This is a genomic window from Streptomyces sp. CB01249 (assembly GCF_001905735.1).
Taxonomy (GTDB): Bacteria; Actinomycetota; Actinomycetes; order Streptomycetales; family Streptomycetaceae; genus Streptomyces.
This window is the reverse complement of record NZ_LISW01000002.1, coordinates 1,399,856-1,456,462: the sequence shown is the minus strand read 5'-3', so window position 1 is coordinate 1,456,462 and position 56,607 is coordinate 1,399,856. Positions and strand designations below refer to the sequence as shown.

Below are 56,607 nucleotides of genomic sequence, written 5' to 3'. Positions count from 1 at the left end.
ACGGGGTGTGGCAGGCGGCCTGGAGGCGCTGGGCGACGGACTCGTCCCGGCAGGCGACGACGGCCGCGGCGGGGCGGCGTTCGGCGATCTCCTTGGCGAGGTTGGGCCCGGTGACGACGGCGATGCGGTCCGGGGAGACGCCCGTGACGTCCTCGATGACCTCGCTCATCCGCTTGGCGGTGCCGAGTTCGACGCCCTTCATGAGGGAGACGAGCACCGTCTGCGGTTCCAGGTGCGGGGCCCAGTCGGCGAGGTTGGCGCGCAGCGTCTGGGAGGGCACGACGAGCACCGCGTAGTCGGCGCCGCGCAGCGCCTCGGCCGCGTCCGTGGTGGCCCGGACCGAGGCGGGCAGCTCGATGCCCGGCAGGTACTCGGGGTTGGTACGGGTGGTGTTGACGGCCTCCGCGACCTCGGCCCGGCGGCCCCAGAGCGTCACTTCGCAGCCCGCGTCCGCGAGGACGACGGCGAAGGCGGTACCCCAGGAGCCGGTTCCGAAGACGGCGGCCTTCGGGCGGTGCGTCACGTGAGTCCCTCTCCTTGGGCCTTGCGCCGCTGTTCGGCGCGGGCCTTGCGGTGGTCGTAGGGCTCGGCGGGCGCCTGCTGCCCGCGGATCTCCTCCAGCTGCGCGGTGACCGCGCGCATGATCACCTCGGTGGCCTCGCGCAGCACCTCGGGCGTCGGCTCCTGGTCGTAGAACCGGGAGAGGTCGACGGGCGGCCCGGCCTTGACCCGGAGGGTCTTGCGGGGCAGGAGGCGGATCTTCTTCTCGGTGGCGTACGGCGGCATCGCCTCGTTGGCGCCCCACTGCGCGACCGGGATGACGGGGGCCCGGGTCATCAACGCGACGCGGGCGGCGCCGGTCTTGCCGGCCATCGGCCACATGTCGGGGTCGCGGGTGAGGGTGCCCTCGGGGTAGAAGCAGACGCACTCGCCGCGCTCGATGGCGCCGACGGCGGCCCGGAAGGCGTCCATCGCGTTGGTGGTCTCGCGGTAGACGGGGATCTGGCCGGTGCCGCGCAGCATCGTGCCGATGAAGGCACCCTTGAAGAGCCCCGCCTTGGCCAGAAAGCGCGGCACGCGGCCGGTGTTGTACTGGAAGTGCCCGTACGAGAGCGGGTCCAGGTACGAGTTGTGGTTGACCGCTGTGATGAATCCGCCGTCGGCCGGAATGTGTTCCGTTCCCCGCCAGTCGCGCTTGAACAGAACCACCAGCGGCGGTTTCGCGATGACCGCCGCCAGGCGGTACCAGAAGCCGATTCTGCGGCGGGACACTCGGACACCTTTCCTCTGTGAACAAGACCGTGGAGCTGTCTGCTGTCTGACTACCGAGGGTCAAGTCTCGCCCCAGGCCCCTGCTCTGTCGAGAACACCGTACGCCTCGCCCCGGGGAGCGACCCTCCGGGTCGGCGCACCGGCAGGCGAGAATAGGCGGCGATGCGTATCGAGGGAGGGACCGCCACGAACACCGACCCGGCCGGGCGCTGGTCCCTGGTCGTCCCGTTGAAGCCCCTGGCGCGGGCCAAGAGCAGGCTGGCGCCCGCCTCCGGCGCGCTGTTGCGGCCCCGGCTGGCCCTCGCCTTCGCCCGGGACACGGTGGCCGCCGCGCTGTCCTGCCCGGACGTGGCGGATGTGGTGGTCGTCACGGACGACACGGCGGCGGGGGCGGCGCTGGCCGCGCTCGGCGCCCTGGTCGTGCCCGACGCGCCGGGGGCCGGGCTCAACGCGGCCCTCGCGCACGGTGAGCGGGCGGCCAGGTCGGGCAGGCCGGGGCGGCCGGTGGCCGCGCTCAACGCGGATCTGCCCGCGCTGCGGCCGGCGGAATTGTCCCGGGTCCTCGAATTCTCTGCCGCTTTTCCCCGCGCATTTGTTCCCGATGCGGCGGGAATCGGGACCACATTTCTGTCGGCTGCTCCGGGCGTGGAATTGCGGCCCGCATTCGGCGGCCCGTCCCGGGTGCGCCATCTGGCGTCGGGCGCGGTGGAAATCACGCTGCCGGGGATCGATTCGGTGCGCCGGGACGTGGACACCGGCGAGGACCTGCGGGTGGCGCTGGAGCTGGGCGTCGGCCCGTTCACGGCGGGCCGCTGGGCCGCCGGGGCGGTCGCGCGGGACCGATAGTCTGCACCCATGCAGGCGACCTCGTACACGTACGACCCCGAGACGCGGAGCGGCAGTGTGCTGCTCGACGACGGCACCCCGGTGGACTTCGACGCGGCGGCCTTCGACGCGGGCGGCCTGCGGCTGCTGCGGCCGGGGCAGCGGGTGCGGATCGAGGGCGAGGGCGAGGGGGCCGGGCTGCGGATCAGCCTGGTGACGCTGCAGACGTTCTGAGCCGTTCCGGGGCGCGTTCCCCGGACAGCCCGCGGGCCGGGCTCCCCGAGGGGAGCCCGGCCCGGCGCGTGTGGGGGCCTGTGCGGCCCGGTCTCACTTCTTGCGCGCGGTGGCCTTCTTGGCCGTGGTCTTGCGCGCGGTGGTCTTCTTCGCGGGCGCCTTCTTCGCCGTGGTCTTCTTGGCGGGCGCGGTCTTGGCGGCGGTGGTCTTCTTGGCCGCCGTCGACTTCGCCGCCGGGGTGGCCTTCTTCGCGGCCGCCGTCGTCTTCTTCGCCGGCGAGGTCTTCTTCGCGGTCGCGGTGGTCTTCTTGGCCGCGGCGGTGGTCTTCTTCGCCGGGGTGGCCTTCTTGGCGGTGGCCTTCTTCGCCACGGCCTTCTTCGCGGTGGCCTTCTTGGCGGCGGCCTTGGCCGTCGTACGGGTGGAAGAACCGCCCGAGAGGCTGCCCTTGGGGGCCTTCTTCACAGCCACGTCGTTCTTGGGGAGCTTCTTGGAGCCGCTGACCAGGTCCTTGAAGCCCTGGCCCGCGCGGAAGCGGGGCACCGAGGTCTTCTTGACCCGCACGCGCTCACCCGTCTGGGGGTTGCGGGCGTAGCGGGCGGGGCGGTCGACCTTCTCGAACGAGCCGAAGCCGGTGACCGAGACCCGGTCCCCCGCGACAACCGCACGGACGATCGCGTCGAGCACCGCGTCGACGGCGTCCGCGGCCTGCTGCCGGCCGCCGACCTTGTCGGCAATCGCTTCTACGAGCTGCGCCTTGTTCACGTCTTCCCCTTCGGAGACATTGCCGGAACGAATCTGTCCGGCTTTTTCGCACGTTAGGCAGATATATACCGCAAATCAAACACGAAACGGGCTAATCACCCTAGTGCCGCAACGAAGTCGACCGCTGCGCAGTTCTGCGGAGTCAGTCACCTTCGGGGAATCGGCCCTCGTCGAGGTCCTTCATCAACCGGTCCAGACGCCTTGCCGCGCCCGGGAGATCGTGCTTCGCCGTGGCCGTGACGACCAACAGCTTCCGGTTCAACGCCATCCTTACGCCGTCCGGGACTTGCAGTGCGCGCACCCGGGAGTGCGCTTCCTTCAATTGGTCGGCGACTTGGCCGTAAATCTTGAGTTGGCTGTCGCGTTCCATGCACCGATTGTGCCATCTGGGGCGAGTTGTCGCCCGGCGGGGTCCCAACAAACGACTGCGCCCCCTACCAGAAGGCAGGGGGCGCAGTCCTGAAAACGCGCTGATCAGGCCGGAATTGTGCGGGGCTTGTAGGCCGGGCGAGCCGCCTCGTAAGCCGCGATGTCGGCTTCGTTCTGAAGGGTGAGGCTGATGTCGTCCAGGCCGTTCAGCAGCCGCCAGCGGGCGTTCTCGTCCAGCTCGAAGTCGGCGGTGATGCCCTCGGCGCGGACCTGCCGGGCCTCCAGGTCGACCGTCACCTCGGCCGTCGGGTCCGCCTCCGTCAGCTCCCAGAGGGCGTCGACGGTCTGCTGGTCCAGGACCACGGTCAGCAGACCGTTCTTCAGCGAGTTGCCGCGGAAGATGTCGGCGAACCGGGAGGAGATGACGGCCTTGAAGCCGAAGTTCTGCAGGGCCCAGACGGCGTGCTCACGGGAGGAGCCGGTGCCGAAGTCGGGGCCGGCCACCAGGACCGACGCGCCCTGGCGCTCGGGGCGGTTGAGGACGAAGGTCTCGTCCTTGCGCCACGCCTCGAAGAGGCCGTCCTCGAAGCCGTCCCGGGTGACCTTCTTGAGCCAGTGGGCGGGGATGATCTGGTCGGTGTCGACGTTGCTGCGGCGCAGCGGAACGGCCCGGCCGGTGTGCGTGGTGAAAGCTTCCATGATTCTCAGACTCCGGCGGGCGTGCGGTCGTCGGACAGGTCGGCGGGCGAGGCCAGATGGCCCAGCACCGCGGTGGCGGCGGCGACCTGCGGGGAGACCAGGTGCGTACGGCCGCCCTTGCCCTGCCGCCCCTCGAAGTTGCGGTTCGAGGTGGAGGCGGAGCGCTCGCCGGGGGCCAGCTGGTCGGGGTTCATGCCGAGGCACATCGAGCAGCCCGCGTGCCGCCATTCGGCGCCGGCGGCGGTGAAGACCTTGTCCAGGCCCTCGTCGACCGCCTGGAGGGCGACCCGGACGGAGCCCGGGACGACCAGCATCCGTACGCCGTCGGCGACTTTGCGGCCGTCCAGGATCGCGGCGGCGTTGCGCAGGTCCTCGATGCGGCCGTTGGTGCAGGAGCCTACGAAGACGGTGTCGACGCTGATCTCGCGCAGCGGCTGGCCCGCGGTCAACCCCATGTACTCCAGGGCCTTTTCGGCGGCGTTGCGCTCCGAGGCGTCCTCGTACGAAGCCGGGTCGGGGACGCTGGCCGACAGGGGCGCGCCCTGGCCCGGGTTGGTGCCCCAGGTGACGAACGGCGCCAGCTCGGCGGCCTCGATGACCACCTCGGCGTCGAAGACCGCGTCGTCGTCGGTGCGCAGCGTCTTCCAGTACGCGACGGCGGCGTCCCAGTCCTCGCCCTGCGGGGCGTGGTCGCGGCCCCGCAGGTAGTCGAAGGTGGTCTGGTCGGGGGCGATCATGCCCGCCCGCGCGCCGGCCTCGATCGACATGTTGCAGATGGTCATCCGGGCCTCCATCGAGAGCTTCTCGATGGCGGAGCCGCGGTATTCGAGGATGTAGCCCTGGCCGCCGCCGGTACCGATCCGGGCGATGATCGCCAGGATCAGGTCCTTGGCGGTGACGCCGTCGGGCAGTTCGCCGTCGACGGTGATCGCCATGGTCTTCGGACGGGCCATGGGCAGCGTCTGGGTGGCCAGCACGTGCTCGACCTGGCTGGTGCCGATGCCGAACGCGAGGGCGCCGAACGCGCCGTGCGTGGACGTGTGGGAGTCGCCGCAGACGACGGTGGTGCCGGGCTGGGTCAGGCCCAGCTGCGGGCCGACCACGTGCACGACGCCCTGCTCGACGTCGCCCAGCGGGTGCAGCCGGACGCCGAACTCCGCGCAGTTCTTCCGCAGCGTCTCCAGCTGGGCGCGGGAGACCGGGTCGGCGATCGGCTTGTCGATGTCGAGGGTCGGGGTGTTGTGGTCCTCGGTGGCGATGGTGAGGTCGAGGCGCCGCACCGGGCGTCCGGCCTGCCGCAGGCCGTCGAACGCCTGGGGACTGGTCACCTCGTGCAGCAGGTGCAGATCGATGAAGAGGAGGTCGGGCTCGCCCTCGGCGCGCCGGACGACATGGTCGTCCCAAACCTTCTCCGCGAGTGTCCTACCCATCGCTTTCCCTCCGGCCGGCGTCATCGCCGGCCCAACTAGAGATTCGGTGCGCCCCCGTCCGGACCCCCGTACGGGGCGGTGGCTACGGGCCGTTGTGGGGCCGCTGGTACAGGTTCGCAACTTCCCGGGAAAATTGAACTTGCGTTTCACAGAGTGAGACGCGAGTATCGTCGTATGGACAACTCTAGCGGCGTCGGCGTTCTCGACAAGGCGGCTCTGGTATTGAGCGCCCTGGAGTCCGGGCCGGCCACCCTCGCCGGGCTGGTCGCGGCGACCGGGCTCGCACGACCCACGGCTCACCGGCTGGCCGTGGCACTGGAACACCACCGGATGGTGGCGAGGGACATGCAGGGCCGGTTCATTCTCGGCCCCCGGCTCTCCGAGCTGGCGGCGGCGGCCGGTGAGGACCGCCTGCTGGCCACGGCCGGGCCGGTACTCACGCATCTGCGCGACATCACCGGCGAGAGCGCCCAGCTCTACCGGCGCCAGGGCGACATGCGCATCTGCGTGGCGGCGGCGGAGCGGCTGTCCGGACTGCGGGACACCGTGCCGGTCGGCTCCACGCTGACCATGAAGGCGGGCTCCTCCGCGCAGATCCTGATGGCCTGGGAGGAGCCGGAGCGACTGCACCGCGGCCTCCAGGGCGCCCGCTTCACGGCGACGGCGCTCTCCGGCGTACGGCGGCGCGGCTGGGCCCAGTCGATCGGTGAGCGCGAGCCGGGCGTGGCCTCGGTCTCCGCCCCGGTGCGCGGCCCGTCGAACCGCGTGGTCGCCGCCGTCTCGGTCTCCGGACCGATCGAGCGGCTGACCCGCCACCCGGGCCGGATGCACGCCCAGGCGGTCATCGACTCGGCCGCCCGGCTGAGCGAGGCGCTGCGCCGCACCGGCTGAGCCCCGGCCGCGCCCCTCCCTCTCCCCCGAGGCCGCCCCAGTGTCGTGGCGGCCCCCTTCTCAGCCCCTCATCGCTTCACTCGGCGCCGGAAGCGCCCGACCGGTGCGCGAGCCGGTCCGCCGCCCGGCGGCCCCGCCCCTCGATCGGCAGCGACCCGGTCGCCGCGGCCAGTCCGTACGCCGGCATGTCGGCGTAGATGGACTCGTAGCCCCCCTCGGGCACGATGTAGGTCTCGTGCCACAGCCCCACGTGCTGCCGGGACTTCTTCTCCTTGCGGTTGAGCAGCGCCCACGCCCGCCGGTGGAACATGTCGGGCGCCGAGGCGTACGCGTACAGCTTCTCCTTCGACTGCCAGTACTGGACGACGTAGTACGTCCTCGGTGAGCCGGACAGCAGGACGTGGCCGAGCAGCCCCCTGGACCGGTCCGCCTTGAGCTCCCGCAGCATGCGCAGCATCGCCAGCATGACCGGCAGCCAGTGGTGCACGCCCCTGAAGTGGTTGATCCGCATGCCGATCAGCAGGACGACGACATCGCCCTCGGCTGCGGCGGTCGTCCGTCCCGGCATGATGTTCGCGAACACTGGGCCCCCTGACAGGCGTTGGATAGCGGCACTGTCCAATGGTTGGATAGTGGCACTGCCCAAGGGTGGACGCAAGGGAAGGACGGCATGCGTCTCTCGGAGTTGAGCGAGCAGAGCGGCATCGCGACCGCGACGATCAAGTACTACCTGCGCGAAGGCCTGTTGCCGCCGGGAGAGCGGGTGAGCGCGACGCAGGCCGAGTACGACGAGAGCCATCTGCGCCGACTGCGTCTGATCCGGGCGCTGATCCAGGTGGGCCGACTGCCCGTGGCCACGGCCCGTGAGGTGCTGTCTCACGTGGACGACGAGTCGCTGGGCCGTACGATCCGGCTCGGCGCGGCCCTCTGGGCGCTGCCGCACGGGCCCGAGCCGGACGAGGAGGCCCCGGAGACGGCGGCGGCGCGGGCGGAAGTCGACGCGCTGCTCGACCGGTTGGGCTGGGCCGGTGCCCGGGAGATCGGCGAGCTGTCCCCCGTCTACCGCTCGCTCGTCGCGGGCCTGGCCACACTCGCCCGCCTCGGCTATCCGTACGAGAGCGCGCATCTGGAGGAGCACGCGCGGCTGATGCACGAGGTGGCCGTGCGGGATCTGGACCTGATGGAGAGCTACCCGACGCGTGCGCAGCAGGTGGAGATGGCGGTGGCCTCGGCGGTGCTGTACGAGCCGTTGCTGACGTCGCTGCGCAGGCTGGCCCAGGAGGAGGAGTCGGCCCGGCGGTACGGGTATTGAGCGGGGGCGGCCCCGTGCCGCGTACAAGCGAAAGGCCCCTCACCGGAGTGAAGGGCCTTCGCCTGTTGCCTGTTGTACCCCCGACCGGATTCGAACCGGCGCTACTGCCGTGAGAGGGCAGCGTGCTAGGCCGCTACACAACGGGGGCTTGTCCTGCGACTTGCTCTGTACTGCGCTGGGCTACCAGGACTCGAACCTAGAATGACGGTACCAGAAACCGTAGTGTTGCCAATTACACCATAGCCCATGGTGTTGCAAGTACCCCCGACCGGATTCGAACCGGCGCTACTGCCGTGAGAGGGCAGCGTGCTAGGCCGCTACACAACGGGGGCCCTAGCGATCCTGCATCGAGACCGTGGGTGCGACCCAGGTGATCTCGCGGGAAGGATCTGTACCCCCGACCGGATTCGAACCGGCGCTACTGCCGTGAGAGGGCAGCGTGCTAGGCCGCTACACAACGGGGGCTTGTCCTGCAACTTGCTCTGTACTGCGCTGGGCTACCAGGACTCGAACCTAGAATGACGGTACCAGAAACCGTAGTGTTGCCAATTACACCATAGCCCACTGAAACGCAACCCCTGGGGGCTTTGTTTCTGTCTGCGCTTCCCGGCCGGATCTTTCGGCCCGCTCGGGCGGCGCAGGAAGAACATTACCCGAAGGTGTCCGGCGCTCCAAAACGGGTATCGCCCGCCAGCAGCCCGGGCAACTGGTCCAGCCCCGTGATCCGGGCGAGCTCGGGCCGCCCTCCCCGGCCGCGCCGGTCCAGCCAGACGCCGGTGAGGCCGGCGGCGGTGGCCCCGGCGGCGTCGATGTCGGGTTCGTCCCCGACGTACAGCACCTCGTGCGCATCGAGCCCCAGCGCCTCGCAGGAGGCGCGGAAGGCCCCGGGGTCCGGCTTGGAGACGCCCAGCTCCGCGGCGCACAGCAGGGACTCGAACCGGTCGCGCACCCCGAGCACCGTCAGCTTCTGGTGCTGCGGCTCCTGGGCCGAGTTGGACAGCACGGCGTGCCGGTACGTCCCCGCCAGGGCGTCGAGCGCCGGGACGGTGTCCGGGAAGAGCGCCCAGGCGGATTCGTAGTGCGCGATGTGGCGGGCGAACCAGGCATCGGCCTCGCCGTCGTCCAGCGCCCGCCCCAGGAACTCCCTGGCCCGGTCCCGCCGCTGACCCTGCCAGTCGGTCTCCCCGGCGGAGAACCGCGCCCAGTGCCGCCGCGTGAGCCGCTGCCACGCCTCGACGGCCTCCTCGGGCGAGGCATGCCCCGGAGGCAGCCCCTCCGCCGCGATGTGCCGGGCCATCCCGGTGGCGGAGGCCGTCGTGTGGTCGAACAACGTGTCGTCGATGTCCCAGAGGACGGCTCTGATGGGCATGCCCCGACTCTACGCGCGGCCCCGCACAGCGGGACGGGCCCGGCGGCCGCGGTGTGCGGCTGCCGGGCCCGTCCCGTGCGTCGACGCGGTGTTACGCGGTCAGCTTGGCCAGGGCCGCGTCGATGCGGGCGATCGTCTTCTCGCGGCCCAGGATCTCCAGGGACTCGAAGAGCGGGAGGCCGATCGTGCGGCCGGTGACGGCCACCCGGACCGGGGCCTGGGCCTTGCCGAGCTTGAGGCCGTGCTGCTCGCCGGCGGCGAGGACGGCGGCCTTCAGGGCCTCCGCGTTCCAGTCGGCGGCGATGAGCTCGGCGCGGGCGGTGACGAGGAGGGCGTCGGACCCCTCCTTCATCGCCTTGGTCCAGGACGCCTCGTCGTGCACCGGCTCGTCCAGGAACAGGAAGTCCACGTTGGCGGTGATCTCGGAGAGCACCGTGACCCGGGTCTGGGCGTGCGGGGCGATCTCGGCGAAGACCGCCGCGTCGAAGGACTCCGGGGCCCAGGGGGCGAACGGCGCCTGGAGCCACGGGCCGCACGCCTCGGTGAAGGTCTTCACGTCGAGGCGGCGGATGTGCTCCGCGTTGACGTGCTCGCACTTCTTGAGGTCGAAGCGGGCCGGGTTGGCGTTGACGTCCTTGATGTCGAAGGCGGCGACCATCTCGTCGATGTCGAAGATGTCGCGGTCCTCGGCGATCGACCAGCCCAGCAGCGAGAGGTAGTTGAGCAGCCCCTCGCGGACGAAGCCGCGCTCGCGGTACAGGTTGAGCGAAGACTGCGGGTCGCGCTTGGAGAGCTTCTTGTTGCCCTCGCCCATCACGTACGGCAGGTGCCCGAAGGCGGGGGTGTCCTTGGCGATGCCCAGCTCGATGAGCGCCCGGTACAGGGCGATCTGGCGCGGGGTGGAGGAGAGCAGGTCCTCGCCGCGCAGGACGTGGGTGATCTCCATCAGGGCGTCGTCCACCGGGTTGACCAGCGTGTAGAGCGGGGCCCCGTTGGCGCGGACGATGCCGTAGTCCGGGACGTTCTCCGGCTGGACGGTGATGTCGCCGCGGACCAGGTCCGTGAAGGTGATCCCCTCGTCGGGCATCCGGAAGCGGACGATCGACGCGCGCCCCTCGGCCTCGTACGCGGCCTTCTGCTCGTCGGTCAGCTCGCGGCAGTGGCCGTCGTAGCCGGACGGGCGGCCGGCGGCGCGTGCGGCGTCGCGGCGGGTGTCCAGCTCCTCCGTGGTGCAGTAGCAGGGGTACGCGTAGCCGCCGGCGAGGAGCTTCTCGGCGACGTCCTTGTAGAGGTCCATCCGCTGCGACTGGCGGTACGGGGCGTGCGGGCCGCCCACCTCGGGGCCCTCGTCCCAGTCCAGGCCGAGCCAGCGCATCGCTTCGAGGAGCTGCTCGTACGACTCCTCGGAGTCGCGCGCCGCGTCGGTGTCCTCGATGCGGAAGACCAGGGTGCCCTGGTGGTGCCGGGCGAACGCCCAGTTGAAGAGGGCCGTCCGGACCAGGCCGACGTGCGGGTTGCCGGTCGGGGAGGGACAGAAACGTACACGTACAGGTGCGTTAGCCACGCTTGATCACCTTGTTGGTGAGAGTGCCGATGCCTTCGATGGTGACGGCGACCTCGTCGCCGACATGGAGGGGTCCGACCCCCGCGGGGGTGCCGGTGAGGATCACATCGCCCGGAAGCAGCGTCATGGCTTCGGTGATGTGGACGACCAGGTCCTCGATGGACCGGATCATGTCGCTCGTCCGGCCGAGCTGGCGTTGCTCGCCGTTGACCGTGGCCTGGATGGCGAGGTCGCGGGGGTCGAGGTCGGTCTCCACCCAGGGGCCGAGCGGGCAGGAGGTGTCGAAGCCCTTGGCCCGGGCCCACTGCTTCTCCCGCTTCTGGGCGTCGCGGGCGGTGACGTCGTTGGCGCAGGTGTAGCCGAAGATGACGTCCTTGACCCGCTCGCGCGGCACTTCGCGGCACATCCGGCCGATGACCACGGCCAGCTCGGCCTCGTGGTGGACCTCGTCGGAGAAGGAGGGGTACTCGATGGCGTCGCCGGAGCCGATCACCGAGGTGGTGGGCTTGAAGAAGGCGACGGGGACGTCGGGGACCTCGTTGCCGAGTTCGGCGGCGTGCTCCGCGTAGTTGCGGCCGATGGCCACGACCTTGTTGGGGAGCACGGGCGGCAGCAGCCGCACCTTGTTCAACGGGACCTTGGTCCCGGAGAGCTCGAACTCGGAGTACGGGATGCCCTTGATGATGTCGAGGACGAGACCGTCGGGCCCGTCGCCCTCGACCGCGCCGAAGGCGACATTGCCGTCGATGGAGAACCTGGCGATGCGCACGGGTTGCTGTCGCCCCTCACTGCTTGCTGGGTGCCTGAAAAAGACTGACGCTTCAGGCTAGCGCTTCGCCCGGCAGGGATCGCCCCGTCGCACCGCCCGGCACGCGCGCTCGCCGCGTTGGCCAAAAGCCCTGGTAGCTCCGCTACAAGGGCTTCCGGCCGCCTTGCGATCGCACGCACCGGACGGCGCTCCTTCTCGGGCGATCCCTGCCGGGCGAAGCGCTGACGCGCATGAGGGGCGCACCCGCGCGGGATTACTCCGCGGCGGCGGTGACGGCGGCGGGGGCCGTCATCAGGATCGTGCGGCGGGGGTTGGCGGTCTGCGTCGGCAGCTGGACCGCGTGCTCCGGGAGTTCCGCCGTCTGCAGCGCCTCGGCGTCCTTGAGGTGCGCCAGCGTGGTGCGGCGGGGGTTGGCGAGGTTGCGGAGCGGAGTCGTGTTCATCTGCCGTACGGCCCTGTCGTCGGGGCGCCGCCCGTACGAGAGGGGGCGCCGGTTGTCGGTTCTGCCATCCCAGTAAAGCGTCAGGCTAAACATTCAATTCCCCCCGATGGCCCGGAAAAGACGGCGATCTTCGTGTGAGTTTGCTCACGAGCACCGCGACAATCACGTCAATACGGACACGCGATCCGGGCCCTGGAAACGGACATGTCACCCCTGAACCAACCATTCCGCTCCTGATCATGGCGACTGGGACACCCCTCGGCCCGTTCGGACTCACCCCCAATGGTCCGGATTGTCCGCGAACCGCCTCCACCGCTTGTTACACACCCATCACACGGTGTCACGCAGGTCACAGCCCGGTACCTGGCCCTTGTTGGAGATCCAGCACTGTGCTGAAATTCCACGCACCGCCGCGGGTTTCAAGCCGGCGCGCAGGGGCGCAACGCAGCGCCGAGTGGCGGCGGGAAGGGGAAGAGCGCCGGTCACTCACGACCACCAAATGGGGCGGGACAACGCCCCACCACGCCGACACCGTTTTCTCCGTTCACGACGGAGGAACGCCTGGTCCAGAGGTTGCGACGCTAGTGCAGGGACGTTTCAAGAGGGATGGCAGCGCTGCGGCGGAACAGGAGCCGCGCGGCGGGACCGACCGCGGTTCCTCGCCCCAGCACGCCCAGAACCCCGGATCGGCCGCGGCCGGTGACCAAGGTGACCGCGACCGCCGCCCCGGCGCCGCTCCGGCCGGAGGCGAGCCCGAACAGGCCGCCGCGCCCAAGCCCCGGGGCCCTGTCAACACGGGCTCGCGGGTAGCTCTCCGCAACTGGCGCATCAGCACGCGCCTGGTGTCCCTGCTCGCCCTCCCCGTGGTCGCCGCGACCACGCTGGGTGGTCTGCGCATCAACGACTCCCTGAACGACATCCAGCAGCTGGAGCACATGCAGCTGCTGACCGAGATGACGAAGCAGGCGACCTCGCTGGCGCAGGCGCTCCAGGAGGAGCGCGACCAGACGGCCGGCCCGCTGTCGAACGACGTGCCGGAAACCGACTTCAAGATCACCACGCCCCGGCAGAAGACCGACAAGGCGCAGCTGGCGTTCCTCGCGAGCACCAGCGAGATCGGCGACACCACCGGTGACGACACGCTGGAGAGCATCCACACCAGCATCCAGCAGATCGCCACGCGGCTCAGCTCCATCCGCGACACCCGCAAGCACGCGTACGAGAAGGGCAGTCCGGCCCTCCAGACGGTCGACGCCTACAGCCAGCTGATCACCTCGCTGCTGAGCCTGTCCCAGGACATGGCCCAGGCGACCAGCAGCCCCGAGATGATCAAGCGGACCCGTGCGCTGGCGGCGTTCTCCTCCGCCAAGGAGTACGCCTCGATCCAGCGCGCGATCATCGCCGCCGCGCTGCCCACCAGCGACGACAAGAGGCCCTCCCTCGACCGCAACGACCAGCAGTTCGGTCTGGCCGCCCGGAGCAAGGAGCAGGCGGCCCGCACGTCGTTCGAGGCGATCTACACCTCCACCGGCAACAACGCCTCCGAGCTGACCGCGTCGCTGGACGAGGGCAACCCGGACATCAAGGCCGCGGACACGTACGCGCAGAAGATGCTGGAGAACCCGCTCGCCATGGGCGGCTCCAAGGCCCGCCGCTCGTACATGAACTGGTACGACCAGGACACCATCAAGATCAACGCCATGAAGCGCATCGAGGAGACCCTCCTCAGCGACATGGAGGGCAAGGCGCGCGAGCTGCGCGAGGAGTCCCAGCGCGAGGCGATCATCTCCGGTGCGCTGATCCTGCTCGTCCTCGGCGTCTCGCTGGTCGGCGCCTTCGTCGTGGCCCGGTCCATGATCCGCTCGCTGCGCCGGCTCCAGGACACCGCGACCCGCGTCGCCCAGGACCGTCTGCCCGAGCTCGTCAAGCAGCTCTCCGAGTCCGACCCGCAGGACGTCGACACCTCGGTCGAGTCCGTCGGTGTGCACTCCCGTGACGAGATCGGCAAGGTGGCCGCGGCCTTCGACGACGTGCACCGCGAGGCGGTCCGTCTCGCCGCCGAGCAGGCCCTTCTCCGGGGCAACGTCAACGCGATGTTCACCAACCTCTCGCGCCGTTCGCAGGGCCTCATCCAGCGCCAGCTCTCGCTCATCTCCGAGCTGGAGTCGCGCGAGGCCGACCCGGACCAGCTGTCCTCGCTCTTCAAGCTCGACCACCTCGCGACCCGTATGCGCCGGAACGGCGAGAACCTTCTCGTCCTCGCCGGTGAGGAGCCGGGCCGCCGGTGGACCCGCCCCGTGCCGCTGGTCGACGTGCTCCGCGCCGCCGCGTCCGAGGTGGAGCAGTACGAGCGCATCGAACTGGCCGCGGTGCCCGCCACCGAGGTCGCGGGCCGGGTCGTCAACGACCTCGTGCACCTGCTCGCCGAGCTGCTGGAGAACGCCACGTCGTTCTCCTCGCCGCAGACGAAGGTCCGGGTCACCGGTCACGCCCTGCCCGACGGCCGGGTGCTGGTCGAGATCCACGACACCGGCATCGGGCTCTCCCCGGAGGACCTGGCCGCGATCAACGAGCGGCTCGCCTCGCCGCCCACCGTGGACGTCTCGGTCTCCCGCCGCATGGGCCTGTTCGTGGTCGGCCGGCTCTCCCTGCGTCACGGCATCCGCATCCAGCTGCGCCCCTCGGACTCCGGCGGCACCACCGCCCTGGTCATGCTCCCGGTGGACGTCGCGCACGGCGGACGGCAGCCCGCCCCGAAGCAGGGGCCCGGTCAGCAGTCCCCCGGCGGCCTGCTCTCCGGCGGCAACGACGCCCAGGCGGGACGCCCCGCCGCGGGCCCCGCTCCCCAGCGCGGCCAGGTCGGCGCCGGCGCCGGTCCCCGGGCCGCGCTGCCCGCCCGCGACGGCAACCGCCCGCAGAACCCGCAGGGCGGACCCGGCGCGCAGGACTCGGCGTTCCAGAACCCGCAGGGCCGCCCGGCCCAGGACGGCCCCCGTCAGGGCGGCGGCCTGTCCGGTGCGTTCGGCGGTGCCCGGCTCGGCGCCCGCGGTCAGGGCGACGGCGGTGCGGACACGAACCGGCCCAGCCTCTTCGACCAGCGGCGCCCCGAGCAGAACGGCCCCGGTGCCCCGCAGGCCCCGCAGCCGCAGCAGGCCCGGTTCGACCAGCCCGGCCAGGGCGGTCAGGACGGGCAGGGCGCCTTCGAGCCGCCGCGCGGTCCGGGGCGGGGCGAGCGCCAGCTGCCGCCGGTCGGCGGTCCGCGCGCCGAGCTGCCCGGTGGCTCCCCGGCCCCGAACGCGGGCCCGAACACCGGCCAGGGCATGCCCGGTGGCGGCTACCCCGGCCCGCAGCGCCCGCAGACGACGAGCTGGGGCACCGACGAGCCGGCCGCGCCCCGGCGCTCCCCGCTCGACTCGCCCCGCGGTCACGAGGACCCGGAGACCACGGGCCGCTTCCCGCAGGCGCCGCGCCTCCCGGCCGACGACCGTCAGGGGCCCGGCTCCACGGCGGAGTTCGCCCGGCCCGACTTCTCGGCGCCCGCGCCGAACGGCCGGCAGCCCGGTCTGCCGCAGCACAACCTGCCGCAGGGCAACGGCCCCCAGGCGCCGCAGCACAACATGCCGCAGCACAACGGACCGCTGCCCGGTCTGCCGCAGCGCGGCGTACCGCAGCCGAACGGCCCCCAGCACAACGGCGCGTACGGCAACGGCCCGCAGAACCCGGACGTGACGAGCACCTCGCAGTTCGCCCGCCCGGACTTCGGCGGACCGCAGCAGCCGGCCCCCCGGCAGCGCGACAACAGCCAGGACTTCGGCGCGCCGCGTCCGCCCATGGGCGGCCAGGCACCCGAGGCCCCCTACCGCCCGGTCCTGCCCCAGCAGCCGCAGCAGCCCGAGGCGCTGCCGCCGGCCGGGCCCGGCGACGGCCGCACCCCGCTGTACGACACGCTGGAGACCAACTGGTTCCGCGGTCCGCAGCCGGGTGCCCCGCAGCAGCCTCCGGCCGCACCGGCGCAGGACTTCCCGCAGCAGCCGGCCCAGGAGCCCGTGGCTCCCGCGCCGCAGCGGACCCTCGGCGACAGCGGTGCGCAGAGCGCCTGGCGGGCGTCGCCGAACGATGAGATCGTCCGGCAGGCCGAGCGGGTCAAGAAGCCCGCGGCGGGTGGGATCACCACCTCCGGTCTGCCGCGCCGGGTCCCGCGCGCCAACCTGGTGCCCGGTACCGCCCAGCAGCAGAACAACCAGTCCGGTCCGCAGGTCTCGCGAGCGCCCGATGACGTGCGCGGGCGTCTGACCAACCTCCGCCGCGGCATCCAGCAGGGACGCCAGGCGGGCACCGGTCAGACGGGCAGTTTCCCCCTCGGCCCCACTCACCAGCAGGAGCGTTAGTTGAGCCCGATGAGTCAGGCCGCACAGAATCTGAACTGGCTGATCACCAACTTCGTGGACAACACCCCAGGGGTGTCGCACACGGTGGTGGTTTCGGCGGACGGGCTGCTGCTGGCGATGTCCGAAGGTTTCCCGCGCGACCGCGCCGACCAGCTGGCGGCCGTCGCGTCCGGGCTGACCTCCCTGACGGCCGGCGCCTCCCGGATCTTCGAGGGCGGCGCCGTCAGCCAGACCGTGGTGGAGATGGAGCGGGGTTTCCTGTTCCTCATGTCCATCTCGGACGGCTCCTCGCTGGCCGTGCTGGCCCACCCGGACGCCGACATCGGTCTGGTCGGCTACGAGATGGCTCTGCTGGTGGACCGGGCAGGCACCGTCCTGACCCCGGACCTCCGCGCGGAGCTGCAGGGCAGCCTGCTCCACTAGGCGGCCGTGAACCAGTGACACAGACGATCAACCAGAAAACCAACCCTCGACCGTCCGGCCGCTTACAGCCCCCCACCGGCCCCTTCAGACGGCAAGCCGACACCCTGCTGTCACGCCCGGAGGATTCATGACCCCGCCACCCGCCTCACCCGATCCGTACGGCGCGTCCAGTCACGCGTCGTACGAAGGTGAGGGCGACCAGCCCCTGGTCCGTCCGTACGCCATGACCGGTGGACGCACCCGGCCGCGCTATCAGCTAGCGATAGAAGCACTGGTCAGCACCACGGCCGATCCCGCGCATCTGGGGACCCTGCTTCCCGAGCATCAGCGGATCTGCCATCTGTGCCGCGAGGTCAAGTCGGTGGCCGAGGTCTCGGCCCTGCTGTCGATGCCCCTCGGCGTGGCGCGGATTCTCGTCGCGGACCTGGCGGAAGCCGGCATGGTGGCCATCCACCAGCCGGGCAATGGAGAGGCCGGCGGCGCGCCGGATGTGACACTGCTCGAAAGGGTGCTCAGTGGACTTCGCAAGCTCTAACGGCGGTGCGGCGACCCGGGCCACCACCTCGGCGAAGATCGTCGTGGCCGGTGGGTTCGGCGTGGGCAAGACCACGTTCGTCGGTGCTGTCTCGGAGATCAATCCGCTGCGCACCGAAGCCGTGATGACGTCCGCCTCGGCGGGCATCGACGACCTCACGCACACCGGCGGGAAGACCACCACCACGGTGGCGATGGACTTCGGCCGCATCACCCTGGACCAGGACCTGATCCTGTACCTCTTCGGTACGCCGGGCCAGGACCGCTTCTGGTTCATGTGGGACGACCTGGTACGCGGCGCGATCGGCGCCGTCGTCCTGGTCGACACCCGCCGTCTCGCCGACTGCTTCCCGGCCGTCGACTACTTCGAGAACAGCGGGCTGCCGTTCGTCATCGCCCTCAACGGCTTCGACGGCCACCAGCCGTACACGCCGGACGAGGTGCGCGAGGCGCTTCAGATCGGGCCCGACACGCCGATCATCACCACGGACGCGCGGCACCGCGCGGACGCGAAGAGCGGCCTGATCACGCTGGTCGAGCACGCTCTGATGGCCAGGCTGAAGTAGCCACAAGTAGGAAGTGGCATACGGCAGTTACCGTAGTCACACGGGGGCGGGCTGTGTCCTTTGACACGATCCGCCCCCGTATTCATAACGTTTCGAAAGAGAATTACCCCGCGTCCGACACCGGATGCGCACGAGCGGTGTCGCTGCGCTCACATGAGCCTCGCCTTTTGGCGGGGCTCGCTCTTTATGCCCGATTTATCTGAGGCGTGAGCCACTCGGAATCGCCCATTCCGACTGTTTGGAACGCGACCGTCAGCCGTGCTGCAATTCGACCAACTCCCGAGTAGGACCGTCCGGCAGATGGTGGGCGGATGAAGGAGCGGGGCTGGGTGCGTGCAGCTGCAAGGCGGAGGATTGAGCCAACGCGGAGCGTTGGTGATTGACGACAACGCCGCAGATGCGCGTGCCCAGCCCCGCGACGCCGCCCACCATCTGCCGGACGGTCCGAGTACGGCCCTGAACTAAACCCGGCACAGCGTAGGTGCCGACGCCGAGAGGTTGTTGGTCGAGTGAGGCGTAACAACGAGGGCTCCACGGCGCAGGCGGAGCGGGGCAACTTCACCCCGCCGTCGCGTGCCGCGGCGCCGTCCGCCGACGTGTCCGAAGGGGCACCGGCCGGTGGCAGCACCAGCCGGCTGTCGCCGCGCAACTGGCGGGTGCCCACCCGACTGAACGCGATCCTCCTGATCCCGGTGCTGGTCGGCCTGGTCATGGGCGGCTTCCAGGTGAAGGGCTCGGTCAACACCTGGCAGGAGGCCCAGGACGCGGAGAAGACCGCGCTGATCGTGCGGGCCGCCGCCGAGTACGGGCAGGCGCTGCTCAACGAGCGCGACCTCACCGCCCAGCCCCTCCTGTCGAACAAGCGCGACGACGAGATCGTCTCGCAGAGCCGGGCCACCACCGACGCGGCCGCCGCCAAGTTCGCCGAAGCCGTCAAGGACATGCCGGCCAAGGAGGGCCTCCAGCGCCGCCTCAAGCTGTTCAAGCTGGAGGAGCCGAAGCTCCCGCAGCTGCGCAAGGCGGCCTACACCGCGGCCATGGACCCGGTGAAGACCGAGGAGGGCTACGTCCAGGTCCAGCACTCCCTGATGGAGTTCTGCAACGAACTGGGCCTCGGCACCGGCAACATCACCAGCTACGGCCGGACCGTCTACGCGATCGAGCTGGCCAAGGCTGCAGAATCGCTTCAGCGCTCCATCGGCATGCACCTCCTGGTCCGCCCCAGCAAGGAGGGCGGCAAGTTCAACGACCAGGTCAAGGCGTTCGGCTCGTACAACTACCTGGAGCAGATCGCCCTCGGCGAGTTCACCTCCGGTGGTACGGAGGCCGACGCGACCCGGCTGCGCAAGGTCATGGAGGCCAAGGCGGCCGCCGGCGCCGCCGAGCTCAAGGAGGCCAAGGAGAAGGCCGCCGCGGCCGGTGTGCCGTTCGTGGCGCCGCCCTCCATCGACGGCTCGGTCTACGACGGCATGGCCAAGGAGATCGGCCTCGGCAAGGACCAGGACGAGCTGAAGGCCAAGGGGATCACCCCCGAGACCTGGATGGCCGCCGCCACCGCCAAGTTCGACGGCTACACCACGGTCGAGAACGAGCTGGTCGAGAAGGCCGTGACCGAGGCCGCGGAGATCTCCTCCGACGCCCGGACCGACGCCATCGTCAACGCCTCGATCGTCGTCGTCGCCCTGCTGGCCGCGTTCATCCTGGCCGGTCTCATGGCCCGCCAGATGAGCCGCTCGATGCGCCGGCTGCGCACCGCCGCCTTCGGGATCGCCGAGCAGCGGCTGCCCTCGCTGGTCGACCAGCTCTCGCGCACCGACCCGGGCCGCGTCGACACCCGCGTCCAGCCCATCCCGATCAACTCGCAGGACGAGATCGGCGAGGTCGCCCGCGCCTTCGACCAGGTCCACCAGGAGGCGGTCCGGCTCGCGGCCGAGCAGGCCATGCTCCGGGGCAACGTCAACGCGATCTTCACCAACCTGTCGCGCCGCAACCAGTCGCTCATCGAGGGCCAGCTGACCCTGATCACCGACCTGGAGAACAACGAGGCCGACCCGGACCAGCTGGAGAGCCTGTTCCGGCTCGACCACCTGGCGACCCGTATGCGCCGGAACGGCGAGAACCTCCTCGTCCTCGCCGGCGAGGAGCCGGGCCGCCGCTGGAACCAGCCGGTGCCGCTGGTGGACGTGTTGCGCGCCGCCTCCTCCGAGGTGGAGTCGTACGAGCGCATCGAGCTCTCCGGCGTCCCGGAGACCGAGATCCACGGCCAGTCCGTCACCGACCTCGTGCACCTGCTCGCCGAGCTGCTGGAGAACGCCACGACGTTCTCCTCGCCGCAGACCAAGGTCCGCGTCACCGCGACCCGGCTGCCCGACGGCCGCGTGATGATCGAGATCCACGACAAGGGCATCGGCCTCACCGCCGAGGACTTCGCCGACATCAACCACAAGCTGGCCAACCCGCCGACGGTGGACGCCGCGGTCTCGCAGCGCATGGGCCTCTTCGTGGTCGGCCGGCTCGCGGACCGGCACGGCATCCGCGTCCAGCTGCGCCCCTCGGGCGAGCAGGCCGGCACGACCTCGCTGGTCATGCTGCCGGACGCGATCACCCACGGTGGCGGCGGCGACGCGCCGGAGCAGGACGACTTCACCGTCTCCTCGATCATCCCGCAGCAGCAGGCGTTCGACGCGCTGCCGCAGCAGCCGCAGCTGCGTACGGCCGCCGAACTCGGCTTCGACGACTCGCGGTACGACGAGGGCTCCGCGGACTCCGCCCAGCTCGACCCGGTGGGCCGCTCGCTGATGCGCGAGGAGCGCCGCGCGGCGCTGGAGGCCCAGGCCGCCGGCGGCGAGCGCCAGGCGTTCCCGGACCAGCCGGAGCAGGCGCAGCCCGGGCAGGCGTACGCCGAGGGCGCGTACGGCCAGGACGCCTATGCCGGAAACGGTGAGGCGGCCTACGCCGGGAACGGTCAGGACGCCTACGCCGCGCAGCAGTACGAGGGCGGCTACGACCCGTACGCCGGTGCCAACGGCTACGACGCCCAGCCCGCCTACGACGGCGCCCAGGGCGGCTATCCGGAGGCGGCATACGCGGCCCCCGAGGCACCCGTGCAGGGCTACGACGAGCAGTACGCCGCCCAGCCCCAGCAGGAAGAGTGGGCAGATCAGGGCACGTACCAGGGCGGCTACGAGCCGGTTGCCCAGGCGGAACCGGAATCTGCGGTGAGCGCTCCCGCCGAGCCGCAGGAGCGCGTAGGCTTCGAGCGTTCGGGCCCCGTCCCGAACACCGGCCACGAGCTGACCGACGCCGGTCTGCCGCGCCGGGGCGGCCAGCAGCACTGGCAGCCCACCGGCCGCGGGAACGACCGGCCCGGTGGAGCGCAGGAGCGTCCGCAGCAGCACGAACTGCCGCAGCGGCCGGCCCCGGCGCAGCAGGCCACCGACGGGAACGCCGGAAACGACGGCTCCGACGACTGGCGTTCGGCCAACGACGAGCGCTGGGAGCGGGCCGAGAAGCTCCGGGAGCCGAAGGCGGGCGGGATAACCCCGTCCGGTCTTCCCCGGCGCGTGCCCAAGGCCAACCTGGTCGAGGGCACCGCCGAACAGACCCAGCAGGGCGGCCCCCAGGTCTCCCGCGCTCCGGAAGACGTGCGCGGCAGGCTGAGCAACCTGCGGCGCGGTGTCCTCCGGGGACGCAACGCGGGTACGGACACAAGTACTACCTACAACCAGGAGCGTTAGTGTGAGCCCGATGAGCCAGGCGGCGCAGAATCTGAACTGGTTGATCACCAACTTCGTGGACAACACCCCCGGGGTGTCGCACACGGTGGTGGTCTCCGCCGACGGACTCCTGCTGGCGATGTCCGAGGGATTCCCCCGCGACCGCGCGGACCAGCTGGCGGCGGTCGCCTCCGGTCTGACCTCGCTGACCGCCGGTGCCTCGCGGATCTTCGAGGGCGGCGCGGTGAATCAGACGGTTGTGGAGATGGAGCGAGGATTCCTCTTCATCATGTCCGTTTCCGACGGGTCCTCCTTGGCCGTTCTCGCACACCCGGATGCCGACATCGGCCTCATCGGGTACGAAATGGCCCTTCTGGTCGACCGCGCGGGCAGCGTTCTGACTCCGGACCTCCGTGCCGAACTCCAGGGAAGTCTTCTTAACTAGTCTTATCCAGTAACCAGACAGTGCGTTTCGCGTCACCGCGCCATAGGGTGCGGTGGCGCGGTCCACTGGTATCGGGACCGGCAGGCGGAGGAGGAATCGTGGGTACACCCCCAGGCGGGCACCAGTACGACGGTGACCGGCACGTGCCGGGTGAGCACGGGGACGATCGTTTCAACTTCCCCTCCGCACCCGGCAGACAGGGCGCTCAGCAGCCTCAGCAGCCCTACCAGCCGTACGGGCAGGGCCAGTACGGCCAGTCGGGGCCCGGCTGGCCGCAGCAGGAGCCCCAGCAGCCCGCTCAGCAGCCGCACCACCCCCGGCGTCCCCACCGCCTCGACGGGCCGCAACAGCCCCGGATCCAGCCGGTGCAGCCGCGGCGGGCTCCCGAACCGGCGGCTCCGGCCGCGCACAATCCTCTGGTCCGTCCGTACGCCATGACAGGTGGACGGACCCGACCGCGCTACCAACTCGCCATTGAGGCGTTGGTCAGTACCACGGCTGATCCGTCCCGGCTGCAAGGGCAGTTGCCCGAGCACCAGCGGATCTGCCGGCTGTGCTTCGAGATCAAGTCGGTGGCCGAGATCTCGGCCCTCCTCTCGATCCCCCTCGGCGTGGCCCGGATCCTCGTAGCCGACCTGGCCGAGGCGGGACTCGTCGCTATCCACCAGCCCGGCGGCGACGAGTCCGCCGGCGGCCAGCCAGATGTGACACTGCTCGAAAGGGTGCTCAGTGGACTTCGCAAGCTCTAGCGGCGGAGCGGCCCGCTCCACTACCTCGGCGAAGATCGTGGTGGCAGGGGGCTTCGGCGTGGGTAAGACCACGTTTGTCGGTGCCGTGTCGGAGATCAATCCGCTGCGCACCGAAGCCGTGATGACGTCCGCCTCGGCGGGCATCGACGACCTGACGCACACGGGGGACAAGACCACCACCACGGTGGCGATGGACTTCGGCCGCATCACGCTCGACCAGGACCTGATCCTGTACCTCTTCGGTACGCCGGGCCAGGACCGCTTCTGGTTCATGTGGGACGACCTGGTGCGGGGTGCGATCGGTGCCGTCGTGCTGGTCGACACCCGCCGTCTCGCGGACTGCTTCCCGGCGGTCGACTACTTCGAGAACAGCGGGCTGCCGTTCGTCATCGCCCTGAACGGCTTCGACGGCCACCAGCCGTACACGCCGGACGAGGTGCGCGAGGCGCTTCAGATCGGGCCGGACACGCCGATTCTGACGACGGACGCGCGGCATCGGGCGGATGCGAAGAGTGCGCTCATCACGCTCGTGGAGCACGCGCTGATGGCCCGCCTGCGGTAGGTGCTTCCGGGTACGCACGAGGGCCCCGCACTCCTGGGAGTGCGGGGCCCTCGTGCGTGTGCCGCTCGGCCTGGCGGCCTTGCTTGTCCTCAATCGCCGGACGGGCTTGATTTGGCCCGCCCGGCCTCGGACTGCGCCTGTGGGCTGACTCAGCCCTGCCAGCTGTGCGGGGCTCGGAAGCCCGGGGTGCGTTCCAGCCGGCGCCAGCCGGCCGTGTCGCGGACGCGGGTGGGGGCGGTGGCGGGCTGGGCGGCGGCGCGGGCGAGGAGGACCGCGGTGATCGCGGCCAGTTCCTCGGGGTCCGCGAGGCCCTTCTCGACGCGCAGCACGGATTCGGCGGTGGCAGTGGTCATGAGTAGTGTCTCCGTCTTCTACTGCGGGGGGTTGCCGTGCTTGCGGGACGGCAGGTCGGCGTGCTTGGTGCGGAGCATCGCGAGCGAGGCGATCAGGACCTCGCGCGTCTCGGCCGGGTCGATGACGTCGTCGACCAGGCCGCGCTCGGCGGCGTAGTAGGGGTGCATCAGCTCGGTCTTGTACTCCTTGACCATGCGGGTCCGCATGGCCTCGGAGTCCTCGGCCTCCGCGATCTGCCGCCGGAAGATGACGTTGGCGGCGCCCTCCGCGCCCATCACGGCGATCTCGTTGGTGGGCCAGGCGTAGGTGAGGTCCGCACCGATGGACTGGCTGTCCATGACGATGTAGGCGCCGCCGTACGCCTTGCGCAGGATCAGGGAGATCCGCGGCACCGTCGCGTTGCAGTACGCGTAGAGCAGCTTCGCGCCGTGCCGGATGATCCCACCGTGCTCCTGATCGACGCCGGGCAGGAAGCCGGGTACGTCCAGAAGAGTGATGATCGGGATGTTGAAGGCGTCACACATCTGGACGAATCGCGCGGCCTTCTCGGACGCCTCGATGTCCAGCACGCCGGCCAGGGCCTGGGGCTGGTTGGCGACGATGCCGACGACCTGGCCGTCCATCCGGGCCAGGGCGCAGATGATGTTGCGGGCCCAGCGCTCGTGGATCTCCAGGTAGTCGCCGTCGTCGACGAGCTCCTCGATGACCTTGTGCATGTCGTACGGGCGGTTGCCGTCGGCCGGGACCAGGTCCAGGAGGGCGTCGCCGCGCCGGTCCGCCGGGTCGTCGCTCGCCGCGGTGGGCGGGTTCTCCCGGTTGTTGGAGGGCAGCATCCCGATGAGGTACCGGACCTCGGCGATGCAGGTCTCCTCGTCGTCGTACGCGAAGTGCGCGACGCCCGAGGTCTCGGCGTGGACGTCCGCGCCGCCCAGGCCGTTCTGGGTGATCTCCTCGCCGGTGACCGCCTTCACGACGTCCGGACCGGTGATGAACATCTGCGAGGTCTCGCGGACCATGAACACGAAGTCGGTGAGCGCCGGGCTGTAGGCCGCACCGCCCGCGCACGGGCCGAGCATCACGCTGATCTGCGGGATGACACCGGAGGCACGCGTGTTGCGCTGGAAGATCCCGCCGTACCCGGCGAGCGCGGAGACGCCCTCCTGGATACGGGCGCCGGCGCCGTCGTTCAGGGAGACGAGCGGCGCACCGGCCGAGATGGCCATGTCCATGATCTTGTGGATCTTCGTCGCGTGGGCCTCGCCCAGCGCCCCGCCGAAGATCCGGAAGTCGTGCGCGTACACGAAGACCGTCCGGCCCTCCACCGTGCCCCAGCCGGTGACCACACCGTCGGTGTACGGCTTCTTCGCCTCCAGGCCGAAACCCGTCGCCCGGTGGCGGCGCAGCTGCTCGACCTCGTGGAAGGAACCCGGGTCGAGAAGCAGCTCGATGCGCTCGTGGGCGGTCAGCTTGCCCTTGGCGTGCTGCGCCTCGGTCGCGCGGTCACTGGGTCCGCGGCGGGCCTGCTCGCGCAGCGCCAGCAGTTCGGCCACACGGCCGCGGGTGTCGCTCGGCTCGCCCTGGGTTTCGTCCACAACGGTCATGTAACGACCCTACGAACCCCGCCAAGAAAATCGTGCCGTCGACTCCGTACAGTCTCCTGCCCGGTTTACTGGTGGAGCCTGACAGAAGCCCGGTCCCATGCAGGCGAAGTACCAGCCGGTACCGGGTTCCCCTTGTGGAGGTCCCACAAAGGGTTCACTGTGGCCTGCCGCACACGCCCGTGAGCCGGGGGACCCGGTCGAGCTGGGCGTCCTGGACCTTCTGAATGTCCTCCAGGCGCGGGAGCACCGGCTCGTCCGGGTGCGCCACGGTCAGCAGCACCGCCTCGTAGAAGGCGTCCCGCACCGCCGCCGGCATGACGTCCGAGGCGTCCAGGCACAACGGCACCCGCTGCTCCGTGAGCCGGTGCCCGACCTCCCGCTCGACCGCGCCCGTGCGGGCCGGGACCGCGGAATTGGCCGAAAAGACCCCGCCCTCGCGGCCCCACTCCTCCTGGGCCTTCTCGGACGTGAGGCGCCGGATCATCGTACGGGCCTGCTCACCGTCCCCGAACAGCGCGGCGAAGTCCGCCGACACCTCGTGGGCCTTCACGGTGTACGGGCCCCCGGGCAGCAGCGGTGCCGAGTCCGTGAAGGCGGCCCCGGCCCTGCGGTCCCCGTAGAACGAGCGGGCGAAGGAGCCCTGGTGTTCCAGGGAGCAGCCGCCGCCGAAGAGCAGCCCGTGCCCTCCGGCCGGGCCGCGGTGGTCCTTCGTCAGGATCGCCTGGCGCTCCTCGCGCGAGCCCTGGGCGAGCAGGTGCGCCCAGGTGGTCCAGGCGGTGACGACGTGCGGGGCGGTCCAGGGCAGCTCGCCGGTGGCCCAGCGCCCGTACAGCACCTGGCCCGCCTGCTGGAGGAGCAGGTCCTCGATCCAGTCGCTGCCGGGCCAGCCGGAGGAGCCGTCGTCGCCCATGGCGGCGCACCAGGCGTCCAGCGGGGCCGGGGCGGGCCGCGGGGTCTCGCCCTCGCGGTACCAGACGATGGACTTGAGGTCGACCTTGAGCGGCACCCACAGGTCCTTCTTTATGCCCTCCGCCTCCGGCAGCCACGGGTTGCCGTACTCCCCCGGGTCGTAGAGGCCCGTGAGCGGCTTGAGCCGGTTGTCGGCGGCGTACTCGACCAGTTCGCCGACGCCGGGCAGGATCGCGATGTCGGGCGGGTTCCCGGCCTGGACCTCGGCGAGCAGCACCTCGCGGGTGGCCGCGGTGCCCTGGTAGGTGTACGGGATGCCGAAGCCGTCCAGGACGTCCTTGAACTGCCGTTCCTGCTCGTCGGTCCAGGGGCCGAGGATCGTCACCCTCGGTTCGGCGTCGCTGCCGCCGGGGGCCGCGAGGCCGCAGCCCGCGGCGGTCAGGAGCAGGGCGAGGACGAGGGCGAGTGCCCGCGGCAGCCGTCTCATCCGGCCCTCCAGTAGTAGTCGGCGTTGAGTCTGCGGGTGAGGCCTGCGGCCGGGAGCAGCAGGACCAGCGCGCCCGCGCCGAGCGCCCCGTAGTAGGTCCAGCTCTGCCAGCTCCGGGCGGCCAGCCCGCCGCGCAGCTCGGTGGAGGCGCGGGTGACGTACTGCTGGGCGTCGGCGAGCCGGTCGGGGTCGCGGGCGGTGTCCCCTGACCGGACGAGCGGGTCGCTCGCGGTGTCCTCGATCCGGACCAGCTGGTGGCGTGCCGCGTCCAGCCGTTCCTGCGTCGCGGCGGTCGCCCACAGCGGTACGACGGCGAGGGCGACGGCCACCAGGAGCGTCGGCAGCAGCCACGGGTCCAGGCTGCGCCCGCAGCGGCGGCGCAGCAGCCACAGCGCGCTGAGGGTGGTCAGGGTGAGGACGAGCAGGCCCAGTTCGGCGACGGCCCAGCCGGTGACCTGGAGGGGGCCGAGGGTGCTGATCCGGCCCATCCGGCGCATCTGGTGGTCCTGGAGGACGTCGAGGCGGGGCACGACGCCGGTGCCCGGGCGGTTCAGCTGGCGCTCGGCCTCGCTCATCTTCTGCCGCTGCATCAGCTCGTCGTCCACGTACTTCACGGTCCCGGGGGTGATGGAGCCGCTGTACGAGGTGAGCACCCCGGTGACGGTCGCCAGGACGCCCCGGCCGCGCTCGCCGTCGATCTGGACGTCGGAGAGCCGGGAGAGGCCCTGGCCCGCGGCGGAGAGCTGGGCCTCGTAGCGGGCCCCGGCCCCGACGACCTCGTCGATCCCGAAGCGCACGGAGACCTCGGCCTCCTGGTGGGCGCGGAGCAGGGCGAGCTGGGTCGCGGAGACGCCCTGGACGGCGGGGGCGGCGTGGGTGCGCATCTCCCCGGCCGCGTTCTGGACCTCGCGGTACGAGACGAGGAGCGCGGTCATCGAGACGAGGGCGGCCAGCACGATGACGGCCAGGTGGAGTTCGAGCAGCCGTCTGGTGCGGGAGCCGGTGAGCCCGCGGGCCCGGAAGGCGCGCGTCCAGTGCGTGGGCCGGGGCTTCACAGGCGCCTCCCGCAGACGATGCAGTGCCGGGCCCCCGGCCCGGCGAGGTGGCGGCATTCGGGGCACTTGGCGGGCGGGCCCGCGGTGTGCCCGGGCAGGTCCAGCAGGGGCCCGGAGGCGACGTGCAGCCGCCCCTCGCGCACGGTCCCCAGGTCGACGGTGGGGCCGACGCGGACCAGGCCGCGCACCCCGTCCACGATGTCGGCCACCTTGCGGACGTCGGCGAGGACCCAGGCGGCGCCGATCTCGTGGGCCAGCCGGACCGCGAGCCCGAAGTGCCGCTCGGCCTCCTCGCGGCTCAGCGGGTCCAGCGCCGCGTAGCCCCGGTCGAGCGCGGTCCGCATCCGGGTCGCGGCGTTCATCGCGTCGAGCGTGCCGCCCCCGCCGCCGGTGCCGCCCGCGCCCACGGCGACGCCGGGCGGCAGCCAGCGGACCACGAGCGGGGCGGTGGCTTCGCCGACGGACACCGTGGCGAGCTGGAGCAGCACGCCGAGCGGGTCGGCGCTCGCGTCCGCCCGCACGGAGAGCAGGTAGTCCCGGGCGCCCGGCTCCCACTGGTGGGTGGCGAAGTCGTACCGGTGCGGGTGCTCCGGCGCGGTCACCGGTACGAGGGCGTGCTGCCGGGGCTGCCGCTCGCTGAGGGCGACCGCGGTCACGGCGGGGCGGCCGGTGACCGTGACGGGCAGTTCGGGGCTCCGGACCCGGCGCAGCCGCCCCAGCGCCCCGGTGACGGCGGGGGCGAACCGGTCGGGCGCGGTCTCGGCCGTGCCGTGCAGCCCCTCGGTGAGGGCGAGCAGCGGTGCCGGGTCCCAGTCCACGCCGAGCGCGAGCACGTCCGCGCTGAACGCCCCCGCGCACGCGGCGATTCCGGCGCCGAGGGCCGCCTCGCCCGCCGGGTCGTGCCCGCCGCCGTCGGTGACGAGGATCAGGTGGCGTACGGGCAGGGGGCGTTGGCCGAAGAGCGTCCGGGCGGCGGTGAGCCAGGCCCCGTATCCCGGGGGCGGCCGGTCGTCGGGGGTCGGGGCGACGCGGCCCACGCTGAACGCGGCGCGCCGCTTCTCGTCGGTGTCCGCGAGCGCCCAGGGCCCGCGCAGCGGGTAGCACCGCCCGGGCCCGTCGCCCCCGGCGCCGCCGAGCACGGCGAAGGACAGCCCGTCGGGCAGGGCGCGCAGGGCGGCGGCGAGCGCGGTGGCGGCGTCCTGCCGGCGCGCGGGGGCGACGTCCAGGGCGAGGACGACGGCGAGTTCGGTGGCGGGCCGCTGGTCGCGGGGACCGGTGCCGGTGGCCTTGACGCGCACATGGGCGTCGATCGGGGTGTCGCGGTGCGGCTGCTGGTCGCGCCGGACGTCGACGGACACGGCGAACCGGAGCCCGGTCGGCGACGGGTCGGGTGCGGCCATGAACGGATCTCCAAGGGGACTGGGGGTGGCTGGCGGGACCCGAGGGTGACCGTCAGAACCGCGTCTGCGGGCGCACCGCGTGCGACAGGTCGATGAGCCGTTCGTACTCCGCCGGTTTCCGGCGCTGGCGGGCCAGCCAGCGGTAGCACTGCTCCAGCTCCGCGCGGACCTCCCGCTCACCGGGGACGGGCGGCGGCGGGAGGCCGATGCGCAGCCGGGTCCGGTGCGGGGGAAGAGGGTCGGCCGTGTCGCGGACCGCGTCGAGTTTCCACTCGTACAGCTCCGTGCGCAGCAGCCAGGCCGCCTCGTCGCCCGCGACCACCGGGCCCGCCAGCGCGGCGAGCGCGGCGTCGATCTCGCCCAGTGCGGGCAGCGGTTGCGCGCCCGAGGCCAGCCGGGCGGCCCGGATGCGCAGGGCGGCGACGCGGGCCACGGTGTGGTCGCGGGACTCGTCGGGGACCAGGTCCAGGACCCGGACGGCGGCGGCCCGGTCGCCCCGGGCCAGGGCGGACCGGGCGAGGCCGAGGGCGGCGCCGACGTGCGAGGGGTTGCGGGCGTGCACCGCGCGGAACAGTTCGTACGCGGACGGGCCCGCGCCGGGCCCCACCTGCTCCGCGCAGTACGCGAGGGCCAGCTTCGCCGCGTACTCGCCGGGGAGGGCGCGGTGCACGGCCGAGAAGTGGCCGTGGGCGTCCTTCAGAAGTGCCTGCCGCTCCCCCTCGCGCACGTCGGCGCCGCGCAGCGCGACCAGGCCGCGGTGCCAGCTGAGGCGCCACTGCCGCACCGGGCCGGGTCCGGGTATCGCGGCCGCCGCCTCGACCTGCTCATGGGCGGCCGCCAGCGCCTCGGGGCCCTCCTGGCCGAGGAGCAGCCGGGCGTTGTGCAGGCAGATCTCGACGGACCGCTCCCCCTCGGCGGGCTGGGCGAGCGGCTGGCCCGGGTCGTAGCTGCTGACGCCGAAGCGGGCGGCCTGCGGGTCGCCTGGGTAGGGCCGGGGCACCGGCAGGCGGCGGGCGATCTCGGTCGGGGTCGGCGTCCCGGGGTCCAGGGCGGGCGCCGGGGGCGTGTCGCGGCGGCCGTGCAGCGGGCGGCGCAGCCAGTGCGCGTAGTCCGGGACCGAGCCCAGTCGGGCGCCGAGCAGTTCGGTGGAGGGCGTGAAGTGGGCGGAGGGTTCGGGCTGGTCGCGCTTGCCGCGCAGGGCCCGGATCTCGCGCAGCACCCCGCGCAGCTGCCCGGCCATGTCCTCGGCGGTGCCGAACCGTTCCTCGGGATCCCCGGCGGTGGCCCGGGCCACGACGAGCCGGAAGGAGCTGATGCCGAGCCCGGGGACGTCGTCGCCGACCGCCCAGCGGGCCAGCTCTTCGAGGGTGACGCCGACCGTGTGCACGTCGTGGGCCACGGTGAGCGGCTTCCCGCCGTCCGTCTCCGGAGCCGCGAAGTACGGGGTGATCACGGGCGGCGGGTCGACGCTGCCCGCCTTGCGGACGCCGCCGAGGTCGATGACCTTGATGCCGTCGAGGTGGTGGATCACGTTCGACGGCTTCATGTCCCCGTAGAGGAAGCCCATCCCGTGCAGGTGGGACAGGGCCTCCAGGATCTGGCAGCCGTAGGTGACGACGTGTTCGATGTCGAGGACGAAGGCGCCCCGCCGGACCGACTCGACCAGCGCGGACAGGGTGCGGTCGCCGACGTCCTCCATGACGATGTAGCCGCCGGAGACCGTGCCGTCGGCGTTCCTCGTGGAGACGAAGTCGCGGATCTGGACGATCCGTTCGTGCCGGATGGCGACCAGGCTGCGGCGCTCCTCACCGGCCTGGGCGGCGCCGCGCTCGGCGTAGCGGTTGAGGAGCCCCTTGACGGCGACGAAGTCCTCCAGGTGCGTGTCCTCGGCGAGGTAGACCCAGCCCTGCCCGCCGTGCGCGATGGGGCCCCGGATGACGTACTGGTCCTGGAGCGGCGGGCCGTCCTTGGTGAGTTCGGGGCGGTACGAGTAGCGCGCCCCGCACACCGGGCAGTACCCCTCGTCCGGGGGCGGCGCGGCGGTGTGCGGCGGGACGAACGCGGTGGCGCAGGACTTGACGGAGCAGGTCATCACGATGCGCACGGGGTGCTCGGCGGCGGCCAGCCGTTCGGCCGGGCTGCCCGGGTCGAGCAGCGGGAGTTCGAGGAGTCCGGCGGGGCCGTGGTCCTCGGGCGCGCCGGGCAGCGGCGGGAGGCCGGGGGCGGTCTGCTCGCGGCCGCAGGTGTCGCAGTAGCCGGTGGCCAGGACGGCGCCGGTGCAGGGGCCGCCGGTGAAGCGGCGGTGCGGGCAGGGAATCCTCATGGGCGGCCCGCGGGTCCGGTGCGCTGTCCGGGCAGCCCCGCGGGCCCCGCGAGGTCGGCGCGTAAGTCGCGTAACAGCTGCTTGAGCCCCACGAGCCGGGCGTGCGGCTCCCGCAGCGCGCGCAGCTCCCCCAGGTTCCGGCGGCGGGTCGCCGGGTCCGTGGCCGGGCGCGGGGGCGCCGAGGCGGAGTCGGTCAGGCCGTCCAGGCGGGCCCAGACGCGTTCCATCCGCTCGGCCGTGCGCACCAGTTCCTCGGCGCGTTCGTCCAGCGCCGGTACGAGGAGGTCGCGTTCGACCGCGTCGGGCGCCGGTCCTTCGGTGCCGCGGACGACGACGAGCAGCCGGAAGCCGAGGGCGCGCACCCGGGCGAGGACGCGGACGAGCCCCGCCGGGTCCGGCTCCTCGTCCAGGCCGACCACGGCGAGGACCGGGCCGGAGGCGGGGCGTCCGGCGAGGGAGCGTTCGGGTTCGTCACCGCCTTCGAGGAGCCAGTCGCGGTAGCGGTTGCGCTGGTGGCGCGGGGGCCGCAGCTGGGCGACCAGGGTGTCCACGAGTTCGTCGGGGCGGCCGCGGCCTCCGTGGTGGACGAGGTGGGCGCGGTGCAGCTGGTGGCGCAGGGTGCGGTCACGGCCGCCGCCCGCCGGGACGACGCCGAAGCGCACGGTGGGCTGGTCGGTGCCCGCGAACCAGCTCCGCAGCCGGGCGGCGAAGGCGTGGTCCCAGCCGTCCGGGCCGCTCAGCTCGGCGACCAGGGGCACGAGCTCGGCGATGCGGTCCACGGGGATCATGTGCGAGAACGCGAGGTCGTTGTCGGCGGGCAGGGGCATTTCCAGGTCGCCGCGCCAGCTGACGACGAGGCCGATGACGCTCTCGGGGCGCTCGCCCCGGCGTCCGGTGTGGACGGCGGCGCCGCTGAAGCCGGGGCGCACCACCTCCACGTTGGAGCGGGCGTCGAGCTGTACCCAGTTGCCGTGGAGGCCGCTGATCCGTGCGACGAGCCACATCCCGTCGGCGTCGAAGGGTGCCGCATAGCCGCCGAGCCACACCTCCGCGCCGCGCTCCAAGTGCCGGGACAGGGGCGCCGGTTCGGCCTGGGGGCGGGGGCCGTCCAGGGCGAGGACGGCGATGTCCTCGCGGTCGTCGAGCCAGCCGCCGGGGGCGACCCGGGCCGCGACGGGCGGGATGGCGGGGTTCTCGGCGAACTCGACCCACATCCGGGCGTCGGGCTCCTCGACGACGTGGGCGCAGGTCAGCATGCGGTCCTGAGTGATCAGCACCCCGGCCCCGCACACCTCGCCCTGCGGGCCGTCCCGGCGCAACCGCAGTCGCCAGTCCGCTCTCAACTCCCCCATGGTTCACGAGCGTACGCGCGCAAGGGCCCCGCTTCCCAGTGTCCGGACACAAAGGGAGCGGGGCCCCGGGGATGCTCAGCCTCCGCAGTGGAAGCGGGCGCTGCCCCAGTCCGCGTGGTCGTTGCCGTTGCCGTCCCCGCCGTCACCGGCGATCAGTTCGACGTACTTGGCGCCGGTGACGTCGGCCGTGAGCGACCAGGCGGCGTCGGAGGCCCGGAGCACCGGCGACTTCACCTTCTCGGTGCCGTCGGCCTCCACGGAGAACTGGACGCTGCCCGCGGTCTTCTGGACGTCGTCCACGCCGACCTCGGCGGTGAAGGAGGTGCACTGTCCGCCCAGGTAGTAGCGGATGGTCGCCGGGGCGTGGCTGCCGAGCCCCTTCTCGTACACCGTGCCGCCGATCGTCAGCGCGGTGCCGTCCCCGGTGCCGGTCTCGCCGTTGGACAGGTCGCGCTCGACCGGTCCCCAGCCGTTGGTGGTGGCCGTCCAGTCGAGGTCGCTGGCCCAGCTGTCCTGGGTGGGCGGCGGGGGCAGGGTGCGTACGGAGGTCTGTGCGCCGAGCTTCCGCTGCCCGTCGCCGGTCGTGTACGTGGCCTGGGAGGTCAGGGTGTACGCGCGGTAGGCGGCGTCCACCGGCGGGGTGACCTGCCAGCTCGCGGTGACCTTGGCGCCGGGTGCGACGGAGTCGAAGGCGACGGCTCCGGCGGGCTCGGCCTGCCATCCCTCGGGGAGGGCGAGGTCCACCTTCACGCCGGTCGCGGCGGTGGACTCGTAGTTGGTGAAGCTCGCCTTCACCGTGTTGGCGGTGCCGGGCTCCAGGGTCTCGGCCGCGGCGGCGACCGAGAGCGTGGAGCAGGCCGCCTGCTCACCGGCGGGGGCCTCGCCGAGGTCGGTGACGGTGAAGGCGTCGAGCACGAAGTCGGCGCCCTCCGGGGCGTCGCCGCGCTTGCGCAGCCCGGTCCAGGTGTCGCCGCAGCCCGCCGTGACGGTCTCCGCGAAGTGGCCGGTGGTGTGCTGGGCGCCGATGGCGGTGGTCCGGGTCTCGACGGAGGCGGGCTTGCCCTCGGCGGTGATCCGGTCGTAGCCGTCGACCCACTCGTAGGCCCCGGCGTGGCTGGACTGGTAGTCGTACTCCACCCGGTAGCGGTGGCCCGCGGTCATCGGGACGGTCCAGGGGGCCGTGCGGTAGACGAGGCCGGTGTTCTCCTCGTGGGCCTTCAGGGACTCCTTGCCGCCGATCACGTCGTCGGTCAGCTTCCCGTTCCAGCCCGCCTGGGTGTACGGGGCGTGGAGCTGCGAGATGACGGTGCGGGGGTCGGTGGAGCCGCCCGCGTCGCCCTTGAGGAAGGGGCCCCAGCCCTGGTCCACGTCCTCGAAGTCCTCGTGGACGACGGTGCCCTTCTGGGTGGCGGGCGCGTTGGCAACGAGGCGGACGTCGTCGGCGCGGACGGTGGCCGCGCTGCCGTCGGCGGCCTCGATGCGCAGGGTGGTGCGGCCGTTGGCGGGGGCGGTGAAGTTGACCTTGGCGCGCTGGAAGTACGTGCCGTGCCAGTCGGACGCGGCGACGTAGTCCTTCGCGGTGGAGCGGTCCACGGCGACGGACTTCCCGCCCGCCGAGAGCGTGGTGTGCCGGGTCTTCCCGGGCTCGACCTCGATGAGCGCGGAGGCGGTGTAGCGGGCGCCGGGCTTCAGGCCGCCGATGCGCTGGGAGAGCGCGGCGGTGCCGCTGCCGGAGAGCTTCGCGGAGTTGCGGCCCTGTCCGTCGGTGTCGCGGACGGCGGTGCCGGTCTTCGTCCAGTCGCCGAGCCGGTCGTCGTTGAAGCCGGGGTCGGCGACGAGGGTGTCCTCGCCCCACTCGGGGTCGGCGGCCTTCGGGGCCTGGTGCGGGTAGAGGACGTACGGCTGCCCGGCCTCGGCGGTGAGCGTGATCTTCCCGTTCACCGGGCGGACCGTGCCGGTCTTCACGCGCCCGTTGTCGGTGAGCTTGTAGACGGTGTACGTGCCCTTCGAGGGCACCGCCCAGCTGCTCGTACCGCCCTTCTGGCTGTAGTGGTACAGCTTCTTGCCGCCGTCCCACGGCAGCAGGTAGTCGGTGCCGCTGAGGACCTTGCGGCCGTGGTCGTAGTACGTCCGCTTACCGTCCTCGACCGTGCCGGAGATCCCGCCGGTGAAGGTGATGTCGTTGCCGTCCCAGCGGGTGATCTTCTGCTGCTGGAGGTACTTGGCGGGCAGGTCGCGCTGCCAGACGTTGTCGTAGAAGGCGTTCCAGTCGGTCTCGCCGGTCCAGCCCTCGAATTCGGCGATGGCGCTCTGGCCGAGGACCGGGTCGTTGTTCCAGACGTCCTTCTCGCCGTTCCGGATGAACCGGATGATCTTCGAGTTGATGCCCTTGTTGGTGGCGCCGCCGTAGTCCAGGTCGTTGGCCCAGTGCGACCAGAGCGAGGCCCGTTCGAACTTGTCGGCCCACTCGCTGGAGACGTTCCAGCCCTGCTTCTGGAGGGCCTGGACGGTCTTGTCGGCGATCCAGCCGTGGGTGTAGTAGACGTCGATGTACAGCATCGAGAGGTTGTTGCCGGTCTCGTCGCGCAGCTGCTGGAAGCGCTTGGCGAGGTCGCCGCTGTTGATGTCGCGGCGCTGGTCGATGTAGTAGCTCTGGCCGAGCCAGTTCCAGCCCGGCTTGGTCTTGTCGACCAGCTGCTCGTCGAACGCCTTCGCCTCCGGGTACGCCTCCGTGGCGTTGACGTGGACGCCGAAGGTGGCGCCCCACTTCTTGCCGTCCTTCAGCAGGGCGTTGAGGTCCTTCAGCCCGCCCGCGCGCTTGTTGTAGTCGCCGCCGTAGTCGGGGTGGGCGGAGTCGTGGCCCTCGGAGGCGTACCCCTTGAGCAGGGCGAGCTGGCCGAGGCCGTCCGTCGCCAGGGAGATCCGCTTGACGTCGTCCAGGGTGCGCAGGAAGGGGTGCGTGGCCTGGCTGGCGAAGTTGAACGGGATGTGGGTGATGACCCGGTCCGCGGTGTCCTCGCTGCCCGGCGCGACCACGCCGATCGAGCGGAACGCGACGGCCCCGTCCTGCCAGTCGACCGTCCTGTCGCCGTTGGCGTCGGGCGTGACGACGACCTTGGCCCAGGGCAGGGCGTCGCCGCTCTCCGGCTTCGGCGCCCCCTCGCCCCGGTAGGTCCACTGACCGGACCAGACGGCGACCCGGGTCGAGCCGTTGTCCTCCTTGCGGGCCTGGTGCCAGAACCGGGCGTCGTCCCCGCCGGTGGCGCCGGAGGGCTTGTCGTACGAGGAGTTGGACTCGACGGCCGCCGCGAGCGAGCCGGTGTTGACGATCGCGTACGTGGCGCCGGTGGGCGCGGACTCGGCCGGGGTGTCCCCGGTGACCGATCCGAAGACGTCGGCGGTCTTCGTGGAGTCGGTGTCCAGCTTGGTGAAGGCCGTGGCCGCCCCGGCGTCCGTGCCGGCCACGGAGACCAGGTCGTGCCCGGGTATGTCGATCGTGGACACCCGGAACGCCGCGGTGTCGCGGACGGCGGTGACCTTGAACGTGGTGGCGCGGCCGGAGACGGAGAGCGTGGCGTCGAGCTCCACGCCGGGCAGGTCGGCGAAGGCCAGCGTGTAGCGGGCGGCCGAGCCGGTGACCTTCGGGGCGCCCTTGAGCTTCACCGCGTGCGCGGTGCCGTTCAGGGTGACGGCGGTGACCGGGCGGGTGGAGCCGGTGAGCTGCTTGCCGGATCCGCGGTCGGTGTACGTGAGGACGCGCGGGAAGTCCGCGGCGACGGCGACCGCGAGCTGCGCGGAGGAGATGACGGGGCTGCCCGCGGGCACGGCGGTACCGGCGGCAGCGGGTGAGGGGGCGGCGGCCACGGCGGGGAGGGCGGTCCCCGCCAGGGCCAGGACGGCTGCTGAGGCGGCGGCTGCGACGCCCACCGGCATACGGCTTGGTGACATGTGCACTGCGTAGTCGTCGGCTCCGCGCACCGTCAACGACGTACGGCCCCGAGGGCTTCGCCAGTCCAACAACCGCCCTCCGTAAGTCCAAGCAAGCCCAAGTGGGGCGGGACCGGGACATCCGGGGCGCCGTGTTCAGTTTCTGATCACGCGGTGTGCGGGCGTCGAGCGGCATGCAGGCAAGTGCCGCTCACCAGCGTCGAGTTGTGAAGAGTTCTTCTTTTTGAGAGCGCTCTCAGTCACAAGTCTTGACGCCCGTGCCGTGCATCGAGAAAGTGGTGCGCACCGCGGACGCCCCCGCTCCACCTCCCCGCACGGTCCACCCGTCCGCGCCCCCCACGTACCCCCGGAGTCGCCTCATGATTTCGCGCCGGAAGTTCCTGACGGGCGGAGCCGCCGCCACCGCCACCGCACTGACGTACCCCCTCTGGGGCAGCGCGCTGAGCCCGAGCGCGTCGGCCTCCGCCGCCACCTGCGAACTGGCCCTGGTCAACAAGTCCCTGCCCGGCCGCGTCAACGCCTATGTCACCGGCCACGAGCAGGGCACCGACCGCTGGGTCCTGCTGCGCGCCGACGGCAGCGTCTACCACCCCGACTCCCCCTCGGCCCCGCAGACCCCGCTGCCGGTCGACTGCGCGATCCCGCTGAACGGGGCGGGCGGCGCGCCGGTCGTGCTGACCCTGCCTCAGATGTACGGCGCCCGGGTCTACTTCGTCCGCGACGACACGCTGACCTTCTACCTCAACCCGGGCCCGGCCCTGGTCGAGCCCGCGTTCGCCACCTCCACCGACCCGAACTACGGGCGCACCTGGTCGTTCTGCGAGTTCACGTTCAACCCGCAGCAGCTGTACGCCAACATCAGCTACGTCGACCTGGTGACCGCGCTCCCGATCGGTCTGACCCTGGAGGGCGACTCCACGCACACCGTCGCCCCGCTCCCCGACGGCGCCGTGGACCGGATCGCCGACGGCCTCATCGCCCAGGCGGCCGCCGACGGCCAGCCCTGGGACCAGTTGGTGACCCGCGGCGCGGACGGCAGCGTGCTGCGGGTCATCTCCCCGCAGAACCTGATGGCGCCCTACTTCGACCGGCCCGACCAGATGCCGTTCCGCGACCTGTTCACGGCGCAGATCGACGAGGTCTGGGAGAAGTACCGCTCGACGGACCTGCGCATCGACCTCCAGGGCGGGCGCGGCGTGCGCACCGGCCGGGTCAGCGGGGACACGCTGACGTTCGACGGCGGGCACACCTTCAGCAAGCCGGTGTCGAAGGACATCTTCACCTGCAACCACGGGCCTTTCACCAACAACCCGGCGGACAACGACGACAAGAAGGCCCTGCTGGCCCGGCTCGCGGCGGGCTTCAACCGCTCGATCATGCTCAGCCACCCGGACCAGCCCAACGGCACCTCGGTGGCCGACTACTACCAGGGCGCGGTGACCAACCACTGGTCCCGGATCGTCCACGCCAACAGCCCGATCGGTTACGCCTTCCCGTACGACGACGTGCGTCCGGACGGCGAGCCGGACGTCTCGGGCGCCGCCAACGACGGCAACCCGAGGCGGTTCACGGTGAGCGTCGGTTCCTGACCTCACCCCACAGACCGGGAGGACCCCCGTCCGGGCGGGACGGGGGTCCTCTCTTCCTGTGCGGGGCGTCGCGGGGGTCAGGCCAGGGAGCCGACCGCGAGTTCCCGCCGCGCGCGGGCCGCGGCGCCGACCGGTACCGCGTCGGAGCCCAGGCCGGACCTGACCAGCCGTACGGGGTGTCCGCTGACCGGCGGTTCGGCGGACAGCGCGGCAAGGACGACCGGGCTCAGCAGCGGCCAGGCACGGCTGACCCCGCCGCCCACGACCACGGTCGTGATGTCGACGACGCCGGCCGTCATCACGATCGCCCGTGCGATGCCCTCCCCGGCGGCCCGGAACACCGCGAGGGCGTCCTCGTCACCGCCGCCCGCCGCGTCCGCGACCTCCCGGGCGGTCAGCCGCCGGCCGGTGCGCTCCGCGTAACGGGCGCCGATGGAGCGGCCGGAGGCCAGGGTCTCCAGATGGCCCCGCCCACCGCACGAGCAGAGCAGATCGCCGAAGCCGGGGATGTGCCCGATCTCGCCGGCCGCGCCGTGCGGGCCGGTGAACAGCGCGCCGTCGCTCCACAGCGCGCCGCCGACGCCGGTGCCCAGGGTGATCCCGAGGACGTCCCGCTCGTCGCGGACCGCGCCGCCCGAGGTCTCCCCGTACAGGAAGGCGTTGACGTCGTTGTCCAGGAAGGCCGGGACCTCCAGCGCCTCCTCCAGGGCGTCCGTGACTCCGAAACCGGCCCAGCCGGTGAAGGAGTCGCTGGCCACGAGGATGCGCCCGGTGACGGAGTCCACGACCCCGGCCGCACCGGCCCCGCAGCCGGTGAGCCGGCCGGGGGTGCGCTCCAGGAGCGGCGCCAGGGCGTTCAGGGCCGCGTCGGTCATGGCCCGGCCGCCCCGGTCCGCCGGGGTGGCGGTCTCGGCCCGGTCCAGCACGGTGAGGTCGTCGTCGCAGAGGACCACCTGCGTGGTGGTGCCGCCGATGTCCACGCCCGCGAAGAGCCTGCGGTCGTACGCGTTCATGCCTGGACCTCCGTCCGTACGGCCGCGAGGGCGGCCAGGCGCTCGGCCCTGCGTCCGCGCTGGACCACCGGGTCCGGCACCGGTACGGCGGCCAGCAGGCCGCGGGTGTAGTCGGTCTCCGGGTGCAGCAGGGTCTGCCCGGTGGGGCCCTGTTCCTGGATGCGCCCGCCCCGCAGCACCACGACGCGCTGGGCGAAGTGCTGGACGACGGCCAGGTCGTGGGAGACGAAGAGGCAGGCGAAGCCCAGCTCGTCCTGGAGCTCGGAGATCACTTCCAGTACGGCCTGCTGCACACTGACGTCCAGCGCGCTGGTGGGTTCGTCGGCGACCAGCAGCCGGGGTTCCAGGACCAGCGCACGGGCCAGGCTGACCCGCTGGCGCTGCCCGCCGGAAAGCTCCCGGGGCGCCCGGTCGGCGACCTCGCGCGGCAGCCGGACCCGGTCCAGGATGGCGGCCACCTTGCTCCGGCGGTCCTTGGCGGTCAGCCCCTTGAGGTGGACCCTGAGCGGTTCGGCCACGCACTCGCCCACCGTCATCCGAGCGTCCAGCGAGGCGACCGGGTCCTGGAGGACGACGCCGATGCCCGCGCGCAGGGCACGGCGGGCCCGGGAGCGGGTGCGCGCCAGATCGGTGCCGAACAGCGAGACCGTGCCGGAGGTCGGCGCGATCAGGCCGAGCGCGACCCGGGACGCGGTGGACTTTCCGGACCCCGACTCGCCCACGAGGCCCAGGGTCTGGCCGGGGTGCACGGCGAGGGAGACGCCGTCCAGGGCCCGTACGGCGCTCCTGCCGCGGCCGAAGACCACGGAGACGTCGCGGAGTTCGGCGACCGGCTCGGTGTCCGGGGCCTCGGTGACGGCGGCCGGGGCGGCCTTGTCCGCCTCGGCCACGGACAGCCGGGGCACGGCTCCGAGCAGGCGGCGGGTGTAGTCGTGGGACGGGCGCAGGAGCACGTCCTCGACCGGTCCGGTCTCCACGATCTCCCCGCGGTACATCACGGCGACCCGGTCGGCGAAGTCGGCGACGACGCCCATGTTGTGGGTGACCAGCAGCACGCCCGTACCGCTCTCGGCGGCGAGCCGGCGCAGCAGGTCGAGGATCTCGGCCTGGACCGTGACGTCCAGCGCGGTGGTCGGCTCGTCGGCGATCAGCAGGGCGGGGTCGTTGGCGATGGCCATGGCGATGACGACGCGCTGGCGCTGGCCTCCGGAGAGCTGGAAGGGGTAGGCCGTGGCCCGCTTCTCCGGCTCGGGGATGCCGACCTTGCGCAGGAGGGCGACGGCCTCGGCGGCGGCCTCCTTGGCGGACATCTCGCGGTGGTTGCGGATCACCTCGGCGATCTGCCTGCCGACCCGGGTCAGCGGATCCAGGGCGGTGGCCGGCTCCTGGAAGACCATGGAGGCGGTCCGGCCGCGCAGCGCGGCGAGGTCGCTCTCCCGGGCGCCGACGACCTGGGTGCCGGCGATGACGGCGCTGCCGGTGGTCCGGGCGTTGCCGCTGAGCAGGCCCATCGCGGCGAACGCGATGGTGGACTTGCCGGAGCCCGACTCGCCGACGAGGGCGAGCGTCTCGCCGGGTTCGACGTGGAGGGAGACGCCCCGGACGGCGGGTACCTCTCCGCTCTCGGTGGTGAAGACGACGCCGAGGTCGTCGAGTTCGAGGATCGGCCCGGCCTGCGGTGCGGCGGGGCGCTGGGTGGCGGTCATCCGCGTCCCCTCACGTCGAATGCGTCGCGGAGCCCGTCCCCGATCGCGTTGAACGCCCACACCACCAGGATGATGGCCAGGCCGGGCGGAATGATGAGCCACCAGTAGCCGGAGTAGGCGGCGGTGAGGCCGGCCGACAGCATGCCGCCCCAGTCGGTGGACGGCGGCTGGACGCCCAGGCCCAGGTAGGAGACGTAGGCGACGAGCAGGATGGCGTCGGCGATCTGGAAGGTGGCGGCGACGATGATGGTCGAGACCGAGTTCGGCAGGATGTGCCGGACGATCGCCCGGCCGTGCGTCCCGCCGATGGCCCGGAGCGTCAGCACGTAGTCGCGGTTCTTCAGGGTCAGCGTCTCCGCCCTGACCAGCCGGGACGGCACGAGCCAGGAGACGAAGCCCAGGATGACGATCAGCCCGGTCAGGTCCGGGGTGGTGATGGCCGAGACGACCAGCAGGATGAAGAGGGCGGGGATGGCGATGCCCGCGTCCACGACGCGCATCATGACCGCGTCGATCCAGCCGCCCGCGTAACCGGCGACGGCGCCCCACAGGGTGCCGATGACGGTGGCGAGCACGCCCGCGGCGAGGCCGACGATCAGCGACACCTTGCCGCCGTACATGAGCCGGCCCAGCACGTCGTGGCCGACCGCGTCGGTGCCCAGCCAGTGGGAACCGCTGGGGGCCAGGTTGACCTGGTCGAGCAGCGTGTGGGTCTGGTCGGTGGAGTACACCAGCGGGCCCACGAAGCAGAACAGGAAGAAGAAGGCGACGACGCCGAGCCCGACGACCGCGAGCCGGTTGCGGCAAAAGCGCCGGACCGCGAGGCGGGTCCCCGACGCCGTGGCGGGTGCGGTGACCTTGCCGGGCACCTGGCCCGGCTGGATGACGGCGCTCATGCCCGGCCTGCCTTCACTCGGGGGTCGATGACCCGCTGGACGATGTCGGCGAGGAGGGTCCCGGTCACCGTGGCCATCGCGATGACGAGCACACAGCCGAGGAGCACCGGGTAGTCGGAGGACTGTGCGGCGGTCCAGAAGAGCAGCCCCATACCGGGGTAGTTGAAGAGCTGCTCGACCACCAGCGCACCGCCGAACAGCACGGGCACGTAGTACCCGAGCATGGCGACCACGGGGGTCAGCGAGTTGCGGAACACATGCCGCCACAGGATGGCGCGGGAGCGGGAACCGCCGGCCCGCGCCGTCCTGACGTAGTCCTCGGAGAGGTTCTCCAGGGTGGCCGCCCGCATGTAGCGGCTGAACACCGCGATCATCGAGGCGGCGCCCGCGACCACCGGGAGCACCAGCGCCTGCGGTTCGGAGAACACCTGCGCGAGCGTGTCGCCCTGGGGTGCCTGGGAGGGGAACCACGGCAGCGCCTGGCTGAACACCAGCACCAGGACGAGCCCGAGGAAGTAGACGGGCGTGGAGTAGGCGATGAAGCTCAGCGTGGTGATGATGTAGTCCGCCGGCTTGTTGCGCCGCATGGCCTGCCACATGCCCAGCGGGATCGCCAGCACGAGGCCGACGACGGCCGACAGGACGGTGAGGAGCAGTGTCTTCGGCAGCCGTTCGGTGATGAGCTGGGACACCGGCTCGTTGAGGGTGTACGACGTCCCGAGGTCACCGTGGAGCAGCTGGTTCAGGTAGTAGAAGTACTGCACGGGCAGCGGCTTGTCGAGGCCCTGTTCGTGGTTGAAGGCCGTGATCTGCTGCGCGGTGGCCTGCGGGCCGAGGATCCCGCGTGCGGGACCCCCGGGCAGGGCGTGCAGCAGACCGAAGACCACGATCGTCACGATGACGATCACCACGACGGCCTGGAGGACCCGCCTGAGGAGGTACTTGGAAGTGCTCATGTGATTTCCGGTCGCTTCGGCTCAGTGGTGCGCGTGGTCGGCGACCCGGCTCACTTCTTGGTCCACTTCCACATGGCGGGGTGGAAGTTGGCGAGCGAGTCCTGGGCGAAGCCGCCGAGGCCGCTCCTGACGACGGAGACCTGGTAGTCGGGCTCCGGCAGCCAGATCACCGGCAGGTCCTTGGCCAGGGCCTCGCTGTACTTCTGCATGGCGGCGTCGGAGGAGTCGGTGGTGGTCTTCTCGACGAGCTTGTCCACGGCGGGGTTGGAGTAGCTGCCGAAGTTGGAGCCGCCGCCGGTCGCGAAGAGCGAGTCACCGCTCGGGTAGGCGGGGAAGTACCAGCTGCCCGCGCTGCCGAAGAAGGAGAGCTGCCACTTGCAGCCTGAATCCTTGGCGTCGCACTGGCCCGCCTGCGAGAGGACGGAGTTGACCGGTGCGGTCTTGATTCCGAAGCCGATGCCGGACTTGGCGAAGGACGACTGGAGCGCGCTCATCAGGTTGTCGGTCACGGTCGAGCCGGACTGCGAGAGCACCTGCATCTTGAACTTCGTGCCCTTGTCCACCCCGGCGCCGCACTGGTCGTCACCGCTGCCCGCGTCGGTGCAGACCATGACGCCGTTCTGCTCGGTCCAGCCGTGGTCCGTGAGCAGCTTCTTCGCCTTGGCGGTGGAGAAGGGGTACGGGTTGGCCTTCTGCGCCGCGGAGACGAAGGAGGAGGTCTGGCCCTGCGGGACGGGCCCGTAGGTGGAGACGGCGGTGCCGTTGAAGATGACCTTGGACAGGGTCGCCTGGTCCACCGACATCTGGATCGCCTGGCGGGCGTAGAGCTGCTTGAAGACCGGCCCCATGGTGGGGTTGTTGAAGTTGTACGGCATGTACGTGATCGCCCAGCCGGCCCACGGCTTGAGGGTGTAGCCCTTGGCGGTGAAGGACGCTTCCTGGCTGAGGTTGGTGGCGTTGATGTAGCCGTAGTCGACCGTGCCGGCCCGCAGCGCGTTCTCCTCGGCGTCCGTGGTGGTGAACGGGAGCAGGTTCACGGTCTTGATGTTGGCCTTGCCGCCGCCGTCGTACTTGGCGTTGGCCAGCAGCTGCACCTTGCCCGCGGTGGAGAAGGACTTGATGGTGTACGGGCCGCTGACCGTCTTCCAGAGCGGGTCGGTGGCGTACCCGGAGATCTTCTTGGCGGCCGTGTTGAGGTACGTCCACACCTTCTTCGCGCCCGCCGGGGTGAGGTCGAGGTCCGACACCTTGCCCGCGTCACTGGTCTTGTCCCAGACGTGCTGCGGCATCGGGCGGATCATGCTCAGCTCGTTGGCGAGCATCCACTGCGTGTTGTACGCCTTGTCGAAGGTGATCGTGAAGTGCGTGTCGTCCACGATCTTCAGCGCGGTCCAGTTGTCCGGCGCCTTGCCCGGGCTGTAGCTGGCCCAGTCCTTCTTGTTGGCCTTGACCAGGTTGAACCAGAACTGCACGTCGCGCGAGGTGATCTTCTCGCCGTCGCTCCAGTGCCGGTCGCCGAGCGTGATCGTGACGCTCTTGCTGTCCTCGGCGAAGTCGGCGGCGGTCGCGAGCGAGTTGTCCTTGTTCCAGCCGACCTTGCCGGTGGAGCCGTCGTACGCGATCAGCGGCTCCCAGAGGGACTGGGATATCGAGGAGTTGTTGGTGTTCAGGTGGGCGGCGGTGCCGACCGGGAGGATCCAGTTCGGGGTGAAGTTCGCCGGCAGCGCGTAGTTGATGCTGTCCGACGAGGCGGAGCCGGACGAGGTCGTGCCCCCGCCGGAACAGCCGGACAGCAGTACGGCCGCGGTGGTGGCGGCGCCCGCGGTGAGGGCCCAACGGCGGCTGTTCACCGTGCGGCTAAGGATCATGACACTCCTCGGATTGATAGGGCCCGCAGCCGCTCGGGGGAGGTCGGCGCTGCGTTCACGACAGCTAACGCCGCAGTCGCCGAAGAAACAAACAAGAATTAGTAACAAGTAAGTTACTGCACATTCGACAAAAGTCGCCCCGCCCGATATACCCCGACCTCTTGGGGTGGATTGAGGGGATATAAGGGCTATTGCGGGTGACCTACTTCCTACATCTCACTGTTCCCCAGTGCGAAGTGCGGGCGTATCGTCTGCGCCACATACCCCGTTGCGGAAGTAACTTTGTACATGACTGGAATAAGTGCGTGGGACCGCAAGGCCACCAAAGGGACCCCGTCCCTCGCCGTGCGTGTTCTGGAACTCATCGCTTCGGGCCAGGCAACGTCGCGCGCCGAACTCGCCGAGCGTCTGGGGGCCGCCGCCTCCACCATCTCCCTCGCCGTGGGGCACCTGGTGGATCGCGGTCTGGTGGCCGAGGAGGGCACCCAGTCCTCCACGGGCGGACGCCCCCGCAAGGCGCTCCGGGTCGGCAGCCGTGACGATTTCGCCGTTGCCGCCGACCTCGGGGGCCGGCACGCCAGGATCGGTGTGGTCCTGCCGGGCGGCGGCCTGACCGACGTCTCGACGGTCCCCTTCCTGATCGCCGACGGACCGGAGGCGGCCCTGCCCCGGCTGGCCGAGGCCCTGGAGGCCCTGGCCGCCCGGCGCGAAACCGGCCGCCTGCGCGGGGTCGGGCTCTCGCTGCCCGGACCGGTCGACACCGAGGCGGGCGCGGTCGTCCGGCCCTCGCGGATGCCGGGCTGGAACCGCTTCCCGGTCGCCGCATGGCTCCAGGAGCGCTTCGGCGTCCCGGCGGCCGTGGACAACGACGCCAACTGCATGGCGGTCGGCGAGCACACCGTCCGGCCCGACGGCAGCGCCCAGACGATCATGGTGAAGATCGGTTCCGCGATCGGCGCGGGCGTGATCGTCGAGGGGCGCCTGTACCGGGGTGCGCAGGGCGCCGCCGGGGACATCACCCACATCCGGATCGACGCCGGTGCCGGCATCCCCTGCTCCTGCGGCAACACCGGCTGCCTGGAGACCGTGGCCTCCGGCGCCGCGCTGGTCCGCATCCTGCGCGAGCGCGGCGCCGATGTGAACAGCACCGAGGACGTCGCCCGTCTCGCCCTGGACGGCGATCCACTGGCCACCCGCACGGTCCGCAGGGCCGGCGACTACCTGGGCCAGGTGCTCGCCGCCAACGTCAACTTCTTCAACCCGGACGCCGTCTACCTGGGCGGCATCCTCTCCACCCTGGAGCAGTTCGTCGCCGCTGTACGCAGCCGGCTCTACGAGAGCTGCCATCCGCTCGTCACCGAACACCTCACCATCGAGCGGACCAGGCTCGGCGCCGACGCCGGACTGGTCGGCGCCGGACAGTTCGCCCTCCAGCGCGCCCTGGCCCACGCCCTGCACGAGGTGGGCGGAACCGACCGGATCGGCGCACTCGCCCCCCGCCACCCCTGACGCCCGACCCCTACGAGGAGCCATGTCGCAATCCCGCACCGCCGCACCCCGCCCGGTCATCGCCATCGCCGGGCTCGGCATCGAGTCCTCCACCTTCTCCCCCGCCCGGACCCGGGCCGCCGCCTTCCACCCGTCGCGCGGCGCCGAAGTGCTGGACCGCTACCCCTTCCTGGCCCCCGGCGAGGAGCTGCGCGAGGCGGCCGACTGGCACGGCGCCCTGGTCGGCAAGTCGCTGCCGGGCGGCACCGTCACCGCCGACGCCTGGCAGGAGCTGACCGACGAGCTGATCGAACGGCTCGCCGCGCTGCCCCGCCCGGACGGCCTCTGGTACGACATCCACGGCGCGATGACCGTCGAGGGCGTCGACGACGCGGAGGCCGTCCTGCTGGACCGCATCCGCGCCACCGTCGGCCCCGACGTGATCGTCTCCACCTCGATGGACCTGCACGGCAACGTCTCCCGTGAACTCGTCCACGGCAGCGACCTGATCACCTGTTACCGGCTGGCCCCCCACGAGGACCACATGGAGACCAAGGAGCGGGCCGCCCGCAATCTGGTCGGGCTGCTGACCTCGGGCGCGCCCCGCCCGGTCAAGGCGTGGGTGCCGGTCCCGGTGCTGCTGGCCGGTGAGCAGACCTCCACCCGGATCGAGCCGGCGAAGAGCGTGTACGCCGCGGTGGCCGACGTCGAGGCCGTGGACGGCGTGACCGACGCGGCGATCTGGGTCGGCTACGCCTGGGCCGACGAGCCCCGCAACCGTGCCGCCGTGGTGGTCACCGGCACCGACCGGGAGGCCGTGGCGGCCGGGGCCGAGCGGCTGGCCCAGGGCTTCTGGAAGGCCCGCGACGACTTCGCGTTCGTGGCCCCGACCGGCACCTTCGACGGAATCCTGGACGAGGCGCTCGGCTCCGACCAGCGCCCGTACTTCATCAGCGACACCGGGGACAACCCGACCGCGGGCGGCTCCGGTGACATGACCTGGGGGCTGACCCGGCTCCTGGCCCGTCCGGAGTTCCAGGAGGACGACGGCCCGACCGTCATCTACGCCTCGGTGCCGGGACCGGCCGCCGTCGCGAAGGCCGCCGCCGCCGGGGTCGGGGCCACGGTCACCGTCACCGCGGGGGCCGAGGTGGACGACCGGCACGCGGGCCCGGTCACCCTCACCGGCACGGTGCACTCGGTCCGGCACGGCGACCGCGACGCGCGGACCGAGGTCGTCATCCGGGTGGGCAGCGTGTACGCGATCCTCACGGAGCTGCGCAAGCCGTACCACCACGAGCACGACTTCACCGACCTCGGCCTCGACCCGCGCGGCGCCGACATCGTGATCGTGAAGATCGGCTACCTGGAGCCCGAGCTCTTCGACATGTCCGTGGGCTGGAAGATGGCGCTCACCCCGGGCGGCGTGGACCAGGACCTGGTGCGCCTGGGCCACCACCGCATCCGCCGCCCGATGTTCCCCTTCGACCGCGAGATGGCTGACCCGGACCTGTCGGCCCGCATCATCCCCGCCTCCGACCAGCCGCTGACCGGGGACGACGAATGAGCCCCCGGCCCGCCCTGGAGATCGCCGTCACCTCACCGGCCGGTGCCCGCGCCGCCCGCGAGAACGGCGCCGACCGGGTCGAGCTGTGCACCGCGCTGGAGCTGGGCGGTCTGACCCCGTCGGCCGCTCTGGTCGAGGCGGTCGCCGCGGAGGGGCTGCCGGTGCAGGTGCTGGTGCGGTGCCGGCCCGGCGACTTCGTCCACGACGCGGAGGAGGTCACCCTCATGGCCGCCGAGGTCCGGTCGGTCATCGCTTCCGGCGCCTCCGGGGTGGTCATCGGCGCGCTCACCGCCGACGGCGCCCTGGACACCGAAGCGGTCGCCCGGCTCGCCGACGCGGCCCGCGCCTCGGGCCGCCCGGTGGAGGTGACCCTGCACCGGGCCGTCGACCAGTCCGCGGACCCGGTGGCCACCGCCGCGCTGCTGCCCTCCCTCGGCCTGACCCGGGTCCTCACTTCGGGCGGCGCGCCCGCCGCGGCCGAGGGGCTGCATGCGATCGCCGCGATGGTCGCCGCCGCCCCGGGGGTGGAGGTGATGGCCGGTGGCGGTGTACGCCTCGCCGACATCCCGGCGCTGGCCGCGGCCGGTGTCGCCTCCGTCCACCTCTCCGCGAAGGCCCGCGCGCCGCGCCGGCCCGGCGGCACCTGGGTTCCGATGGGTGCGGGCGGCACGTCCGCCGCACAGGACACCCACTTCGTCACCGATCCCGAGGTCGTCGCCGGGGCCCGCCGGGCTCTGGACGCGGCGGTCTGACCTGTCCGGCGCGTGAAGGCGCCCCGCCCTTCCGGGTGGGGCGCCTTCACGCGTTCAGGCCGCGAGTCCGTTGATGCGGTACTGCATGACCCGGTAGTTCTGGTTGTCGAACCACTGGCTGACGGCGAGGTGGAAGTCCGCGAACGTCGAGCCGGGGACGATGAAGCCGCCGTACGGGCTGGCGACCGCGTTGCCCACCTCCAGGCCGGGGACGGTCGGCACGATCACGGTCTGCTCCGGGGTGGCGAACAGGTTCGACGTGGGCAGCGCGAAGACCTGCGCCCTGATGTCGAGCGGGGCCATGTTGAGCCAGGTGAGGGCGTACTTGCCGCCCATGGCCCGGAAGCAGATCTCGCCCCAGCGGCGGGCCGCGGTGATGGTGGTCGGCGCGTTCCCCCAGGCCCAGGCCCCGCCCGCGTAACCCCAGGGCTGGTAGGCGGCGGGGTTGCCGAGGGCGTCCTGCCGTACGCGGTGGAGCAGCAGCCCCGAGGTGATGTCCCGGTTGAAGGCGGTGGACAGGACGTAGCAGTACCCGTCGTCGGCGACCGCGTACGTCTTCTGCTGGAACTGGCCGCCGTACTGGTCGCCCGGCCACTGGCAGAGGTACTGCCAGGTGTTGCCGTTGTCGTCGGAGCGCCAGAAGTCCGAGTGGTGGGTGCGGTAGATGACCCCGCGCATCAGGTGCATGTACATCGTGGAGCCGACGGTGAACACGTCGGACGGGATGGCCGTGGTGCCGCCCGCGTGGCCCTCGGGGACGAGCCCGTTGGCATGGGCCCCACCGACGCTCCCGTCGATGACGAGGGAGCCGAGCGAGGGGTTCGAGACCCGGAGGCCGACCGGGGCGCGCCAGTCGGGTCCGCCGACCCCGCCGCCGTCGAAGGTGTCCCCGCAGACGAGGAGCATCGAGCCGTCGGGGCAGCGGGCCGGGATGCCCAGGTCGGTCCAGGGCGCGGCGAAGCGGCCGGTCTCCGCCGGGCCGGTGAGGTTGCGGACCTTGCCGCCGGTGACGAGGGAGGCGGCGTTCGCGGCGGGGGCGCCGGCCGCGAGTCCGGCGGCGGCGAGGGCGGCCCCGGCGCCGGTGCGCAGCAGGGCGCGGCGGCTCGGATTCAGTGCGTTCATGGCGACTCCTGTGGGGGGTACGGGGAACGCGGGCGCCCCGCCCGGACGGGCGGAGCACCCGCGCGAGGAGGCCGGGTCAGCAGCCGCCGCAGTTGTAGTAGGTCACGTCCCAGTGGTTGCCCTCGTCGGCGTAGACGTTGCCGGAGCCGGACTTGTACTGGGGGGCGCCGTCACCGCGCAGGCCGATGTAAGTGAACGCGCTCTTGATGTAGTTGGTGAGACAGGTGGTCTTGCCGAAGTCGAGCTTGTAGCCGTTCCAGTGCGAGTACGTGCCGCTGGCGTGCCCGGTCTCCGTGCCGCCGGTGATGTTCAGGGCGCAGCCGGTGGCGCTCTTCAGGGTCTGGGCGCCCTGGGCGGTCGGCAGGTTGAGCTGGTCGAACGAGGTGCAGGTGGAGACGTTCCGGTTGGAACAGCCGCCGGAGGACGACCAGGTGACGCCGGACGAGCTGAAGCGGGAGGTCGCCTGGCTGTGGGTGAGCTTGGTGACGGCGTACGCGTCGGTCGTGCCGCTCACCAGGCCGAAGCCGGGCGCGAAGAGGACGCCGAGCACCAGGGCGAGGGCGGTCAGGACGGGGCGCAGCGTCATCCGGGAGACCTGAGGCGCGTGGAAGACCATGGGGGGACTCTCCTCCTGTGCATGACAAAGGGGCAGGAGCGATGGTGCCGCAGTTCTACGCGCGTCGCCAGGGGGCCTCACGTAACGGCCGCGTGAACAGATCGCGGACGCCGCGACGACCCCCGTCGTAGATGTTGAACTTTGAACAAGATGGGTCTACAGTCGAAGTCGTTGAAGGTTAAACAACAGGTCGAGCCCACTCGGCCAGGTCTTTGAGGAGGAGCCATGGCTCTGTTCAACCGCAAGTCCGACAACGCCGCTGCCACCGCCACGACCACGGCCGACGTCGACCCCGCCCTGGCGGCTCTCACGGGCGACTACGCGATCGACCCGGCGCACAGCAGCATCGGCTTCACCGTGCGTCACGCCATGGTCACCAACGTACGCGGCTCCTTCGCCGAGCACGAGGGTTCCCTGAAGCTCGACGGCAGCGACCCGGCCAACTCCACGGCCTCGATCGACGTGAAGATCGCCAGCGTGGACACCGGCATCAAGGACCGCGACGGCCACCTGGTGAGCGGCGACTTCTTCGACGCCGAGAAGTTCCCCCTGATGACGTTCCGCTCGACCTCCGCCGAGCAGCTGGGCGGCGACAAGTACCGCGTCACCGGCGACCTGACCATCAAGGACGTCACCCGCCCGCTCGCCATCGACCTGGAGTTCAACGGCTCCGCGAAGGACGTCTACGGCAACGAGCGCGTCGGCTTCGAGGGCGGCGCCGAGATCCTGCGCTCCGACTGGGGCCTGACCTGGAACGCGGCACTGGAGACCGGTGGCGTCATGGTCAGCGACAAGGTGAAGCTGAACTTCGACATCTCCGCGATCAAGGCCGCCCCGCAGGCGTAATCCCCTCAGCGCGGCGCGTCCAGCACGCGCGCGGCGGCAGCACGAAGGCCCTTCACCGTCCGGTGGAGGGCCTCGTCGCGCCGGGCGGCCAGCGCGGTGTGCGCGGCCTTGTGCGTGGTGTCCCCGGCGCGGGCGTCCGCGACCATCCGCCGCATGAGCTCGGCGCGCTCGCCGGACGCCCGGCCCACCCCGCCGACCGCCGCCACCATGGCGTCCGGCCCCTCCACGAGGACGACCTCGGCGGCCCGGTGCACCTCGCGGGCCAGGCCGACGAACACCGCCACCCGCTCGTCCACCGCCACCAGGTCCGGCCGCTCCGGCCGCAGCGCCTCGAAGACGGCGTCCAGGGCGATGTCCCGGTCGTGCAGGGCCCCGAGGTACGCCACATACGCGTCCCTGCGGTGCTGTCTGCGCCACTGGTCGTACTGGGAGCGGGCCGCCGTCCGCCCGGTGACGAAGGCCGCCCCCAGAGTGGTGAGCGAGCCGACGGCGGCCCCTATCAGCGCGGCGACTTCGGCATCCATGCGCGCCATTGTGCCGCCGCGCGGGCCACCTCAGCCCATGGACTTCGAGCCGTCCAGGGATTCCCGGATGATGTCCGCGTGGCCCGCGTGCTGCGCGGTCTCCGCGATGATGTGCATCAGCGTCCTGCGGGCCGACCACTTCGCGTCCCCGTCGAACCAGGGGGCCTTCGGCAGCGCGTGCGCGGCGCCCAGGTCCGGCAGCGAGGCGACCAGTTCGTCGGTCGCCGCCGCCACCTTCTCGTAGGCGTCGAGGACACCCGCCAGCGTCTCGCCCGGCAGCATCCTGAACTCGTCGGCCCGCTGGGCGAAGTCAGCCTCGGTCATCTTGTTGAAGTCCGGCATCGCGGCGGCGCCCTCCACGATGAACCCGGCCCAGCCCCGCTCGACCGAGGTCACGTGCTTGATCAGGCCGCCGAGACACAACTCGCTCTTCGTGGTCCGCTGCCCGGCCTGCTCGTCGGTCAGGTCGCGGGTGGTGAATCGCAGGAAGTGCCGCTGCTTGCCCAGCGCTTCCAGGAGGTCCGCCCGCTCGTCCGAGCCGGTGTTCGCGATGGCCGTCCCGCTGGCGTTCATGGTTCTGCCTTCCGTCGTTCCGTTCCGCCGTCAGAACCGACAGTACGAGCGCATTAGGTCAGATCCGGTCCTGTACGCGCGGTCAACGCCGCCTGACCTTCAGGGCGTTGTCCGTACGGGTGGTGGGGTTGCCGTCCGGGTCGTTCTGGACGCGCTCGTGCTCCTCGCTGAGCAGCACCTCCCACTCCCCCTCGGGCAGTTCCAGCTGGGCCAGCACCTCGTCGGGCGTCGGCAGCTTCATGTCGGCGTGCCGGTCGTCCCAGGCCGGGAAGCCCGCGTGCCCGACGATCAGCAGCACCCCGCCCGGGGCGACCGCGCGGGCCGCACGGTGCAGGATGCGTTCCCGGGGCAGGTCGCCCATGGAGTGCAGGAACTGCGCCGAGACCAGGTCGTACGCCCCTTCGGGGAAGGTGGCGCCCAGGTCGTGGAACTGCCAGTCCACCCGGTCGGCGACCCCGGCCTCCGCCGCGTGCTCGGCGGCCCGGCCGAGCGCCACGCGCGAGATGTCCGTCGCGGTGACCTGCCAACCCCGGCCCGCCAGCCAGACCGCGTCCGCGCCCTCCCCGCAGCCCAGGTCCAGCGCCCGGCCCGGCGCCAGGTCCTCGACCTCGCGGACGAGCACGGTGTTGGGCTTGCCGCTCCAGATGCGGTGGCTCTCGCGGTAGCGGTCGTCCCACATCTCCGCGTCGGAGGGCGCGTTGCGGGCCCGCACGGCGCGCCGGGTGTCCTCCATGACCAGGTCCCCGTTGATGGCCGCGCCCGCCTTGAGCCCGGCGGCCGCCGCGCCGATGACCTGGTCCAGGAGACCGGTCACGTTCCCGGCCACCCACACGTTGGCCGCCTCCGTCGCGCCCGCCGGGTCCGCCTCGATGTACGAACCGATCACCTGCCCGCCCATCTCCAGCGGTACGGGGCGCAGCCCCAGGCTCTCCAGTACGCCGGACCGCGCCGTGAGCCTCGTCTGGACGACCACGGCCGCCCGCTCGACCACCCGGCCGCCCGCGAGGCGGACGCCGGTCAGCCGGTCGCCGGTCACCTCCAGCCCTGCCACCTCGCCGTCCACGACCGCGATGCCGCGCGCGGCGAGCTGCTCGTACTCCTCGTCGGAGGGCTCGGGCCCGTCGTGCAGGAAGAGCGTGACGTCCTCGCTCCACTGCCGCCACAGCAGCGCCTGGTGCACGGCCATGGGGCTGGTGGCGATGACGCCGATCGCCGCGTCCCGCACCTCCCAGCCGTGGCAGTACGGGCAGTGCAGCACCTCGTGGCCCCACCGCTCGGCCAGGCCCGGGATCGGCGGGAGCTCGTCGGTCAGCCCGGTCGTGACCAGCAGCCGCCGCGCCGTGACGGTCGCGCCGTCGCCGCGTACGACCCGGAACCCGGAGTCCTCCGGCAGCCGCTCGACCACGGTGACCTCGCCGGTCACGACCTCGACCCCGTACCCGGCGACCTCGTCCCGCCCGATGGCCAGCAGCTCGCCGGGCGGGGTGCCCTCGCGCCCCAGGTAGTTGTGGATGTGCGACGCGGGCGCGTTGCGCGGGTCCCCCGCGTCGATCACCAGCACGGACCGCCGCGCCCGCCCCAGGGCCAACGCCCCGCTCAGCCCGGCGGCCCCGCCACCGATCACCACTACGTCGTACGCCTGCGTGTTGTCGCTCATGCGAACCTCCTCCATGTACGGAGATGGTGCGCACAGTCCGCCCGTACAGCAAACATCCTTGCCGGTGCGGCAAAAAATGCCGAGGCCGCGCAGCCGAGCCGGGCCAGGAAGCAGTCCTGACCCGGCTCGGAGCCCCTTGCTGTGGCCCTACAGATCCTTGACCCGGACGTCCCGGTAGGAGATGACGTCCGACGTGCTGTGCACCTGCAGCCCGATGTAGCCGGCCGCCCAGCGCCGCCCGTCGGTGCCGGGGTCGTCCCCGCGCGCCGGGTAGAAGTCCTGACCGCCGGTGTTGTCGAACTCGTTGATCAGGACGCCGTTGCGGAAGACCGAGAAGTGCTGGTCCACCACCCGGATCTCGTAGTCGTTCCAGGTGCCCTTCTCGGTCACCTGGGCGCCGGCGAGGCCCACCCGGTCGAAGCCGTAGACCGACCCCGACTTGTACATGTCGCCGCTCGGGCTGTCGAACGCCTGGATCTCGTGCCCGTACTTGATCGCCGCCCACTCCGGGCGCGGCTCCTCGGGGTGGTCGTGGATCTGCGGGAAGCGCACGAAGATGCCGCCGTTGGCATTGGCCGTGCCCGGGGCGTCGTCCCGCCACTGGAGCTTGAGCGAGAAGTCCCCGTAGGTGCGCTCCGGGAACCAGAGCATGCCCAGCCCGTCCTTGGTGGTCCCGCTGGTGATCGAGCCGTCCTCGTTGCGCGTGAACGAACCGCCGCCCACCTGCTCCCACTTGGCGAAGGTGGCCGGGTCCTCGCCGAGGATCGTGCGGTAGCCGTCCGTCTGACCCGGGGTGCCGATGCCGGACGCGCGGGCCGCCTGCTTGATCGCCTTCACCTCGCGCTGGTCGACGACGCCCTCGGCCTTCAGCGCGGCCGTGACCTCGCCCACGTGCTTGATGAAGAGCGCCTGGGACGTCCACTCCTTCTCGTCCTCGATCAACTCGTTGATCCGGCACCGGTTGTTGGTCACCCGGTTCGGCACGCCCGTGTCGACCGTGCCGACGATCACGGTGAGCCGCTCGTCGTACTCCGGGCAGCCCGGCGCCGGCACCCCGCCGCCGGACACCACCGAGAAGCTGACGCTCAGCGGCTCCGAGGTGTTGCCCGCCTTGTCCGTCGCGCGGTAGGCGACGGTGTGCCGCCCGGCCCGGTCGACCACCACGGGCGCGGTGTAGGCCAGGTACGGCCCCGCGTCCAGGGAGTACTCCGTCCCGGCCACGCCGGAACCGCCCTCGTCGGTGGCGCTGACGCCGACCTCCGCGCGGCCGACGTAGGCCCCGGCGGAGTTCTTCGTGCCCGTGACGGTGGCGCCGGTCACCGGCGGCGTGGTGTCCTGCGGCGGGGCGGCCACGACGGTGAACCGCACGTTCTTCTCGGCGGCCGCGTTGCCCGCCTTGTCGGTGGCCCGGTAGCGCACGGTCTGTTCGCCGACCTGGTGCACCATCACCGGCCCGGTGTACGGCTGCCAGGCACCGTCCGAACCGACGGCGTACTCGATGGTGTTGACGCCGGAACCGGTGTCGGAGGCGGTGACGGTCACCGTCGCCATGTCGATGTAATCGCCGTTCGCGTCCTTCTCGCCGCTGACCGTCGCCGAGGTCTCCGGCGCGGTCGTGTCGTCGGTCGGCGGGGCGGCCACCGTGAAGGTCTCGCTCTTCTCGGCGGCGGCGTTGCCCGCCTTGTCGAACGCCCGGTAGCGCACGGTCTGCTCGCCGACCTGGTCCACCACGACCGGCGCGGTGTACGGCTGCCAGGCGCCGTCGGCGCCCACCGCGTACTCGATCCGGTCCACGCCGGAGCCCTCGTCGGTGGCGGTGACCGCGACGGTCGCCGCACCGACGTACTGGCCCTCGGCGTTCTGGGTGCCGGTCACCTTCGCCGAGGTCTCCGGCGCGGTGGTGTCGTCACCGCCGCCGCCCTCGGTCACCGTCAGCACGCCCGTCATGGAGCTGTGGCCCGGGATGGTGCAGTGGTAGAAGTAGCGGCCGGGCGAGAGGGTGACCTCGGCGGTGTGCTTGCCGCCCTGGTCGTCCCCGGGGTTGGCCAGGATGTTCAGCTGGACGTCGGTGTTGTACTCCGGGTCGCTGGTGCTGAAGGTCAGCGTGTGCGGCATGCCGGTGGTGTTGCCGGTGGCCGCGCTGTTCTCGAAGACGATCGTCGCAGCCCCGGCGACCGCCGTCTCCGGGAAGCTGACGTACTTGGTGATGTCGTCGCCGGCCGTCCAGGTGAGCACCTGTGCGGCGGCGGCCTGTGAGGTCCGGTCCTCATGTGTCCCGGCCGCCGACGTGCTCGTCTGCAGTCCGAGTACCAGCAGCAGACCCGCCAGCAGGGCGGCCCACACTCTTCGTTTGCCTGTCACTGCGTCCCCCTCGCCAGCTGACCGGCGGCCGGGGTCGGCCCGCCGCCCTTGTAGGTGACCTTCAACAGCGCCGACTTGGCGTCCGAGGTGAAGAAGCCGCGCCCGTAGTCGAGGACGTACAGCGCGCCGTCCGGGCCGAACTTCCAGTCCATCAGGTTCTTGATGCCGTCGTTGCCGACCGGCACGATCTTCTTCAGCGACTCCGAGTGCACCGGGATCCCGCCGTCGCCCTGGGTCTTCGGGTCCATCAGCACGGCGTTGCGCGGCTGGTCGGCGTCGTAGAAGTCACCGACGAACCACTTGCCGTCCCAGTACTCGGGCCA

48 protein-coding genes and 5 tRNA genes (2 of these 53 only partly in view) are annotated in these 56,607 nt (G+C 71.7%); 17 read left to right on the top strand and 36 right to left on the bottom strand.

The features are described from left to right. Together AMK18_RS15040 and AMK18_RS15035 are read right to left on the bottom strand one after the other, a co-directional pair. Positions 1-523, bottom strand: partial view of an NAD(P)H-dependent glycerol-3-phosphate dehydrogenase gene (locus AMK18_RS15040; RefSeq protein WP_018102420.1) — the 5' portion only. It extends 488 nt beyond the left edge of the window; the window shows 523 of its 1,011 coding nt (coding positions 1-523); the start codon lies at positions 521-523; its stop codon lies beyond the left edge, outside the window. Continuing rightward, positions 520-1,272, bottom strand: a complete 753-nt coding sequence (locus tag AMK18_RS15035) for a lysophospholipid acyltransferase family protein (protein WP_018102421.1) — start codon at positions 1,270-1,272, stop codon at positions 520-522. Before AMK18_RS15035 ends, AMK18_RS15040 begins: the two co-directional genes overlap by 4 nt. A 162-nt stretch (positions 1,273-1,434) precedes the next feature. On the opposite strand from AMK18_RS15035, the gene cofC reads away from it, so the two are divergent. Then, the gene (gene cofC, locus AMK18_RS15030) at positions 1,435-2,118 is read left to right on the top strand and encodes a 2-phospho-L-lactate guanylyltransferase (protein ID WP_073863136.1); all 684 of its coding nucleotides are present in this window, start codon (positions 1,435-1,437) and stop codon (positions 2,116-2,118) included. 9 nt (positions 2,119-2,127) lie between these two features. Next, positions 2,128-2,331: a hypothetical protein gene (locus tag AMK18_RS15025; RefSeq protein ID WP_018102423.1), complete on the top strand. Its 204-nt coding sequence runs from the start codon at positions 2,128-2,130 to the stop codon at positions 2,329-2,331. 93 nt (positions 2,332-2,424) lie between these two features. Here the strand turns inward: AMK18_RS15025 and AMK18_RS15020 are convergent, their stop codons facing one another. The 4 genes from AMK18_RS15020 to leuC form a co-directional block, all read right to left on the bottom strand. Further along, positions 2,425-3,093, bottom strand: coding sequence for an HU family DNA-binding protein (locus AMK18_RS15020; RefSeq protein ID WP_018102424.1), 669 nt, complete (start codon positions 3,091-3,093; stop codon positions 2,425-2,427). A 142-nt stretch (positions 3,094-3,235) separates the two neighbouring features. Beyond that, entirely contained in the window at positions 3,236-3,463 is a 228-nt protein-coding gene (locus AMK18_RS15015; RefSeq protein ID WP_018102425.1) for a hypothetical protein, read from the bottom strand. A 104-nt stretch (positions 3,464-3,567) separates the two neighbouring features. After that, positions 3,568-4,161: a 3-isopropylmalate dehydratase small subunit gene (gene leuD / locus AMK18_RS15010; RefSeq protein ID WP_073863135.1), complete on the bottom strand. Its 594-nt coding sequence runs from the start codon at positions 4,159-4,161 to the stop codon at positions 3,568-3,570. 5 nt (positions 4,162-4,166) lie between these two features. Next, positions 4,167-5,591, bottom strand: a complete 1,425-nt coding sequence (gene leuC / locus AMK18_RS15005) for a 3-isopropylmalate dehydratase large subunit (protein ID WP_018102427.1) — start codon at positions 5,589-5,591, stop codon at positions 4,167-4,169. Between the two features lie 174 nt (positions 5,592-5,765). Here leuC and ndgR point away from each other — a divergent pair, with 174 nt between their 5' ends. Beyond that, on the top strand, positions 5,766-6,482 hold the full coding sequence (gene ndgR / locus AMK18_RS15000) for an IclR family transcriptional regulator NdgR (protein ID WP_003966003.1): 717 nt from the start codon (positions 5,766-5,768) through the stop codon (positions 6,480-6,482). 76 nt (positions 6,483-6,558) lie between these two features. Here the strand turns inward: ndgR and AMK18_RS14995 are convergent, their stop codons facing one another. Beyond that, a complete protein-coding gene (locus AMK18_RS14995; protein ID WP_107422342.1) occupies positions 6,559-7,050 on the bottom strand; it encodes a DUF4188 domain-containing protein in 492 nt (163 codons plus the stop codon). Between the two features lie 102 nt (positions 7,051-7,152). On the opposite strand from AMK18_RS14995, the gene AMK18_RS14990 reads away from it, so the two are divergent. Further along, positions 7,153-7,794: a MerR family transcriptional regulator gene (locus AMK18_RS14990; protein WP_018102430.1), complete on the top strand. Its 642-nt coding sequence runs from the start codon at positions 7,153-7,155 to the stop codon at positions 7,792-7,794. Between the two features lie 75 nt (positions 7,795-7,869). Here AMK18_RS14990 and AMK18_RS14985 read toward each other — a convergent pair. The 9 genes from AMK18_RS14985 to AMK18_RS14945 all read right to left on the bottom strand — a co-directional run bounded on the left by AMK18_RS14985 (position 7,870) and on the right by AMK18_RS14945 (position 11,938). Continuing rightward, positions 7,870-7,942: transfer RNA gene (locus tag AMK18_RS14985), tRNA-Glu, on the bottom strand. A gap of 27 nt (positions 7,943-7,969) precedes the next feature. Beyond that, a tRNA-Gln gene (locus AMK18_RS14980) sits at positions 7,970-8,041 on the bottom strand. A gap of 12 nt (positions 8,042-8,053) precedes the next feature. Continuing rightward, positions 8,054-8,126, bottom strand: a tRNA-Glu gene (locus AMK18_RS14975). A gap of 60 nt (positions 8,127-8,186) precedes the next feature. Beyond that, a tRNA-Glu gene (locus AMK18_RS14970) sits at positions 8,187-8,259 on the bottom strand. 27 nt (positions 8,260-8,286) lie between these two features. Further along, positions 8,287-8,358, bottom strand: a tRNA-Gln gene (locus tag AMK18_RS14965). Positions 8,359-8,443: 85 nt separating this feature from the next. Next, on the bottom strand, positions 8,444-9,163 hold the full coding sequence (locus AMK18_RS14960; RefSeq protein WP_073863133.1) for an HAD family hydrolase: 720 nt from the start codon (positions 9,161-9,163) through the stop codon (positions 8,444-8,446). 91 nt (positions 9,164-9,254) lie between these two features. Next, a complete protein-coding gene (gene gltX, locus AMK18_RS14955) occupies positions 9,255-10,727 on the bottom strand; it encodes a glutamate--tRNA ligase (RefSeq protein WP_073863132.1) in 1,473 nt (490 codons plus the stop codon). Further along, positions 10,720-11,496, bottom strand: coding sequence for a fumarylacetoacetate hydrolase family protein (locus tag AMK18_RS14950; protein WP_073863131.1), 777 nt, complete (start codon positions 11,494-11,496; stop codon positions 10,720-10,722). Before AMK18_RS14950 ends, gltX begins: the two co-directional genes overlap by 8 nt. 253 nt (positions 11,497-11,749) lie before the next feature. Beyond that, complete coding sequence (locus AMK18_RS14945; protein ID WP_018102434.1) at positions 11,750-11,938, bottom strand: hypothetical protein; 189 nt, start codon at positions 11,936-11,938, stop codon at positions 11,750-11,752. 584 nt (positions 11,939-12,522) lie between these two features. Between AMK18_RS14945 and AMK18_RS14940 the strand changes: the two genes are divergently transcribed. The 8 genes from AMK18_RS14940 (at position 12,523) to AMK18_RS14905 (ending at position 23,321) form a co-directional block, all read left to right on the top strand. Then, positions 12,523-16,326 carry a sensor histidine kinase gene (locus tag AMK18_RS14940; protein ID WP_073863130.1) on the top strand — a complete coding sequence of 1,268 codons (3,804 nt, stop codon included), beginning with the start codon at positions 12,523-12,525 and terminating at the stop codon, positions 16,324-16,326. Positions 16,327-16,335: 9 nt separating this feature from the next. Next, complete coding sequence (locus AMK18_RS14935) at positions 16,336-16,749, top strand: roadblock/LC7 domain-containing protein (protein ID WP_006127850.1); 414 nt, start codon at positions 16,336-16,338, stop codon at positions 16,747-16,749. Positions 16,750-16,876: 127 nt separating this feature from the next. Next, on the top strand, positions 16,877-17,284 hold the full coding sequence (locus AMK18_RS14930) for a DUF742 domain-containing protein (protein WP_018521347.1): 408 nt from the start codon (positions 16,877-16,879) through the stop codon (positions 17,282-17,284). Then, entirely contained in the window at positions 17,265-17,849 is a 585-nt protein-coding gene (locus AMK18_RS14925) for a GTP-binding protein (RefSeq protein WP_028444348.1), read from the top strand. Before AMK18_RS14930 ends, AMK18_RS14925 begins: the two co-directional genes overlap by 20 nt. A 509-nt stretch (positions 17,850-18,358) precedes the next feature. Beyond that, positions 18,359-21,586 (top strand): sensor histidine kinase, encoded by a 3,228-nt coding sequence (locus tag AMK18_RS14920; RefSeq protein WP_073863129.1) that lies wholly within the window; start codon positions 18,359-18,361, stop codon positions 21,584-21,586. A gap of 10 nt (positions 21,587-21,596) precedes the next feature. Then, positions 21,597-22,010, top strand: coding sequence for a roadblock/LC7 domain-containing protein (locus AMK18_RS14915; protein WP_018102439.1), 414 nt, complete (start codon positions 21,597-21,599; stop codon positions 22,008-22,010). A gap of 98 nt (positions 22,011-22,108) precedes the next feature. Continuing rightward, positions 22,109-22,759 (top strand): DUF742 domain-containing protein, encoded by a 651-nt coding sequence (locus tag AMK18_RS14910; protein WP_020207381.1) that lies wholly within the window; start codon positions 22,109-22,111, stop codon positions 22,757-22,759. Further along, positions 22,740-23,321, top strand: a complete 582-nt coding sequence (locus AMK18_RS14905; protein WP_014048542.1) for a GTP-binding protein — start codon at positions 22,740-22,742, stop codon at positions 23,319-23,321. Before AMK18_RS14910 ends, AMK18_RS14905 begins: the two co-directional genes overlap by 20 nt. 149 nt (positions 23,322-23,470) lie before the next feature. Here AMK18_RS14905 and AMK18_RS14900 read toward each other — a convergent pair whose 3' ends face one another. The 8 genes from AMK18_RS14900 to AMK18_RS14865 form a co-directional block, all read right to left on the bottom strand. Next, complete coding sequence (locus AMK18_RS14900) at positions 23,471-23,674, bottom strand: acyl-CoA carboxylase subunit epsilon (protein ID WP_018102441.1); 204 nt, start codon at positions 23,672-23,674, stop codon at positions 23,471-23,473. Between the two features lie 18 nt (positions 23,675-23,692). Beyond that, complete coding sequence (locus AMK18_RS14895) at positions 23,693-25,276, bottom strand: acyl-CoA carboxylase subunit beta (protein WP_073863128.1); 1,584 nt, start codon at positions 25,274-25,276, stop codon at positions 23,693-23,695. A gap of 154 nt (positions 25,277-25,430) precedes the next feature. Continuing rightward, the gene (locus AMK18_RS14890) at positions 25,431-26,672 is read right to left on the bottom strand and encodes a hypothetical protein (RefSeq protein ID WP_018102443.1); all 1,242 of its coding nucleotides are present in this window, start codon (positions 26,670-26,672) and stop codon (positions 25,431-25,433) included. After that, the gene (locus AMK18_RS14885; protein WP_018102444.1) at positions 26,669-27,727 is read right to left on the bottom strand and encodes a hypothetical protein; all 1,059 of its coding nucleotides are present in this window, start codon (positions 27,725-27,727) and stop codon (positions 26,669-26,671) included. Before AMK18_RS14885 ends, AMK18_RS14890 begins: the two co-directional genes overlap by 4 nt. Next, positions 27,724-29,127 carry a hypothetical protein gene (locus tag AMK18_RS14880; protein ID WP_073863127.1) on the bottom strand — a complete coding sequence of 468 codons (1,404 nt, stop codon included), beginning with the start codon at positions 29,125-29,127 and terminating at the stop codon, positions 27,724-27,726. The genes AMK18_RS14885 and AMK18_RS14880 overlap by 4 nt, the downstream gene beginning before the upstream one ends. A 52-nt stretch (positions 29,128-29,179) precedes the next feature. Beyond that, positions 29,180-31,450, bottom strand: a complete 2,271-nt coding sequence (locus AMK18_RS14875) for a serine/threonine protein kinase (protein WP_073863126.1) — start codon at positions 31,448-31,450, stop codon at positions 29,180-29,182. Further along, the gene (locus AMK18_RS14870) at positions 31,447-32,802 is read right to left on the bottom strand and encodes a S1 family peptidase (protein WP_198956999.1); all 1,356 of its coding nucleotides are present in this window, start codon (positions 32,800-32,802) and stop codon (positions 31,447-31,449) included. The genes AMK18_RS14875 and AMK18_RS14870 overlap by 4 nt, the downstream gene beginning before the upstream one ends. A 75-nt stretch (positions 32,803-32,877) precedes the next feature. Further along, a complete protein-coding gene (locus tag AMK18_RS14865) occupies positions 32,878-36,735 on the bottom strand; it encodes an endo-alpha-N-acetylgalactosaminidase family protein (RefSeq protein WP_073863125.1) in 3,858 nt (1,285 codons plus the stop codon). Between the two features lie 374 nt (positions 36,736-37,109). Between AMK18_RS14865 and AMK18_RS14860 the strand changes: the two genes are divergently transcribed. After that, positions 37,110-38,339 carry a glycoside hydrolase family 64 protein gene (locus AMK18_RS14860; RefSeq protein WP_018102449.1) on the top strand — a complete coding sequence of 410 codons (1,230 nt, stop codon included), beginning with the start codon at positions 37,110-37,112 and terminating at the stop codon, positions 38,337-38,339. Between the two features lie 77 nt (positions 38,340-38,416). Here the strand turns inward: AMK18_RS14860 and AMK18_RS14855 are convergent, their stop codons facing one another. Genes AMK18_RS14855 through AMK18_RS14835 form a run of 5 tightly spaced genes read right to left on the bottom strand, consistent with a single transcriptional unit; the run spans position 38,417 to position 44,778 of the window. Then, positions 38,417-39,352, bottom strand: a complete 936-nt coding sequence (locus tag AMK18_RS14855; RefSeq protein ID WP_018102450.1) for an ROK family protein — start codon at positions 39,350-39,352, stop codon at positions 38,417-38,419. Continuing rightward, positions 39,349-41,058, bottom strand: coding sequence for a dipeptide ABC transporter ATP-binding protein (locus tag AMK18_RS14850; RefSeq protein WP_073863124.1), 1,710 nt, complete (start codon positions 41,056-41,058; stop codon positions 39,349-39,351). Before AMK18_RS14850 ends, AMK18_RS14855 begins: the two co-directional genes overlap by 4 nt. Next, complete coding sequence (locus tag AMK18_RS14845) at positions 41,055-41,954, bottom strand: ABC transporter permease (protein ID WP_073863123.1); 900 nt, start codon at positions 41,952-41,954, stop codon at positions 41,055-41,057. Before AMK18_RS14845 ends, AMK18_RS14850 begins: the two co-directional genes overlap by 4 nt. Then, positions 41,951-42,910 carry an ABC transporter permease gene (locus AMK18_RS14840; protein WP_073863122.1) on the bottom strand — a complete coding sequence of 320 codons (960 nt, stop codon included), beginning with the start codon at positions 42,908-42,910 and terminating at the stop codon, positions 41,951-41,953. The genes AMK18_RS14845 and AMK18_RS14840 overlap by 4 nt, the downstream gene beginning before the upstream one ends. 50 nt (positions 42,911-42,960) lie before the next feature. After that, positions 42,961-44,778, bottom strand: coding sequence for a peptide ABC transporter substrate-binding protein (locus tag AMK18_RS14835; RefSeq protein WP_026171434.1), 1,818 nt, complete (start codon positions 44,776-44,778; stop codon positions 42,961-42,963). 288 nt (positions 44,779-45,066) lie between these two features. On the opposite strand from AMK18_RS14835, the gene AMK18_RS14830 reads away from it, so the two are divergent. The 3 genes from AMK18_RS14830 to AMK18_RS14820 are packed head-to-tail and all read left to right on the top strand — an operon-like array spanning position 45,067 to position 48,585. Next, positions 45,067-46,287, top strand: coding sequence for an ROK family transcriptional regulator (locus AMK18_RS14830; protein ID WP_198956998.1), 1,221 nt, complete (start codon positions 45,067-45,069; stop codon positions 46,285-46,287). Between the two features lie 22 nt (positions 46,288-46,309). Next, positions 46,310-47,833, top strand: coding sequence for a M81 family metallopeptidase (locus AMK18_RS14825; protein ID WP_073863121.1), 1,524 nt, complete (start codon positions 46,310-46,312; stop codon positions 47,831-47,833). Next, complete coding sequence (locus tag AMK18_RS14820) at positions 47,830-48,585, top strand: copper homeostasis protein CutC (protein WP_073863120.1); 756 nt, start codon at positions 47,830-47,832, stop codon at positions 48,583-48,585. The genes AMK18_RS14825 and AMK18_RS14820 overlap by 4 nt, the downstream gene beginning before the upstream one ends. 54 nt (positions 48,586-48,639) lie before the next feature. On the opposite strand, the gene AMK18_RS14815 is transcribed toward AMK18_RS14820, so the two are convergent. Then, positions 48,640-49,707, bottom strand: coding sequence for a DUF4185 domain-containing protein (locus AMK18_RS14815; protein WP_073863119.1), 1,068 nt, complete (start codon positions 49,705-49,707; stop codon positions 48,640-48,642). 76 nt (positions 49,708-49,783) lie between these two features. Further along, on the bottom strand, positions 49,784-50,323 hold the full coding sequence (locus AMK18_RS14810) for a hypothetical protein (RefSeq protein ID WP_018102459.1): 540 nt from the start codon (positions 50,321-50,323) through the stop codon (positions 49,784-49,786). Positions 50,324-50,548: 225 nt separating this feature from the next. On the opposite strand from AMK18_RS14810, the gene AMK18_RS14805 reads away from it, so the two are divergent. Further along, entirely contained in the window at positions 50,549-51,169 is a 621-nt protein-coding gene (locus AMK18_RS14805) for a YceI family protein (protein WP_018102460.1), read from the top strand. A 5-nt stretch (positions 51,170-51,174) separates the two neighbouring features. Here the strand turns inward: AMK18_RS14805 and AMK18_RS14800 are convergent, their stop codons facing one another. From AMK18_RS14800 to AMK18_RS14780, 5 genes are all read right to left on the bottom strand, one after another. Beyond that, the gene (locus AMK18_RS14800) at positions 51,175-51,693 is read right to left on the bottom strand and encodes a proline dehydrogenase (protein WP_073863118.1); all 519 of its coding nucleotides are present in this window, start codon (positions 51,691-51,693) and stop codon (positions 51,175-51,177) included. 30 nt (positions 51,694-51,723) lie between these two features. Beyond that, positions 51,724-52,266 (bottom strand): DinB family protein, encoded by a 543-nt coding sequence (locus AMK18_RS14795; RefSeq protein ID WP_073863117.1) that lies wholly within the window; start codon positions 52,264-52,266, stop codon positions 51,724-51,726. An 82-nt stretch (positions 52,267-52,348) separates the two neighbouring features. Beyond that, positions 52,349-53,923: a bifunctional NAD(P)/FAD-dependent oxidoreductase/class I SAM-dependent methyltransferase gene (locus tag AMK18_RS14790; RefSeq protein ID WP_073863116.1), complete on the bottom strand. Its 1,575-nt coding sequence runs from the start codon at positions 53,921-53,923 to the stop codon at positions 52,349-52,351. A gap of 147 nt (positions 53,924-54,070) precedes the next feature. Further along, positions 54,071-56,266 carry an OmpL47-type beta-barrel domain-containing protein gene (locus AMK18_RS14785; RefSeq protein ID WP_073863115.1) on the bottom strand — a complete coding sequence of 732 codons (2,196 nt, stop codon included), beginning with the start codon at positions 56,264-56,266 and terminating at the stop codon, positions 54,071-54,073. Positions 56,267-56,280: 14 nt separating this feature from the next. Continuing rightward, positions 56,281-56,607, bottom strand: the final stretch of a protein-coding gene (locus AMK18_RS14780; RefSeq protein ID WP_198956997.1) for a ThuA domain-containing protein. 2,166 nt of this gene lie beyond the right edge of the window; only the last 327 of its 2,493 coding nucleotides appear in the window; the start codon falls outside the window, past its right edge — the gene reads right to left on this strand; the stop codon is at positions 56,281-56,283.

Excerpts from the sequence above, each read along its gene's own strand:
- ndgR (WP_003966003.1), top strand. The coding sequence starts at position 5,766 with ATGGACAACTCTAGCGGCGTCGGCGTTCTCGACAAGGCGGCTCTGGTA.
- leuC (WP_018102427.1), bottom strand. The coding sequence starts at position 5,591 with ATGGGTAGGACACTCGCGGAGAAGGTTTGGGACGACCATGTCGTCCGG.
- AMK18_RS14835 (WP_026171434.1), bottom strand. The coding sequence starts at position 44,778 with ATGATCCTTAGCCGCACGGTGAACAGCCGCCGTTGGGCCCTCACCGCG.
- AMK18_RS14860 (WP_018102449.1), top strand. The coding sequence starts at position 37,110 with ATGATTTCGCGCCGGAAGTTCCTGACGGGCGGAGCCGCCGCCACCGCC.
- AMK18_RS14850 (WP_073863124.1), bottom strand. The coding sequence starts at position 41,058 with ATGACCGCCACCCAGCGCCCCGCCGCACCGCAGGCCGGGCCGATCCTC.
- AMK18_RS14840 (WP_073863122.1), bottom strand. The coding sequence starts at position 42,910 with ATGAGCACTTCCAAGTACCTCCTCAGGCGGGTCCTCCAGGCCGTCGTG.
- AMK18_RS14790 (WP_073863116.1), bottom strand. The coding sequence starts at position 53,923 with ATGAGCGACAACACGCAGGCGTACGACGTAGTGGTGATCGGTGGCGGG.
- AMK18_RS15015 (WP_018102425.1), bottom strand. The coding sequence starts at position 3,463 with ATGGAACGCGACAGCCAACTCAAGATTTACGGCCAAGTCGCCGACCAA.
- AMK18_RS14900 (WP_018102441.1), bottom strand. The coding sequence starts at position 23,674 with ATGACCACTGCCACCGCCGAATCCGTGCTGCGCGTCGAGAAGGGCCTC.
- AMK18_RS14960 (WP_073863133.1), bottom strand. The coding sequence starts at position 9,163 with ATGCCCATCAGAGCCGTCCTCTGGGACATCGACGACACGTTGTTCGAC.
- AMK18_RS14810 (WP_018102459.1), bottom strand. The coding sequence starts at position 50,323 with ATGGTCTTCCACGCGCCTCAGGTCTCCCGGATGACGCTGCGCCCCGTC.
- AMK18_RS14930 (WP_018521347.1), top strand. The coding sequence starts at position 16,877 with ATGACCCCGCCACCCGCCTCACCCGATCCGTACGGCGCGTCCAGTCAC.
- AMK18_RS14870 (WP_198956999.1), bottom strand. The coding sequence starts at position 32,802 with ATGGGGGAGTTGAGAGCGGACTGGCGACTGCGGTTGCGCCGGGACGGC.
- AMK18_RS14825 (WP_073863121.1), top strand. The coding sequence starts at position 46,310 with ATGTCGCAATCCCGCACCGCCGCACCCCGCCCGGTCATCGCCATCGCC.
- AMK18_RS14800 (WP_073863118.1), bottom strand. The coding sequence starts at position 51,693 with ATGGATGCCGAAGTCGCCGCGCTGATAGGGGCCGCCGTCGGCTCGCTC.
- AMK18_RS14830 (WP_198956998.1), top strand. The coding sequence starts at position 45,067 with ATGACTGGAATAAGTGCGTGGGACCGCAAGGCCACCAAAGGGACCCCG.
- AMK18_RS14890 (WP_018102443.1), bottom strand. The coding sequence starts at position 26,672 with ATGAGACGGCTGCCGCGGGCACTCGCCCTCGTCCTCGCCCTGCTCCTG.
- AMK18_RS14895 (WP_073863128.1), bottom strand. The coding sequence starts at position 25,276 with ATGACCGTTGTGGACGAAACCCAGGGCGAGCCGAGCGACACCCGCGGC.
- leuD (WP_073863135.1), bottom strand. The coding sequence starts at position 4,161 with ATGGAAGCTTTCACCACGCACACCGGCCGGGCCGTTCCGCTGCGCCGC.
- AMK18_RS14805 (WP_018102460.1), top strand. The coding sequence starts at position 50,549 with ATGGCTCTGTTCAACCGCAAGTCCGACAACGCCGCTGCCACCGCCACG.
- AMK18_RS14820 (WP_073863120.1), top strand. The coding sequence starts at position 47,830 with ATGAGCCCCCGGCCCGCCCTGGAGATCGCCGTCACCTCACCGGCCGGT.
- AMK18_RS14795 (WP_073863117.1), bottom strand. The coding sequence starts at position 52,266 with ATGAACGCCAGCGGGACGGCCATCGCGAACACCGGCTCGGACGAGCGG.
- AMK18_RS14865 (WP_073863125.1), bottom strand. The coding sequence starts at position 36,735 with ATGCCGGTGGGCGTCGCAGCCGCCGCCTCAGCAGCCGTCCTGGCCCTG.
- AMK18_RS14945 (WP_018102434.1), bottom strand. The coding sequence starts at position 11,938 with ATGAACACGACTCCGCTCCGCAACCTCGCCAACCCCCGCCGCACCACG.
- AMK18_RS14935 (WP_006127850.1), top strand. The coding sequence starts at position 16,336 with ATGAGTCAGGCCGCACAGAATCTGAACTGGCTGATCACCAACTTCGTG.
- AMK18_RS14815 (WP_073863119.1), bottom strand. The coding sequence starts at position 49,707 with ATGAACGCACTGAATCCGAGCCGCCGCGCCCTGCTGCGCACCGGCGCC.
- AMK18_RS14875 (WP_073863126.1), bottom strand. The coding sequence starts at position 31,450 with ATGAGGATTCCCTGCCCGCACCGCCGCTTCACCGGCGGCCCCTGCACC.
- AMK18_RS14990 (WP_018102430.1), top strand. The coding sequence starts at position 7,153 with ATGCGTCTCTCGGAGTTGAGCGAGCAGAGCGGCATCGCGACCGCGACG.
- cofC (WP_073863136.1), top strand. The coding sequence starts at position 1,435 with ATGCGTATCGAGGGAGGGACCGCCACGAACACCGACCCGGCCGGGCGC.
- AMK18_RS14845 (WP_073863123.1), bottom strand. The coding sequence starts at position 41,954 with ATGAGCGCCGTCATCCAGCCGGGCCAGGTGCCCGGCAAGGTCACCGCA.
- AMK18_RS15025 (WP_018102423.1), top strand. The coding sequence starts at position 2,128 with ATGCAGGCGACCTCGTACACGTACGACCCCGAGACGCGGAGCGGCAGT.
- AMK18_RS14995 (WP_107422342.1), bottom strand. The coding sequence starts at position 7,050 with ATGCCGGGACGGACGACCGCCGCAGCCGAGGGCGATGTCGTCGTCCTG.
- AMK18_RS14880 (WP_073863127.1), bottom strand. The coding sequence starts at position 29,127 with ATGGCCGCACCCGACCCGTCGCCGACCGGGCTCCGGTTCGCCGTGTCC.
- AMK18_RS14855 (WP_018102450.1), bottom strand. The coding sequence starts at position 39,352 with ATGAACGCGTACGACCGCAGGCTCTTCGCGGGCGTGGACATCGGCGGC.
- AMK18_RS14915 (WP_018102439.1), top strand. The coding sequence starts at position 21,597 with ATGAGCCAGGCGGCGCAGAATCTGAACTGGTTGATCACCAACTTCGTG.